Annotated in this window: 55 protein-coding genes and 1 pseudogene (2 of these 56 running past the window's edge); 22 read left to right on the forward strand and 34 right to left on the reverse strand. The window is 58.6% G+C overall.

Features of this window, described 5'->3' with window-relative positions; translation table 11 throughout:
• The 10 genes from DSCA_RS21975 to DSCA_RS22020 all read right to left on the reverse strand — a co-directional run.
• Positions 1–358: the beginning of an HD domain-containing phosphohydrolase gene (locus DSCA_RS21975; RefSeq protein WP_155318480.1), read on the reverse strand. Its footprint begins 1,709 nt before the window's first position; only the first 358 of its 2,067 coding nucleotides appear in the window; it begins with the start codon at positions 356–358; its stop codon lies off the left edge, out of view.
• A 24-nt stretch (positions 359–382) separates the two neighbouring features.
• Entirely contained in the window at positions 383–916 is a 534-nt protein-coding gene (locus DSCA_RS21980; RefSeq protein ID WP_155318481.1) for a prepilin-type N-terminal cleavage/methylation domain-containing protein, read from the reverse strand.
• Positions 917–1,163: 247 nt separating this feature from the next.
• Positions 1,164–1,577 (reverse strand): hypothetical protein, encoded by a 414-nt coding sequence (locus DSCA_RS21985; protein WP_155318482.1) that lies wholly within the window; start codon positions 1,575–1,577, stop codon positions 1,164–1,166.
• A gap of 261 nt (positions 1,578–1,838) precedes the next feature.
• The gene (locus tag DSCA_RS21990; RefSeq protein WP_155318483.1) at positions 1,839–2,474 is read right to left on the reverse strand and encodes a LysE family transporter; all 636 of its coding nucleotides are present in this window, start codon (positions 2,472–2,474) and stop codon (positions 1,839–1,841) included.
• Complete coding sequence (locus DSCA_RS21995) at positions 2,471–3,124, reverse strand: DUF4126 domain-containing protein (protein WP_155318484.1); 654 nt, start codon at positions 3,122–3,124, stop codon at positions 2,471–2,473. Before DSCA_RS21995 ends, DSCA_RS21990 begins: the two co-directional genes overlap by 4 nt.
• A 33-nt stretch (positions 3,125–3,157) precedes the next feature.
• Complete coding sequence (locus DSCA_RS22000) at positions 3,158–4,492, reverse strand: YihY/virulence factor BrkB family protein (protein ID WP_155318485.1); 1,335 nt, start codon at positions 4,490–4,492, stop codon at positions 3,158–3,160.
• A gap of 46 nt (positions 4,493–4,538) precedes the next feature.
• Complete coding sequence (gene ettA, locus DSCA_RS22005) at positions 4,539–6,221, reverse strand: energy-dependent translational throttle protein EttA (protein ID WP_155318486.1); 1,683 nt, start codon at positions 6,219–6,221, stop codon at positions 4,539–4,541.
• A gap of 209 nt (positions 6,222–6,430) precedes the next feature.
• Positions 6,431–7,228, reverse strand: a complete 798-nt coding sequence (locus DSCA_RS22010; RefSeq protein ID WP_155318487.1) for a methyltetrahydrofolate cobalamin methyltransferase — start codon at positions 7,226–7,228, stop codon at positions 6,431–6,433.
• 85 nt (positions 7,229–7,313) lie between these two features.
• The gene (locus DSCA_RS22015) at positions 7,314–7,937 is read right to left on the reverse strand and encodes a cobalamin B12-binding domain-containing protein (protein ID WP_155318488.1); all 624 of its coding nucleotides are present in this window, start codon (positions 7,935–7,937) and stop codon (positions 7,314–7,316) included.
• Positions 7,938–8,073: 136 nt separating this feature from the next.
• On the reverse strand, positions 8,074–9,501 hold the full coding sequence (locus DSCA_RS22020; RefSeq protein ID WP_155318489.1) for a trimethylamine methyltransferase family protein: 1,428 nt from the start codon (positions 9,499–9,501) through the stop codon (positions 8,074–8,076).
• Positions 9,502–9,969: 468 nt separating this feature from the next.
• Here DSCA_RS22020 and DSCA_RS22025 point away from each other — a divergent pair, with 468 nt between their 5' ends.
• On the forward strand, positions 9,970–11,490 hold the full coding sequence (locus tag DSCA_RS22025) for a sigma-54 interaction domain-containing protein (RefSeq protein ID WP_167527909.1): 1,521 nt from the start codon (positions 9,970–9,972) through the stop codon (positions 11,488–11,490).
• 25 nt (positions 11,491–11,515) lie between these two features.
• On the opposite strand, the gene DSCA_RS22030 is transcribed toward DSCA_RS22025, so the two are convergent.
• Together DSCA_RS22030 and DSCA_RS22035 are read right to left on the reverse strand one after the other, a co-directional pair.
• Positions 11,516–12,481, reverse strand: coding sequence for a hypothetical protein (locus DSCA_RS22030; protein WP_155318491.1), 966 nt, complete (start codon positions 12,479–12,481; stop codon positions 11,516–11,518).
• A 2-nt stretch (positions 12,482–12,483) separates the two neighbouring features.
• A complete protein-coding gene (locus DSCA_RS22035; protein ID WP_197904646.1) occupies positions 12,484–13,512 on the reverse strand; it encodes a 3-oxoacyl-ACP synthase III in 1,029 nt (342 codons plus the stop codon).
• 252 nt (positions 13,513–13,764) lie between these two features.
• Here DSCA_RS22035 and DSCA_RS22040 point away from each other — a divergent pair, with 252 nt between their 5' ends.
• The 3 genes from DSCA_RS22040 to DSCA_RS32675 all read left to right on the forward strand — a co-directional run bounded on the left by DSCA_RS22040 (position 13,765) and on the right by DSCA_RS32675 (position 14,658).
• Positions 13,765–13,938 (forward strand): hypothetical protein, encoded by a 174-nt coding sequence (locus tag DSCA_RS22040; protein ID WP_155318492.1) that lies wholly within the window; start codon positions 13,765–13,767, stop codon positions 13,936–13,938.
• Positions 13,939–14,098: 160 nt separating this feature from the next.
• On the forward strand, positions 14,099–14,503 hold the full coding sequence (locus DSCA_RS32670) for an MBL fold metallo-hydrolase (RefSeq protein WP_231716244.1): 405 nt from the start codon (positions 14,099–14,101) through the stop codon (positions 14,501–14,503).
• 5 nt (positions 14,504–14,508) lie between these two features.
• Positions 14,509–14,658 (forward strand): hypothetical protein, encoded by a 150-nt coding sequence (locus tag DSCA_RS32675; protein ID WP_231716245.1) that lies wholly within the window; start codon positions 14,509–14,511, stop codon positions 14,656–14,658.
• A 172-nt stretch (positions 14,659–14,830) separates the two neighbouring features.
• Here DSCA_RS32675 and DSCA_RS33330 read toward each other — a convergent pair.
• The 12 genes and pseudogenes from DSCA_RS33330 to uxx1 all read right to left on the reverse strand — a co-directional run.
• Positions 14,831–15,256 (reverse strand): annotated as a pseudogene (locus tag DSCA_RS33330) (flavodoxin family protein); the annotation flags it as partial.
• Positions 15,253–16,770 carry an AMP-binding protein gene (locus tag DSCA_RS22050; protein WP_155318494.1) on the reverse strand — a complete coding sequence of 506 codons (1,518 nt, stop codon included), beginning with the start codon at positions 16,768–16,770 and terminating at the stop codon, positions 15,253–15,255. The gene DSCA_RS22050 and the pseudogene DSCA_RS33330, both read right to left, overlap by 4 nt.
• A gap of 163 nt (positions 16,771–16,933) precedes the next feature.
• On the reverse strand, positions 16,934–17,326 hold the full coding sequence (locus tag DSCA_RS22055; protein WP_167527910.1) for a universal stress protein: 393 nt from the start codon (positions 17,324–17,326) through the stop codon (positions 16,934–16,936).
• Between the two features lie 47 nt (positions 17,327–17,373).
• Complete coding sequence (locus tag DSCA_RS22060) at positions 17,374–18,192, reverse strand: ABC transporter ATP-binding protein (RefSeq protein ID WP_155318496.1); 819 nt, start codon at positions 18,190–18,192, stop codon at positions 17,374–17,376.
• A gap of 137 nt (positions 18,193–18,329) precedes the next feature.
• Positions 18,330–19,553 carry an ABC transporter substrate-binding protein gene (locus DSCA_RS22065; RefSeq protein ID WP_155318497.1) on the reverse strand — a complete coding sequence of 408 codons (1,224 nt, stop codon included), beginning with the start codon at positions 19,551–19,553 and terminating at the stop codon, positions 18,330–18,332.
• Between the two features lie 69 nt (positions 19,554–19,622).
• Positions 19,623–20,717 carry a branched-chain amino acid ABC transporter permease gene (locus DSCA_RS22070; RefSeq protein ID WP_155318498.1) on the reverse strand — a complete coding sequence of 365 codons (1,095 nt, stop codon included), beginning with the start codon at positions 20,715–20,717 and terminating at the stop codon, positions 19,623–19,625.
• Positions 20,718–20,720: 3 nt separating this feature from the next.
• Positions 20,721–21,614, reverse strand: coding sequence for a branched-chain amino acid ABC transporter permease (locus tag DSCA_RS22075; protein ID WP_155318499.1), 894 nt, complete (start codon positions 21,612–21,614; stop codon positions 20,721–20,723).
• The gene (locus tag DSCA_RS22080) at positions 21,614–23,554 is read right to left on the reverse strand and encodes an AMP-binding protein (protein ID WP_231716247.1); all 1,941 of its coding nucleotides are present in this window, start codon (positions 23,552–23,554) and stop codon (positions 21,614–21,616) included. Before DSCA_RS22080 ends, DSCA_RS22075 begins: the two co-directional genes overlap by 1 nt.
• A 6-nt stretch (positions 23,555–23,560) precedes the next feature.
• Complete coding sequence (locus DSCA_RS22085) at positions 23,561–24,322, reverse strand: ABC transporter ATP-binding protein (protein ID WP_155318500.1); 762 nt, start codon at positions 24,320–24,322, stop codon at positions 23,561–23,563.
• A 366-nt stretch (positions 24,323–24,688) separates the two neighbouring features.
• Complete coding sequence (locus DSCA_RS22090) at positions 24,689–26,266, reverse strand: PAS domain S-box protein (RefSeq protein WP_155318501.1); 1,578 nt, start codon at positions 26,264–26,266, stop codon at positions 24,689–24,691.
• Positions 26,263–26,913 (reverse strand): LOG family protein, encoded by a 651-nt coding sequence (locus DSCA_RS22095; protein WP_155318502.1) that lies wholly within the window; start codon positions 26,911–26,913, stop codon positions 26,263–26,265. Before DSCA_RS22095 ends, DSCA_RS22090 begins: the two co-directional genes overlap by 4 nt.
• Positions 26,914–27,009: 96 nt before the next feature.
• Positions 27,010–27,228 carry a UXX-star selenoprotein family 1 gene (uxx1, locus tag DSCA_RS32995; RefSeq protein WP_269434612.1) on the reverse strand — a complete coding sequence of 73 codons (219 nt, stop codon included), beginning with the start codon at positions 27,226–27,228 and terminating at the stop codon, positions 27,010–27,012.
• A 232-nt stretch (positions 27,229–27,460) separates the two neighbouring features.
• On the opposite strand from uxx1, the gene DSCA_RS22100 reads away from it, so the two are divergent.
• From DSCA_RS22100 to rsmA, 5 genes are read left to right on the forward strand one after another with little or no spacing between them, the layout of a single operon-like run.
• A complete protein-coding gene (locus tag DSCA_RS22100; RefSeq protein ID WP_155318503.1) occupies positions 27,461–27,733 on the forward strand; it encodes an HPr family phosphocarrier protein in 273 nt (90 codons plus the stop codon).
• 6 nt (positions 27,734–27,739) lie between these two features.
• Positions 27,740–29,515, forward strand: coding sequence for a phosphoenolpyruvate--protein phosphotransferase (gene ptsP / locus DSCA_RS22105; protein WP_155318504.1), 1,776 nt, complete (start codon positions 27,740–27,742; stop codon positions 29,513–29,515).
• Positions 29,516–29,522: 7 nt separating this feature from the next.
• Positions 29,523–29,984 (forward strand): SsrA-binding protein SmpB, encoded by a 462-nt coding sequence (smpB, locus tag DSCA_RS22110; RefSeq protein WP_155318505.1) that lies wholly within the window; start codon positions 29,523–29,525, stop codon positions 29,982–29,984.
• Positions 29,981–30,580: a DUF2062 domain-containing protein gene (locus tag DSCA_RS22115; RefSeq protein WP_155318506.1), complete on the forward strand. Its 600-nt coding sequence runs from the start codon at positions 29,981–29,983 to the stop codon at positions 30,578–30,580. Before smpB ends, DSCA_RS22115 begins: the two co-directional genes overlap by 4 nt.
• Complete coding sequence (gene rsmA, locus DSCA_RS22120) at positions 30,577–31,443, forward strand: 16S rRNA (adenine(1518)-N(6)/adenine(1519)-N(6))-dimethyltransferase RsmA (protein ID WP_155318507.1); 867 nt, start codon at positions 30,577–30,579, stop codon at positions 31,441–31,443. Before DSCA_RS22115 ends, rsmA begins: the two co-directional genes overlap by 4 nt.
• A 75-nt stretch (positions 31,444–31,518) precedes the next feature.
• On the opposite strand, the gene tsaA is transcribed toward rsmA, so the two are convergent.
• A complete protein-coding gene (tsaA, locus tag DSCA_RS22125) occupies positions 31,519–32,256 on the reverse strand; it encodes a tRNA (N6-threonylcarbamoyladenosine(37)-N6)-methyltransferase TrmO (protein ID WP_155318508.1) in 738 nt (245 codons plus the stop codon).
• A gap of 193 nt (positions 32,257–32,449) precedes the next feature.
• On the opposite strand from tsaA, the gene DSCA_RS22130 reads away from it, so the two are divergent.
• Positions 32,450–33,109, forward strand: a complete 660-nt coding sequence (locus DSCA_RS22130; RefSeq protein WP_155318509.1) for a tellurite resistance TerB family protein — start codon at positions 32,450–32,452, stop codon at positions 33,107–33,109.
• 199 nt (positions 33,110–33,308) lie between these two features.
• The gene (locus DSCA_RS22135; protein WP_155318510.1) at positions 33,309–34,313 is read left to right on the forward strand and encodes a TIGR00266 family protein; all 1,005 of its coding nucleotides are present in this window, start codon (positions 33,309–33,311) and stop codon (positions 34,311–34,313) included.
• 99 nt (positions 34,314–34,412) lie between these two features.
• On the opposite strand, the gene DSCA_RS22140 is transcribed toward DSCA_RS22135, so the two are convergent.
• A complete protein-coding gene (locus DSCA_RS22140) occupies positions 34,413–36,200 on the reverse strand; it encodes an NHL repeat-containing protein (protein WP_155318511.1) in 1,788 nt (595 codons plus the stop codon).
• Positions 36,201–36,234: 34 nt separating this feature from the next.
• A complete protein-coding gene (locus DSCA_RS22145) occupies positions 36,235–37,200 on the reverse strand; it encodes a YheT family hydrolase (protein ID WP_167527911.1) in 966 nt (321 codons plus the stop codon).
• A 240-nt stretch (positions 37,201–37,440) separates the two neighbouring features.
• On the opposite strand from DSCA_RS22145, the gene DSCA_RS22150 reads away from it, so the two are divergent.
• Positions 37,441–38,817 (forward strand): TrpB-like pyridoxal phosphate-dependent enzyme, encoded by a 1,377-nt coding sequence (locus DSCA_RS22150; protein WP_155318513.1) that lies wholly within the window; start codon positions 37,441–37,443, stop codon positions 38,815–38,817.
• Positions 38,817–39,080, forward strand: coding sequence for a hypothetical protein (locus tag DSCA_RS22155; protein WP_155318514.1), 264 nt, complete (start codon positions 38,817–38,819; stop codon positions 39,078–39,080). Before DSCA_RS22150 ends, DSCA_RS22155 begins: the two co-directional genes overlap by 1 nt.
• A 138-nt stretch (positions 39,081–39,218) precedes the next feature.
• Here DSCA_RS22155 and DSCA_RS22160 read toward each other — a convergent pair whose 3' ends face one another.
• The 3 genes from DSCA_RS22160 to DSCA_RS22170 all read right to left on the reverse strand — a co-directional run bounded on the left by DSCA_RS22160 (position 39,219) and on the right by DSCA_RS22170 (position 44,164).
• A complete protein-coding gene (locus DSCA_RS22160; RefSeq protein WP_155318515.1) occupies positions 39,219–39,899 on the reverse strand; it encodes a response regulator transcription factor in 681 nt (226 codons plus the stop codon).
• A complete protein-coding gene (locus DSCA_RS22165; RefSeq protein ID WP_155318516.1) occupies positions 39,896–42,109 on the reverse strand; it encodes a cache domain-containing protein in 2,214 nt (737 codons plus the stop codon). The genes DSCA_RS22160 and DSCA_RS22165 overlap by 4 nt, the downstream gene beginning before the upstream one ends.
• A gap of 114 nt (positions 42,110–42,223) precedes the next feature.
• Positions 42,224–44,164, reverse strand: coding sequence for a DUF294 nucleotidyltransferase-like domain-containing protein (locus DSCA_RS22170; protein WP_155318517.1), 1,941 nt, complete (start codon positions 44,162–44,164; stop codon positions 42,224–42,226).
• A 236-nt stretch (positions 44,165–44,400) separates the two neighbouring features.
• On the opposite strand from DSCA_RS22170, the gene DSCA_RS22175 reads away from it, so the two are divergent.
• Both DSCA_RS22175 and recQ read left to right on the forward strand, forming a co-directional pair.
• On the forward strand, positions 44,401–44,655 hold the full coding sequence (locus tag DSCA_RS22175; RefSeq protein ID WP_155318518.1) for a hypothetical protein: 255 nt from the start codon (positions 44,401–44,403) through the stop codon (positions 44,653–44,655).
• Positions 44,636–46,699, forward strand: a complete 2,064-nt coding sequence (gene recQ / locus DSCA_RS22180) for a DNA helicase RecQ (protein ID WP_167527912.1) — start codon at positions 44,636–44,638, stop codon at positions 46,697–46,699. Before DSCA_RS22175 ends, recQ begins: the two co-directional genes overlap by 20 nt.
• Positions 46,700–46,797: 98 nt before the next feature.
• Here recQ and tatA read toward each other — a convergent pair whose 3' ends face one another.
• Entirely contained in the window at positions 46,798–46,980 is a 183-nt protein-coding gene (gene tatA / locus DSCA_RS22185; RefSeq protein ID WP_155318520.1) for a twin-arginine translocase TatA/TatE family subunit, read from the reverse strand.
• Between the two features lie 75 nt (positions 46,981–47,055).
• Positions 47,056–47,454 (reverse strand): hypothetical protein, encoded by a 399-nt coding sequence (locus tag DSCA_RS22190; protein ID WP_155318521.1) that lies wholly within the window; start codon positions 47,452–47,454, stop codon positions 47,056–47,058.
• Between the two features lie 300 nt (positions 47,455–47,754).
• Between DSCA_RS22190 and DSCA_RS22195 the strand changes: the two genes are divergently transcribed.
• From DSCA_RS22195 to DSCA_RS22205, 3 genes are read left to right on the forward strand one after another with little or no spacing between them, the layout of a single operon-like run.
• Complete coding sequence (locus DSCA_RS22195) at positions 47,755–48,825, forward strand: uroporphyrinogen decarboxylase/cobalamine-independent methonine synthase family protein (RefSeq protein ID WP_155318522.1); 1,071 nt, start codon at positions 47,755–47,757, stop codon at positions 48,823–48,825.
• Positions 48,826–48,856: 31 nt separating this feature from the next.
• Positions 48,857–49,711: an AAA family ATPase gene (locus tag DSCA_RS22200; protein ID WP_155318523.1), complete on the forward strand. Its 855-nt coding sequence runs from the start codon at positions 48,857–48,859 to the stop codon at positions 49,709–49,711.
• A 2-nt stretch (positions 49,712–49,713) separates the two neighbouring features.
• Positions 49,714–50,904, forward strand: coding sequence for a vWA domain-containing protein (locus DSCA_RS22205; protein ID WP_155318524.1), 1,191 nt, complete (start codon positions 49,714–49,716; stop codon positions 50,902–50,904).
• Positions 50,905–50,927: 23 nt separating this feature from the next.
• Here DSCA_RS22205 and DSCA_RS22210 read toward each other — a convergent pair whose 3' ends face one another.
• A complete protein-coding gene (locus DSCA_RS22210; RefSeq protein WP_155318525.1) occupies positions 50,928–51,728 on the reverse strand; it encodes a TatD family hydrolase in 801 nt (266 codons plus the stop codon).
• 185 nt (positions 51,729–51,913) lie between these two features.
• Here DSCA_RS22210 and DSCA_RS22215 point away from each other — a divergent pair, with 185 nt between their 5' ends.
• Entirely contained in the window at positions 51,914–52,750 is an 837-nt protein-coding gene (locus DSCA_RS22215) for a sulfide/dihydroorotate dehydrogenase-like FAD/NAD-binding protein (protein WP_155318526.1), read from the forward strand.
• A gap of 102 nt (positions 52,751–52,852) precedes the next feature.
• Positions 52,853–54,265, forward strand: a complete 1,413-nt coding sequence (gene gltA / locus DSCA_RS22220; protein ID WP_155318527.1) for an NADPH-dependent glutamate synthase — start codon at positions 52,853–52,855, stop codon at positions 54,263–54,265.
• A gap of 199 nt (positions 54,266–54,464) precedes the next feature.
• Here gltA and DSCA_RS22225 read toward each other — a convergent pair whose 3' ends face one another.
• Complete coding sequence (locus DSCA_RS22225) at positions 54,465–54,803, reverse strand: hypothetical protein (protein ID WP_155318528.1); 339 nt, start codon at positions 54,801–54,803, stop codon at positions 54,465–54,467.
• 346 nt (positions 54,804–55,149) lie between these two features.
• Between DSCA_RS22225 and DSCA_RS22230 the strand changes: the two genes are divergently transcribed.
• Positions 55,150–55,827, forward strand: coding sequence for a zinc ribbon domain-containing protein (locus tag DSCA_RS22230; RefSeq protein WP_155318529.1), 678 nt, complete (start codon positions 55,150–55,152; stop codon positions 55,825–55,827).
• Between the two features lie 234 nt (positions 55,828–56,061).
• A protein-coding gene (locus DSCA_RS22235) for a hypothetical protein (RefSeq protein WP_155318530.1) crosses the window boundary here: on the forward strand, positions 56,062–56,559 show its 5' portion. 24 nt of this gene lie beyond the right edge of the window; the window shows 498 of its 522 coding nt (coding positions 1–498); its start codon is at positions 56,062–56,064; its stop codon lies off the right edge, out of view.

A 56,559-nucleotide genomic window follows, 5' to 3' on the forward strand; every position in this document is an offset into this window, starting at 1 on the left:
CCGCTGGACTGAATTCGATGATGGGAATCGGATCGCCCAATATGGCTTCGTAATGGCCGTCGGGAAGCCGCCGGCCGACGGCGATGAACTTTTCCCGTTGCGGGACACTATCTGTGCGGGTACGAAGATCAACCAGTTTCAACTCGTCTTCGCAGAACATGAGGTGCTCGTAAATCGAGAGCCCGTGACTTTTAGCGGCCCGGCGGAGACGCTGGTCGGCCTGTGCCTTTAACTGGTCGCTAACCTGATAGAGGGAGAGGACGGCCAGGAGGATTACGGGAATCATGGCACAGGCGATGAAAGTGGCAAAAATCCGCCTTGCCAGCCTGCTGTTGAAACCATTGAATTCCAATTTCATCGGTTGCCTGCCTGTTCCAGGAGATCAAATATCGGAGACTTTGCCATAAAAACCGCCGTTATAGGCCCGTACAATATCGTCCCGGCTGGCCTTGGCGGTAAACGGCGATGTACTCGCGCCATCCTTGCCCATGCTGTATAAGTCAAAATCCGTGTTGACCGGTACCATGAAGTGGTCCTTGCGCTGCTTTCCTTTTCCTGTGACATCCCCACCATCGATCCTGAGATACGCATAGGGATTGCCCCACGGATCACGGAAGTTGTCCAGGCCAACCTGGGCCAGCGTGTCCGGCAGGGCGCTATTATTGCTGAAGAAATTGAAGATGGCCGTTTCGATGGTTTTCATGTCGGAGATGGCGACAACCACGCGGGCCCTTTCCCGGTAGCCGATGTAAAAGGGCGTGGCGATGGCGGACAGCACACCGATGATGCACACGGATACCATCACTTCGATCAGGGTGAATCCGAGGATGTTCGCTTTTGGGACGGTGCGGTAGCCTTTCTTGGTGTGCTCCCAAGTTGACCGGTTGGCTGATGCTATGGAAGTGCGAATTGCCATCGTGTAATATTTGCTATGCTACCGGCTGCCTTCTGAACCAACAGGTATCACATTTCAAGACCATATTAAAGTATCGGCCATAATAGCTAACTCCTAAAGTCGGGTGTTGTTTGGGCCCAGATAAGCGGTCTCTCGATAGCGTTGAAACGGTAACCCGTTTGAGGCCGGCGACGGGTGGGTTGCATACAGGGGAGGGGAAGTGGTGACAGACCATTCAGTTTAGGTGAGGTCCTCCCACGCTGTCCGGCTATTTTATAACCTTGACACTAACAAAGTTGGGACGAACGGTGATGATTTCCAACCAGATGCCGGCCACTTCGAAGCCGTTACCTGCCTGGGGGAGGCTGATTTTGAAGGGGTAGGGGTACTGCCGGTCGATTTCGGGTATGATCACGCCAAAGAGGATGTGGTCGTTTTGGCGGCCTCTGAAAAAAAAGGTGCGGTCACCGATGGTTCTGCCGAGGTTTCGCTCAAGGACATACTTGTCTGTCGAGAGCAGGGATCCGGTGCCTTCGGATTTTGGCAGCGTCATTTTTCGCCCCCAATAGGTGTCCGGCGCCACATTGCCGGCCGCCAGATAAATCATCGATATCGTGAAGATGATTCCCACGACCCCAAAGAAGAGGATGACAACCCATTTGTGGGAAAAGGACTGTTCCATGGCGGCTCCTGTCGATCGCAACCGTTCAAAATAACCGTTACGTATAAATGTACATAAAAAAGTACATAGCCGTCAACAGGAAAGCGCAATAAAAATATCTGCCCAGCAGGTCGGCTGCGCTTTTTGTTTGATTCCCATCCGTTTTCAGCGCGACAAACCTTGTTAGTCGGTTGGCGCGCAGGTATGCCTTCCGACCGGCGGGACCTCCGGCGTGACGGTGCGGGAATAAAAAACAGGTCCGAAATGGCGTGTGGCGGTCAGCTATACGAAAAGTTTTTGCATGCCGGACCAGGCGAACAGGCAGGAGAATACAATCAGGAAGATGGCGCAGGTGCCGATCAGAATTCGGTATCCTCGGTCGGAGAGCAGGCGTCGGCCTTTCCAGATGGCGGTCGACACCGCTGCATACCAGAACAGGTCCCCCAGGATGTGGCCGGTGAAAAAGGCCACCACGCCCATGGTGCCCGCCTTCATGCTGTGGAGGATGTAGCCCAGGCCGATGGTGGCCCACCAGATGCTCCAGTAGGGATTGACCAGGCTCATGAGGATGCCGGACAGGATCAGGCTCCTTCCTCCCAAACCGCTGCCATCGGTAACCAGGGTCATGGCCGGCAGGGATTTCAGCATGCCCACACCCATCCACAGAAGGACGGCAGACCCGGCCAGGGCGATGAAAATAAACACCGGTTCCAATGTCAGCAGCGGTGCCAGGCCCATGAGCAGGGCCACCACCAGGGCCAGTTCCAGAAGGGCATGGCCGGCGATGAGCAGCGGGCCGGTCATCAGGCCGCGCCGGGAACTCTCGCTGATGGTCACGGTCAGCAGGGGGCCGGGCATGATGGCCCCGGAAAGGGCCACCATGAACGAGGTTGCAAACAGGGTGATAAACAGGGTCATTCGGTTATACCCGAATCCTCTCTGTTCAATGGCGGCGAGGCTTGTCTCGGAGTGAACAGCGCCTTGATTTTTGCGGCCAGCATCTTGATGCCGCGCCACAATTTGGGCAACAGCCAGATCATCAGCAGGATGAAAATGGCCATCAGCACGAAAAACAGCCAGGGGTGGTTGACCGCCGCCCAGATACCGCCGATCACCATGATATCCTCCACGATGGAGGCGGTCCAGTTGGTGAGGGGTTCGGGGGAGGTGTTGATCAGCAGCCGGGAACCGGCTTTCATGCCGTGGGTGCCGGCTGCCAGGGTGCCGCCTAAAAGGGCGGCCGCCAGGCTCACCGCGGGGTTCAACTCGCCCACGGCACCGGCGGCCAGCAACGCACCTGCCGGAATCCGGATAAAGGTATGGATCGTATCCCAGCCGGTATCCACGCCGGGCATTTTGTCCGCGATGAACTCCACGGCAAACATCAGGCAGGCGGCGCTGATGACGATCGGATTGGCCAGCACCTGCAGGTCCGGCGGCAGGGTCATGTTGCCGGTTACGCTCAATATCCCCAGGGTGGCGATGGCCGCATAGAGGTTGATTCCGGCAGCCCAGGCCGCCCCCATGGTCAGGGCGATGATACGGGTGATCTCGTTGACTTGTTCCATGCTCCATAACCTCCGAAGGTGTCAGCCGTTTTTCTAAACATCCACAAGCAGCCGGTTGGCAGGGGACCGTTCCAGTTCAGACCGCAGGGCCGCCAGGGTTTCGGACAGGGTTTCCGCCTCCGGCAGATGGGCCAGCGGGCGGCCGTTTTGGCCCACATCATCCAGGGCGGCAACGACGCTGTTGACCGTCAGGAGCCCGATATCCCGGGCGGGTTGAATGGCCTTGTCATCGTCTCCATTCCGGTCGATCCGTACCAGAACCTTACCTCTTACCAGAAGATCGGACAGGTTGTCCACCAGCGCCGGGGAAAGCGCCAGTTCGTCGGCAATCTGGGTGGTCGTCTGGGCCGGCTTGCCCTGGTGAAACAAACGGACCACATGGCGGCAGACGGTCAGTGCCAGGAGCCTGCTGTGGGCGATGCTCAATTCCAGGCCGTCGGTCGTTTCATCCACATGGTCCGAATGCTGATAGGCGTGGGAAATCTCCGCGCCAATCAGAACGATCAACCAGCTGATCTGCAGCCACAGCAGGAACAGGGGCAGGGCGGCGAAGCTGCCGTAGATGGCATTGTACTTGGCCACGATGATCTGAAAATAAATATAGGCAGCCTGGACGGCCTGGTAGGTGCTGCCGGCGATGACGCCGGCCAGCAGGGCGCCGTCGAAGCGTACCCGGGTGTTGGGCATGATCATGTAGGTCAGGGTGAACAGCACCCAGATCAGGGTGTAGGGCAGCAGTTTGAGGCCCACGTAAATCGCCGGGCCCACCATTTGCAGAAGTTCGAACCGGCCGGAGATGGCCGATACCTGGGACGTGATGAAGACCGTGACGCTGCCGGACATAATCATCAGCACCGGGCAGATGAGCATGATGGTCAGGTAGTCGCTCAGTTTTCGGATGAAGGTCCGCGAACGAACTCCCCAGATGTGGTTGAAGGCATTTTCGATATTCCCGAGCACCTTGATCACTGCCCAGAAGAGGACGACGATGCCGATGCCGGCGATCATGCCGCCTTTGGTGTTGTCGAGCATGTTCTGGGCGAAGCCGATGACCTGCGCGACCACTTCCTGCTGGGCGGAAAATTTGTCCAGCAGTTCCTGCTGGAGTCGTCGTTCGAACCCGAATCCTTTGGCGATGCCAAACGCCATGGCGGCAACCGGTACCAGGGACAGCAGCGTGAAAAAAGTCAGCGCCGACGCGCGCAAAGGACCCTGGTGCCGGGCAAACCCCTGGACCGATAGAATCAGGGTTCGCACCAGCCGGATCAGCAGCCAGCCGACGGCCGATCGCTCACTGCGACGGGCGTGCCAGATGGTGCTCTTGAACAATCCGACGGGGCGGGTCAACAGCGTCCTGAATTTTTCCATAATGGCCTGCCCGGTATGGGTTGATTGGATGACCGTTGAATACGGTTTATCGAGTCAACTGGCGGTATTTGATGCGGTGGGGCTGGTCGGCCGCGACACCCAGACGCTTTTTGCGGTCTTTTTCATAGTCGGAATAGTTGCCCTCGAACCAGACTACCCGGCTGTCGCCTTCGAAGGCCAGCATGTGGGTGGCGATGCGATCCAGAAACCAGCGGTCATGGCTGACGACCACGGCGCACCCGCCGAAATTTTCCAGGGCCTCTTCCAGCGCCCGCATGGTATTGACATCCAGATCATTGGTGGGTTCGTCCAGCAGCAGCACATTGGCTCCGGATTTGAGCATGCGGGCCAGGTGCACCCGGTTGCGCTCCCCGCCGGATAGCATTCCCACCTTTTTCTGCTGATCGCTGCCGGAAAAATTGAAACGGGCCACGTAAGCCCGGGAGTTGACCTGCCGATCGCCCAGTTCGATGGTGTCCTGTCCGTCCGACACCATTTCCCAGATGTTTTTATCCGGGTCCAGCATGTCACGACTCTGGTCCACGTAGGCCAGGCTCACGGTCTCGCCGACGGTGATCGACCCGCTGTCCGGCTGATCCTGCCCGGTGATCATGCGAAACAGGGTGGTCTTGCCCGCTCCGTTGGGGCCGACCACTCCCACGATGCCGCCGGGGGGCAGTGAAAATTCCATGTTTTCCGCCAGCAGTTTCTCGGCGTACCCCTTGGTCACCCCGTCGGCCTGGATCACCACGTTTCCCAGCCGGGGGCCGGGGGGGATATAGATTTCCAATTCCTTGGCCATCCGTTCGCTTTCCTGTCCCAGCAGTTTTTCGTAAGAGGTGATGCGTGCCTTGGATTTGGCCCGGCGGCCCTTGGGGGCCATGCGGATCCACTCCAGTTCCCGTTTGAGTGTTTTCTGGCGGTCGCTTTCGGATTTTTCTTCGTTGGCCAGGCGGTTCTGTTTCTGTTCCAGCCAGGAGCTGTAGTTGCCCTTCCAGGGAATGCCGTGACCCCGGTCCAGTTCCAGGATCCAGCCGGCCACATTGTCGAGGAAGTACCGGTCATGGGTGACGGCGATGATGGTGCCGGCATATTGCTTCAGGTGCTGCTCCAGCCAGGCCACCGATTCGGCATCCAGGTGGTTGGTGGGTTCGTCGAGCAGCAGGATGTCCGGTTTCTTCAACAGCAGGCGGCAAAGGGCCACCCGGCGCCGCTCACCGCCGGAGATGACATTCACCGGCGTGTCACCGGGAGGGCAGCGCAGGGCATCCATGGCCATTTCCAGCCGGGCGTCAAGATCCCACGCGTCCAGGGCGTCAAGCTTTTCCTGGACTTCTCCCTGCCGCTGGATGAGCTTGTCCATCTCATCATCGGACATGGGTTCGGCGAAGCGTTCATTGATCCGGTTGAATTCCTCGACCAGGTCAACCTCGTCCTGGACGCCCTCCTGGACGATTTCCCGGATGGTCTTGGATTCGTCGACCAGCGGTTCCTGCTCCAGGTAGCCGACGGAGTAGCCCTTGGAAAGGATGGCTTCCCCGTTGAATTCCGTGTCCACACCGGCCATGATTTTAAGCAGGGTGCTTTTTCCCGAACCGTTCAGGCCCAGAACGCCGATTTTGGCACCGTAAAAATAACTCAGGGAGATATCTTTGATTACCGGCTTTTTGTCATGGAATTTGCTGACGCGCATCATGGAATAAATTACTTTATTGGGATCGGTGCTCATCGATCATTCCTTTGTGAATTGGGTTCTGTCGGGTAAAGATGAATAGTCAGTCCGCCATTTTAGCACATTTTTTGCTGGTTTGAATACGGATTTTGCACCGGAAAAAATGGGGGCGGTCAGCGGGATGGGATGGCCCGTAAAAAAAGCGCCGGGCCCGCAAACGACAACGGACCCGACGCTGGTTTTATCTGCTTTGAAAACAGTGCTTTTTACCCTTCGAACATCCCGGCCCGGAAGGCCTTGAGGTAGTTCATGCAGAAGTTGTCCTTGCCGGCCAGGGCCTCGGCGGCGATGATGTTGGCCATCATGCGCTGGTCCAGCGGGTTGATGATCGCCCCGTCCAGCCCCTTGGCAATGGCCATGGTCATGAAGGTCTGGTTCATGAACTTGCGCGCCGGCAGGCCGTAGCTGATGTTGCTCAGCCCGCAGGCCGTGTGAATGCCCGGATAGGTTGCGACGATTTTTTCGATGGTGTTGATGAATTCCACCCCGAAGGTGCCGTCCACCGACAGCGGCTGCACCAGCGGGTCCACGAAGATGTTCTCCACCTTGACGTTGTTCTTCAAAAGCCCGCCCACCAGCTCATCGGCGATGCGCATGCGGTCGCCCACCGTCTGGGGCATGCCCGCGTCGCTCATGCACAGGGCGATGACCTTCATGTCCGTATCGGCGACGATGGGCATGAGTTTGTCGTAGCGCTCCTTCTCCAGTGAGATGGAGTTGATCATGGGGGTGCCCTGGTGTACGGACAGGGCCGCTTCGATGGCGACAGGATCCGGGCTGTCGATGGCGCAGGGCCTGTCGGTGACCTGCTGTACGGTCTCGACCAGCCAGCGGAGGTATTCGGGCTCCTTGCCCACGAAGATGCCGGCGTTGACGTCGATATAGTCGGCCCCGGCGTCGGCCTGGTCCGTGGCCACCTGCTGGATGGCCGCGGCATCCTGGGTTTCGATGGCCGCCTTGATCGCCTTGCGGCTGGCGTTGATCAGTTCTCCGATGATGATCATGGTATCTGCTCCGGGTTCTGGGTTCAATTGATCGCGGCTGGAAGCCGCTCCTATCGGTCTTCTGCCTTCAGCCTGAAGCCTGCGGTTACGCCACCAGCTGCTTGACCAGCTTGACCGCCCCCGGGGCGTCGGCGCTGTATCCGTCGGCGCCGATCTGGTCGGCGAAGGCCTGGGTCACCGGGGCGCCCCCGATGATGGTCCGGGTCGCCATGCCGGCCTCTTTCACCGCCTTGACCGTGCTCTCCATGGACGGCATGGTGGTGGTCAGCAGGGCCGACAGGGCGATCACGTCGGCCTTCTTTTCCGCCGCCGTTTTGACGAAGGCCTCGCTGTCCACGTCCACCCCCAGGTCCACCACCTCGAACCCGGCGCCTTCCATCATCATGGCCACCAGGTTCTTGCCGATGTCGTGCAGGTCGCCCTTGACCGTGCCGATGACCACGACCCCCTTGCTCTGGCCCTGGCCCTCGGCCAGGTGGGGCTTGAGCAGCCCCAGGCCGGCCTTCATGGCCTGGGCCGCCATGAGCATTTCGGGCACGAACAGTTCGCCGGCGGAAAAGCGCTCGCCCACCTCGTCCATGGCGCTGATCAGCCCGTCGTTGAGAATGCTGTCGATGGCCGTGCCGGCGTCGATTTCCGCCTGGGTTTTGGCCGTTACCGTGGCCTCGTCAAAGGCCAGTACTGCGTTGAAAATGTCCTGGGTGGTCATAATGGATCCTCCTGCTGAATGTGATGGATTTAACTATAATCAGACCATTGCTGTATTAGTGCGACCATATAATATTTCAATTAAAAAAGTTGAAGCTTGTATTGAGGCCGACCCATAGGTCAACTGATGGTTGCCGTCAAGGATTATTCTTGCGTTTGGCGATGTAGGCCGACAACGCCGTCTCCACATCCAGATCGATGGGTGGCTTTTCATAGGCGGCCAGTCGCTGGCTGAGTTTTTCGGTGGCTGCCTGATCAATTCGTTTGGCCCCGGCAGCCTTCCAGCCGGCATGATTCTGCCGGTTGAAAAAGTCGGTCATGTAAAATTCCGTGCGGCACAGTTGGAATGTTTTGGGCTGGGTCAGGTACTGGCCGCCGATGCCAACGGCTTTTATCATTTCCACGTCGATGGCCGCTTCGGAACAATCCATGGGTTGGATCAGTTTGCGGATGATACTGCACATCTCTTCGTCCATCAGAAATTTTTCATAACTCATGGCAATGTATGCGCCCAGGATGCCTGCCGAGTGCAGTATGAAATTAACCCCGCTGCGGGCGGCGGTAGACAGGGCCAGGGCGGACTCCCCCGCCGCCTGTCCGTCCGGGAAGTGGGCATCGGTCAGGCCGCCCCCGCTGCGGCTGGGAAGTTTATAGAACCTTGCCATCTGTGCCGTTGCGGAAACCACCATGGACAGTTCCGGGCAGCCGATGGCCAGTCCGCCGGTGCGCATGTCCATGGCGGACGATGTGGATCCATAGATTACCGGCGTGCCGGGATTGACGAGTTGCGCCAGGGTGATGCCCGCCAGGATCTCTGCGTTCTGCAGGGCCAGCACCCCGGAAAGGGTCACCGGTCCGGAGGAACCGGCCATGATCAGCGAGGCGATGACGCAGGCCTGGTTCGCCCGGGCCAGTTCGATCAGGGACCCGGCCATCTCATCGGAAAACTGAAGCGGCGACAGGGAATTGATCAGGGACACGCAGACCGGCCCCGCAGCGGCCAGTTTGTCCGGACCGCCCCAGAGAATGGAGGCCATCTCGATGCAGTCCCGGGCACCCTGCCTGGATACCGGGCTGCCCATAAAAGGTTTGTCGCATAAAACAATACTGGAGAACATCATGTCCAGGTGGGCGGTTTCGGGCGATACATCACCGGGTTCGATCATCATGAACCCGTTCATGTCGATACTCGTGGAGGTTTGGACCAGTTTGCAGAAATTATCATAGTCCGTCATGGTGGCCTCCCGCTGGCCGCCGTCGGGCAGGGCAATGAAAGGGGCGCCATAGCCGGGCACAAAAACGAAATCATCCTCTCCGACAGCCACACTTTTTTCTGGGTTCCGGGCCGTCACCATGAATCTCGAAGGGGCGGTTTCGAGCGCTTTTCGAACCTGCGCTTCGGTCATGAAAACGGTTTTTCCATCTATCCGGAATCCGTTGGCGGCGAAGATTTCCAAGGCTTCAGGCTCATTGAACGCCACCCCCACATCGGACAGCAATTCCATGGATGCATCATGAACCCGGGTCATCTGGGCCGTGGTGAACGTCTGCATTCGGTCATACATGTTCCAGTCTCCTTCTTGTTGTGGTCAATGGCGACAGGTGGTTTTGTTTTTCGTCGCTGCCGACCGGCATCACCGCTTGCCTTCCCTTTAAACCGAAGGGGCAGGCCCGGAAGCAGCCGGTGACGAGTAGAAAGACCGTCCACGGGGTACTTGGACCGGATTCAAAGCAGGTTGTATGCCATCGGATATTCCTGTCCTCATCGTGGCAGCCGGGTTTTCCTGCCAGTGTGGTGGCTTTGGTGATTCAACCATCCAACATTTTGAAATGTAAGGTGTATTGAGTTTGCGCCAGAATGAGGCCGAGGCGATGACAGGTGCAGGCGTGGGGATGGCATGTCAGCATGGACGGATAAAACGACAAAAAATATTACACAATATTTTGAAAAAATGTTTTCATCGACCAAAAATTTTACATATATTCAATTGTGATGATTCACTTCCCATAACGACCATCCATGGAGGCCCACCTTGCCCGATCTGCCCGCAAATCGATCCCTTCAGCCGGAAATCGGCCATATGGACTTCTTGCCGGTCTTCGATGCCTTTGATGAAGGTGTCATCGTGACGGATACGGACGGCCGCATTCTTTTCTACAACGAATCCCAGGCGGCGATTGACGATCTTCGACCGGGAAACGTGATCGGGAAACAGATCGCGGAGGTCTATCAGCTGGATTGGCACGACAGCATGATATTCAGGTGCATGGAAGCCAACGCCCCCATCCTCGGCAGGCTGTTTTTTTACCGGACCTGCAAGGGGAAACTGGCCAATACCATCCACAGTGTCTTTCCGCTGCATGTCAACCACGCGCTGGTGGGGGCCATCTGCTTCGTCAAAAATTACAACCTGCTGGAAAAGGTCCTGTCCGGCGTTTCCAGCCTGTCCCCGCCCGCCCACCCGGAAATGGCCAACGGCACCCGCTACCGCTTTACCGATATCGTGGGGGCGGATGAGCGTTTTCTGCAGGCCCTGACCATGGCCCGGCTCGCTGCGGAGAGCCGTTCGCCGGTAATGCTTTTCGGTGAGACCGGTTCGGGCAAAGAGATGTTCGCCCAGGGCATTCACAATTACAGCCCGCGAAAAGAAAAGCCCTTTGTGGGCATCAATTGTGCGGCGATTCCGGACACGCTCTTGGAAGGCATGCTTTTCGGAACGGTAAAAGGGGCCTTCACCGGAGCCATGGACAAGATGGGACTTTTCGAGCAGGCCAACGGCGGCACCCTGTTTCTGGATGAGATCAATTCCATGCCCATTGCCCTCCAGGCCAAGCTGCTGCGGGTTCTCCAGGAAAAAAAAATCCGGCGTGTCGGGGCATCCGGTGAGGTGCCCATCGCCGTGAAGATCATCAGTTCGGTGAACATTCCGGCCCACCAGGCCATCCGGGAACGGCAATTGCGCATGGACCTTTTTTATCGTCTGGCCGTGGTTTACATCGCGATCCCCCCCCTCCGCGACCAGCCCGCAGGCGTCGATACCCTGACCCGCCATTTCATTTACAAGAACAATCTGGCCCTGAACAAAAAGGTACAGGGGGTCAGCGAGCCGGTCATGGATTTTTTTCGAAGTTATCACTGGCCGGGGAACGTCCGCGAACTCGAACACCTGATCGAGGGGGCCATGAACACCATCGGGCCGGACACGATCCTGCGCACCGCTCACCTGCCGCCGCATCTGCTCCTCCATCAGATTCGCGATGAAGATCCGCCATTGCATGTATTGCCCTTAGATGGGTCTGCCAATAAAATGGCTGGGGCCACCGGCCGTTCCGGTGTCGGCCTGACCGCTCCCGGCAGCGGGGTCCGGGACCTTCGCCTTCAGCGTCAGGGGCAGGAAGCGAAGCTGATCGATGACGCCCTGACGGCTGCCGGCGGTAATGTGTCCCAGGCTGCCAGGATGTTGAATGTATCGCGTCAACTGGTGCACTACAAGATGCGCAAATATGGACTGGTCCGGGATCGGTACCGGGGAAAAAACAGGACGCCCCGATAAAGCCCGGCCATGTCGGTGGGCACGATTACCGGGACGCGCCCATTGAGCCGCTTTCAAGGGTCAGGGTGTCCAGGTACAGGGTTCGCGGGGCAGGCAGGCTGACGGCAAATAGATGGAACCCGGTGATCTGTTTCAGATCCATTTTACGACCCGAGGGCGCATCCTCCACATCTTTCAGGGGGACGCGGATTCGGTTCCATCCTTCCTGTATGAGATAGGACCGGTTGAATCGGTCATGGTAACGGTACCCGGAGACATCATGGCGGTGATCGTGGATTTTACAGGTCAGGCGAACCGGTTCGGTGTCCGGGTTGAACACGCTGAAGGAGATCCACGCCCATCCCAGCCAGTTGCCGGGGAAATAGCGCAGTGCCGGGCCGGAATATTTGTCCGTGTTGAGATCCATACGCAGCGACGCCCGGCCGGAATGGGCGAGCGTATGATCGATGGTCAGACCCGTATGGCCGGACCATCGATCCCTTTCAAAAGGGGTTTCGAAATCGGCAAGAACCGGGAAATCCCGCCGCGCGGCCCACTCGTCCACCAAGGCCCGGGCGACCGGAATCAGGGTGATCAGGAGAAGCCCGAGGGTGGCTGCCTGGAATATCCGGCGCCGGCGTCGATTCACAAAGGCGCGTTTGGGAAAAAGAAAGAACAGGGCCAGAAGGCAACCGACTGCATTTCGACCCATATCTCCCCATGCGGGATAACGACCGCACAGCCCCTGTACAACCTCCACGGACCCACCCACCGCAAAGCAGCACAGCAGCACCACGACGGCCTGTTGACCGAATGATGCAGCGGCCAGCCACGGCCAGTTGCCTATCAGCAGCAGTGCCCAGACGGCAAATGCCGCGATGTGCCCCAGGTCCCAGGTGTGTTTGAAAGATCGGGAATCAACCAGGTCGGGCCCGCCGACAAACAAGAAGACCACGCAAATAACGGCAACAAGCAGCAGGCCTTTTTGCTTGAGCGTGGAGGCGGGGGGCATGCCTACCAGGTCAGGCTCATCATCGAGCAGTTCAGGCCGCTGCCGATGCCCATGAGCGCCACGTGATGGCCGGGATGAAGGCGGCCGGATTCGGCGGCCTGGCTCAAGGTGATGGGCACGGCCGCCGGACCGATGTTGCCCAGGGTGGGAAAGTTGAGATGGTGCTTTTCCGGGGTCAGGCCCAGTTTTTCGTTGAGCACGTCCATATTCCGCTGGCTCACCTGGTGGGGCATGTAGGCGTCGATTTCGGCATCGCTCCAGCGGTTCAGGGTGCTGGTGGCCAGGTCCCAGGTTTTTTTTGCCAGTTCCACGCCGAAGATGAGCACCTTGGAGGCATCGGCGGTCATCCGGTCCCGCTGGCCCAGGCAGAGGCGGCAGTGGCGGGTGGCGGCCCGGGTCACCGCGCCGTTGGCCCGATGACCGGATGTGGCCAGGTCCCGCCGGCACAGGATCATGGCCACCGCTCCGGAACCCAGGGTGAGGGTGGCGAACTGGTCCCGGAAGGATTCCGGACCGGCATCCGGTTTTTGCAGCCGTTGGATGGTGGCCTCCACCACTTCCCTGGAGTTCTCCCCGTCAACGATGAGGCCGTAGTCGATCAGTCCGGCATCGATCATCATGCCCACACTGGCCATGCCGTTGACGAAACCCAGGCAGGCATTGCCCATATCGTAGTTGATGCAGTGGTCGGCCAGTCCCAGGTTGCCGTGCACCAGACTGGCCACGGACGGCTCGATGTAGTCCTTGGAAACCGAGGTGCTGATCAGGCAGCCGATGGCCTCCCGGGGGATGCCCGTTTTCTCCAGCACCTTTTCGGCTGCCAGGGTGGCCACGTCGCTGGCCTGTTGGCCGGCATCCCAGAAGCGCCGTTCGCGGATGCCGGTGAGCCCTTCGATGAGCCCTGGCTTGATGCCCATGCGCTGCATCGGGCCGGAAAGCTGTGCTTCGATTTCGGCGGAGGTGATCACGGTGGCGGGCAGCACACATTCCACCGCTTCGATAGCGACATTGTTGAAAAACAGCGGTTTCATGATTTCCCTTTCCATGCGATAGCAATTCGCGGGCAGGCGACGCCTGCGGAGCCTTTTTCCTGTTCCCATACCATGGTTGATGCCGCCGGAAAATACCCAAGGCCATAATTTGCCATGGGTGTGAAGAATCCGCCGCAACGATACGAATGCACGGAGATATCGCCGGGGCCTTTAATTCGGGGCGAAAATGGGATAAAAATTCTTTTAGGTTTGTCGTTGCCCTAACCCGACAGCATCCGGTGGACGCCTATCATGAACCGTTTAGAAAGCCTTCCGTATCTCCAGCCGGTGGCCCCTCGTATCTATCTGGCCGCCGGGCCCGCCAATGGACGGTTTCCCCATTGCAATGGTTTTCTGCTGCTCGGAGACCGGGCCGTGCCGATCGAATTCGTGAGATCGATGGCCGGAGGCGCATCGACACCCTGATTGTCAGTCACTCCCATCCCGATCACATTTTGTCCTGGCATGTGCTCGACGATCGGCAATTGGTTCTACCGGCCCAGACACCGTCGTCGGTGGGCGATCTGCGATTGCTCGGGCTGCGATTCGTGGAGGCGCGGCAGGATGCGCACTATACTGCACGCAGGTGGCGGAGCGGCGGCTGGGGATCCGGCCCCTGCGCCGGCCGGACCGCCGATTCGATGCCGGCGATGTGCTGGATTTTGGCGCCATTCAACTCCTGGCGATTCATGCGCCGGGCCACCTGGACGATCATTATTGTTTTCTGGAAACGAAGACGGGAACGCTCTTTTCCATCGATATCGATTTCACCGGGTTCGGTCCCTGGTACGGCAGCCCGGAAGGCGATATCAACCGGTTTCGCGAGAGTGTGACGATGCTTCGCAGCCTGACCTTCTACCTGATCTGCGCATCCCATAAAACGCCCATCCCCCGGGCCGATGCCGATGATTATTTCGACCGATACCTGAATGCCTTTGACCGGCAGAAAATGGCGGTTTTTGACCTGTGCCGGCAGAGGGGATGGATTTAGAGGCGATGGTGCGAAACTCCCCCTTCTACCGAAACCGGATGGCTGACGGGACCCTCCAGCGCATTTTCGAAACCCAGATGATCCGCAAGAATCTGGCGAAGCTGGCCAATGAGCATCGTATCGTCCGGGGAAAAGGCCGCTATCGCGCCGCCTGATCCGGATTGACGGAACTACCGCCGCAACGCGCTGTCCATGTCCCCGGCCAGTTTGCGGGCGGCGGCGCGGGCATCTTCTCCCAGGGCTTCCGGGGGCGGTGCAGAAGGGGATGACGGTCTGGTTCACGACCCGGGCCTTGCAAAAATTGCTCATCCGCCGGAAGACCGTCTGGATAACATCGGCGTTTCCTTCCACCGGACCGGCGCAGGTCACCAGCAGGGCGGTGGGTTTGCCGGCGATGAGAGAGCGGTGGCGGGGGGTCCCGAAACCGGCGACCAGACACACGTGGCGATCGATGAGCGCCTTCATCTGGGCAGGAAAGTCCCAGCAATAGAGCGGGCTGCTGTAAATCAAGGCATCGGCGGCCATCATGCGTTCGAATACGGCATTGGCGTCATCCTCCTGCACGCAGCCGGGCCGATCCGTTTTTTTCCGGCAGACCTCGCATCCCTGGCAGCCGCTGACCTTCATGGCGGGAACGACCAGCCGTGTCACCTGATGCCCATGCCTGGCGACCCGTTCCTTTTCCACCATATCCAGCACCCTAGCCGTGTTGCTCTTTTCACGGGGGCTGCCCAGCAGGGTCAGGACATTCATGCATTTTCTCCCCCGTAAAGGGCCTTCACCGCCGCCCGGTCGATGCGGCCGTCGGTTTCCGGCAGGGATTCCACGAACTGCACGTATTGGGGCTTTTTGAAACGGGCGATGCGCCCACCGACAAAGTCGATCAGCTCCTTTTCGGTGAGTTGCATGTTGGCTTTCAACACACAGACCGCTTTGATGCCTTCTTTCCATCTGGGATCCGGAACACCGAACACCATGGTCCGTTCGACCGCCGGGTGGTCGAGAATGACTTTTTCCACCTCGGCCGGATAGACGTTTTCGCCGCCGGGCTTAATCAGCTCTTTTTCCGGTTTGCGGCCGGCGTACCACAGGAAGCCGTCTTCGTCGAAGCGGCCCAGGTCGCCGGTGTGATGCCGCCCGTTGCGGAAGGTGTGGGCATTGTCTTCCTCCAGATGCCAATAGCCTTTGAACACCATGGGGCCCTTGAGGGTGATTTCACCGACCTGACCCGTCGCCACGGGATTGTCAGCGTCATCTACCAGGGCCACCAGGCCCATGGGAATGGGGCGGCCGGCGGAACCGGGCCGGTCATCATAACGGCCCATGGTGGTGAGGCAGGAGGTCTCCGTCTGACCGTACATGTTGTAGAAACAACCCCCGGTCGTCCGCTGGTATCGTTCGATGGTTTCCGGTCCATCCAGTCCCATGACCGCCCTCAGGGACGTAATGTCGTCCCCGGATTTTTGCTGAGCGTCGAGGATGGCGCCCAGAATCGGTGAAAAATCGAATAACACGGACACTTTTTCAGACTGGATCAGGGAGACGGCCCGTTCAGCGTCAAACCGGCTCATATTGACGTTCAGGGCGCCGGCGTGAAAGGCGTTGACGGCCATGAACAGGCCGGCCACGTGGAACAGGGGCAGCAGGTTCAAATGGACGTCGGAATCAGACAGACCGAAACAGTGGTTGAGGTGCAGGCTGGCACACAGCAGGTTGGCGTGGCTCACCAGCGCACCCCGCGGCCGGCCGGCCACCGCAGCCGTGTGGATGATCACCAGGCCGGCATCGGCGGCGACGTCGGTGCCGGAAAAGGGCGTGTCAACCATCAGCCCGGCGAAACCATCGAACGGACCGGCGTCGGTCAGGTTGGCCATGCGCCTGACCGAAGGTAGCGAACTGCGAATACCTTGCACCATCTCAGCGAATTCATCATCGACAAACACCATGGCCGGTGCCCCATCACTGAGATTAAAGGCCACCTCGTCTTCAGAAAGGCGCCAGTTGACCGGCAGCACAATGGCCCCCAGCGCGGCGGCGGCACCAACCACCTGGAAAAAGGCCAGGCTGTTTTTTCCCACAACGCCAATCCGGTCTCCGGTTTTTATCCCGGCCTGCTGCAGGCCTGCAGCCAGTCGATCCACCCGGGTTTTGAACTGTTCAAAGGTGACGGCTTCGCCGGTATCGGACTCAAGCCATGCCGTCCGGTTCCGGAAGCATCCGGCGTTGCGTCGGATCAGATCATAAAGGGAAAAATCATAGAGCCCCATGGGTTTCGCTCCTTGTGCTGTTTTCAACAATCCTGCATCGCCGCCCGTTTTATGTGGCAGGAAGAACAGCCCGCCGCCATGAGGAGGGGGGCTCCCCTTGCAGGCAGCGCCTCCTCATCCACCGTTTGCAGATGCATTGGCCGGATGGGGTTGCAGTCGCAGGTTATTTGATGGTGGTCACCGGGCAGGCCGCTTTCAAAATGATGTATTGTGCCGTTGAGCCGAGAAGCAATTTCCGGGTCCTGGATTTTTTCTCGATGCCCACGAAAATCTGGTCGATATGGTTCTCCCTGGAAAAAATAACGACATCCTCCCCCGGGGAAAGGCCTCTTGCCATCTCGTTGACCTCGTGGTCGACGCCAGCCGCGTCAAGCTGTTGCCGAACCCGTTTCAACTCCTTGTTTACCCGCGCGATGTCTTCCGGTTTCTCGCTGTGGCCGCCTTCCATGCTGGTGATGACAAACACCTTGGCACTGAAGGTCGATGCCTGTCTGATCGCCAGATCAAGGGCCATCTTTGATTCTGTCGAACCGTTGTAGGCAACGAGAAATTTCATAGTTGTATGCCCTTTCTCCATCGGCGTGGCGCAGTGATCGGTACCGGTCACATCCAGCGCTTTCGCCGCTTATAGGACTTGACTTCCTTGAATGATTTGCGGCCACCGCCCTGGGTGAGTCCCATGTAGAATTCCTTCACATCCGGATTGTCCTGGAGCGCTTTGGATGTTCCCTCCAGGACAATCTTGCCCGACTCCATGATGTAGGCGTAGTCGGACATTTCCAGTGCAATTCGTGCGTTTTGTTCCACCACCAGAATGGTGGTGCCCATTTCCCGGTTGATGGTTTGCACGTTATCGAAAATCTCTTTGACCAGCAACGGGGCCAGGCCAAGCGACGGTTCGTCCAGCATGAGCATTGTCGGGGCTGCCATCAGTGCCCGGGCGATGGCGATCATCTGCTGCTCGCCGCCCGAACAATATCCGGCCAGGCGGTTGGTGATTTTGGACAGCCGCGGGAAGTGATCATACATCAAGCGGTGATCGGCCTTTATTTTCTGTGATCCGTCCTTGCGGGTGATGGAGCCCACACGGATATTTTCATCCACGGTCAGATGCTTGAATACCCGGCGGCCCTCGGGCACCATGACGGCGCCCAGTTTGACCACCCGTGTCCCCAGCACATTGGTGATGTCCTGCCCGGCAAACTTGATGTAGCCGTCGCGGATGAAGCCGTTTTCCGGCTTCAGCAGGCCGCTGATGGCCCGCAAGGTGGTTGTCTTGCCGGCGCCGTTGGTGCCCAGCAGTGCGACGATGCTCCCCTGCCGGACATTCAGGCTGACACCGCGCAGCACCTGGATAATGTCGTTGTAGACCACTTCGATGTTGTTGACTTCCAGCAGGCGTTGGTTTTCTTGTTTATCCATAGCAGCGTTTTGTTAGACGGTCCTGAACGGTTTTGCCCGCATTGCCTGCGGGTGTGGTTGCCGCCCCTTTGCTGCCGCCGATGCCCGGGCATCGGCGGCAGTAAAAAAAGGAGGCGAGCAAGAAACGTGCTGGACGGCTATTGGATCTTGCCGGTGTACTCGGGAATGAACGGTGCCCCCACCGAGTGGAAGACGCCGTCTTTGACCGCGTACAGCTGCAGGGTGTCCACGCCGGCGCGGTCGGTCTTGGAATAGGTCACCGGGCCCACCGTGGTGACCGGATAAAAGGCATTCATGCCGTTCATGGCCAGCAGTTCCGCATAGAGGTTTTCTTTCGTGATCTTCACGCCCTTGGCTTTGGCGCGCAGGATACATTCGGCGGCCACCTGGGCCACCATGACCCCGTTGGCGTAATTGTGCGAATTGGCAGCCTTGTCATCGCGTCCGTACTTCTCGGCCAGGGCGATCTGGGCATCCGTTCCCACACCGGGCTCGGAGGTAACGATGTAGGATGTCGTCCAGTAGAAGTTTTCTGCGGCCGGTCCGGCCAGGGATACCAGGTCGTTGCCGCCCGTGTAATGGCATCCCGTGAAAGTGATCTTTCCCTTCTCTCCAAAAGCGGTCGCGACCAGATCCAGGCGGCTGGCATCCTTGAGCAGGGTGGCAACCGGGGACTGGATGGTCTGGCTGATGACGTACTGGACGCCTTTGCTCTTCAGGCGCTGCAGCGTGGCGGTGTTGTCCAGGTCTTTGCCGTGCTCGACCACTTCGACGATTTCCATGTCGAGGCCGGCGGCAACCGCTTTTTCCACATCAGATACAGGGCCCCGGCCAAAGGCCGACGGATGAATGTACATGGCCACTTTGGGGGTGCCCCCCTCGTGATGTTTGACGATATATTCGGCCAGTCCGATGGCCTGGGCCGAATAGGAGGCAATGGGCAAAAAGATATAACTGGAGCCTTCCAGGTTGCCGGCATGGAAGGAGGCCGGGATGGTGGGCATTTTCTCTTCGTCAAAATCTTTTTTCAAGGCCAGGGTGCTGCCGGTGGAGTAGTTGAGATAAAAAACAATGTCCTGATCCAAAAAATCTTCGAAATTCCGCTTGGTGACATCGGTTTTGTACTGGTCGTCCCGGATGGTGCATTCGATTTTGTCATTGCCTAAAATTTTCATGTCGTTGACATAATGGAAATAGTCTTCGACGCCCTTTGAATAGGGATCGCCTGCATCAGAGGTCGGTCCGGTGATGGCCAGGGACAGGCCCAGTTTGTACGTCTCGGCCTGAACCTGGACGGTAAATGCAAAAAAAACCATAAATGTCAGTGAAAAAACAACGGCCATTCTTTTCCTGTTTCCCATTTTCCCCCCCTTTTTTGATGGTTGAGCGTTTATTTGTGGGCTGAACAAACCGGATATGTTCACGTTGGATCAGTATCGGAACGGCCAAAGCTTGGTATAGGAGCGGACGATGCGCCACCAGTTCGCGATCCCCCTCGGTTCAAACATTAAAAACAGGACGATCACGAGGCCGAAAGATAACGGTTTCAAGGCCGTGGCCAGATTCCAGTCTGACGGCAATATCTTGCCGGCATGCTCGGCAAGGGTTTCCACCTGGAGCTCGAGGGCGATGATCGCCGCCGGGCCCCAGAATGACCCGTTGAGGGTTCCCAGGCCGCCCACGATGGCCATGGCAAGATAGGTGATCGAATGGTGCAGGGTAAAGGATTCAAACCCGACACCCCGGTACACATAGGCGTGCAGGGCGCCGGCCACACCTGCAAAAAAACCGCCCAGACCGAATGCATATACTTTGGTCAGGCCGGGATGCATGCCCATGGCATCTGCGGCCCGGTCATTGTCCCGCACGGCACTCAGGCAGCGCCCGTAGCGGGTCCTGAGAAGATTTCGCACCAGGAATCCCGAAATGACCACCACCACCAGAAGCACATAATACCAGAAGAGATAGTGATCCTTTCTTCCCAGTTTGCCGGTAAACCAGAAGACTCTGCTGATCGCGATCGTCTGCCCCTGGTTGAAGAACTCCAGAAAATTGATGGTCCAGGAAAAGATCATCTGGAAGCTCAGGGTGGCGATGGCCAGGTACAGATGTTTCAGCCGCATGGCCGGAAGGCCGACGATGGCCCCGAAAAGCGCGCCCATCAGCCCTGCAAGAACAATCATCAGCGGCCAGGCATGGGTTAAAATGACGTGGCTGTCACCCAGGGTCCTGGAAAAAGAAGCGACCGTGTATGCGCCGATACCCACAAAAGCGGCATGACCGATGGAGATCAGGCCGGCAAAGCCGGTGACGATGTTAAGGCCGATAATCGCAACCATGGCAATGAGGATGTTGTCGATGACCAGCATGTATTTGTTGCTCAAGCTGAAAAGCAGGGGCCAGGCAAAAAGCAGAAACAGAAACAGGATGAGGATGGTCCGGTCCAAATGCGTAAAGAATATTCTCTGTTCGTCCTGGTATGACGTGAAATAGTTGCCGGTGGCTAACCAACGATTCGTTGACATGATCTATACCCGTTCGATTTCATGGATGCCGAACAGTCCGTGGGGCTTGAAAAGCAGGATGATTAACAGGATGATATAGGGCAACACTTCGGCTGTGCCGTTGAGTCCCCAGTTGCCGTCCAGGTAGCCGCTGGCAAACTGCTGGATCACCCCCATGATGACACCGGCAACCACCGCGCCCATGATGGAGTCCAGGCCTCCCAGAATGACGACGGGGAAAACTGTAATTCCAAAGGCCTGAAGGGTTTCAAAGTTGAGCCCGGTGATGTTGCCGATGATGGCCCCGGCAGCGGCGGCACTCAACCCGGCCGTGGCCCAGGCCAGGCCGAAGACCCGCGGCACTGAAATGCCGACGGACATGGAGGCAAACTGGTCATCCGATACGGCCCGCATGGAGATGCCAACGGTGGATTTTTTAAAAAACCATGAGAATCCGCCGATCATCAGGGCGGTTACGATGACGCCCACCAGCTGGGTCCAGGAGATGGACACGCCGCCAAAAGAGATCAGGTCCTGGGGCAGAAATTGGGGAAAAGAAAAGTTGACGGAGCCAAAGGGCGTCAGAAAAATCAGACCGTCGAGGATGGACATCAGCCCGATCGTGACCATGATGACGGAGATGATCGGTTCACCGATCAGCCGGCGTAAAAACACCCGTTCCACGCTCATCGCCAGGCAGAAGGTTATGGCCATGCTCAGCAGGAAAGACAGGTAAATCGGGATTCCCACCCATCCGGTCAGGGCGTAGGCGATAAATGCACCGGCAGCAATAATCTGCCCGTGGGCAATGTTGAGCACCTTGCTCGATTTGTAGATCAGGACAAATCCCAGCGCCGCCAGGGCATAGATGGAACCGACCACGATGCCGCTGACCACCAGTTGGAAAAAATAACTCATCAGACCCCTTCCATGGTATAAAAGGATAGTTTGGTTTTCACGGTTGCCGTCTGGCCGTCCTGATACTGGAACAAGGCCTCAACCTCCTTTTCCGAGAGGCCTTCGTCGTAGAGCGCCTCGTACAGGTTTTTGTATTTCTCACTGACAAACTGCCGTCTGATTTTTCCGGTTTTGGTCAATTCGCCGTCATCCATGTCCAGCAGTTTGTACAAGACGGCGAAGCGTTTGATCCGGAAATGGGGTTTCTCGGCCTTCTGGTTGATTTCGGCCACCTGCCCGTAGACCAGATCGGCCACTTCCGGTTTGGCCGAAAGGTCCATATAGGTGGTGTATGATATGCCCCGGTCCTCGGCCCATTTGCCCACCACGATGGGATCGATGTTGATCAGCGCCGATACGTACGCCTGCCGGTCTCCAAAAATGACCGCTTCTTTGATGTAGGGACTGAATTTCAGTTTGTTCTCGAGGAACATGGGGCTGAACATCTCCCCCTCCTGGTTGTGCATCACATCGGCAAGGCGGTCGATGACCACCAGATGGCCGTTATCGTCTATGTAGCCCGCGTCGCCGGAGTGCAGCCAGCCGCCTTCGAGCAGTTCGGCGGACTTCTCCGGCAGGTTCAGGTATCCCGGAGTGACCGAGTCCGATTTGGAGAGAATTTCTCCTTCCGGTGATATTTTGCATTGGGTGCCCGGCAGGGGCTTGCCCACCGTATCCGGGCGGACATCCCCATCCCGGTGCATGTAGGCGATGCCCACAATTTCGGTTTGACCGTAAATTTGCTTCAGGTTGACGCCGATCGCCTGGTAGAAGGTGAACAGTTCCGGCCCCAGGGCCGCCCCGCCGGTATAGGCCCGGCGCAGCCGCAGCAGGCCGATCTGGTTGATCAGCGGGCGAAACATCAGCTGGTAGCCGACCCATGCCTTTATTTTCAGACTGAAGGGCATGCGTTCACCCGACATGCGGAACTTGGCCGCTTTTTCGCCGATTTTGATAAAGTACCGATAGAGTTTTTGGTTCAGCCAGTAGGATTCATCGATTTTCAACCAGATCTGGGAACGAATGGTCTCGTAAATCCGGGGGGCACCGAACATGAAGTGGGGGCCGATCTCCTTGAGGTCCTCCATGGCGGTTTCCACCGATTCCGGAAAATTGATGGTGATGCCGGTCGCCATGGCCACCCCGAAAGAGTTCATCTGTTCGCCGATCCAGGCAAAGGGGAGAAACGAAAGATATTCGTCTGTATCCGCCAGGGGGTCGGCCTCGGCCAGCTGCAGGCCCATATTGATGTAATTCTTGTGGGTCAGCATGGTGCCCTTGGAAAGGCCCGTGGTGCCGGAGGTCAGGCACAGATGGCAGACATCATCGGGTTTGCCCGCGTCCACCAGTCCTTCGAAGTCCTCCGGGCGCTCCTCGTGGGCCGCCGCCCCCAGGCGATAGACATCTTCAATGTCCATGAACCAGTCATCCGCGGCGTAGTCGCGCATCCCCCGGGGGTCCTCGTAGATCACTTTTTTGACCAGCGGTACGCGATCCCGGATCTCTACGATTTTATCCACCTGTTCCTGATCGTTGCAGAACACCATGCTGACCTTCATGTAGGCCAGCAGCTGGGCGATTTCATCGGGCATGGTCGTCTGGTAGATGCCGGCGGAAATTCCGCCTACCGACTGGGCGCCGATGGCGACGAAAGGCAGTTCCGGGATGTTGTCCCCGATCAGGGCGACGGTGTCACCCCTGGCGAAGCCGCACTTTTTAAGACCCAGACCGGTATTTCTCACATATTCATAATACTGCTTCCAGGTGTAGCAGCGCCAATAGCCAAACTCTTTTTCCCGAAGGGCCACCTTGTCGCCCGAATGGATTACCCGCCAGCGCAGCAGCTGGGGGATGGTCAGGCTCAGCAGATGATCCTTGTTCTTAATGCCCGGGTTTTCCATATCCAGCTATTCTTCTCCGATATAGGCTTCGATCACTTTGGGGTTGGTGGCGACCTCCTCCGGGGTGCCCGATCCGATCACCTCGCCGAAATCCAGCACATAGATGCGGTCTGAAATGTCCATGACCACGCCAAGGTCGTGCTCCACCAGCACAATGGTGGTGTTGCGGTCTTTTTTGATGTCGATCACAAATCTTACGATATCTTCCTTTTCCTCAATATTCATGCCTGCCATGGGTTCGTCGAGCAGCAGCAATTGGGGGTCCAGGGTCAGGGCCCGGGCAACCTCCACCCGTTTCTGGATGCCGTAGCTCAGGTTGCCGACAATGTTTTTGCGATAGGGTTCGAGTTCCATGAAATCGATCACATCCTCCACAAATGCCCGGTTCTCAGCCTCCATCCGCGAGGCTTTGCCAAAATAAATACAGGCCTGGATGAAATTGTATTTCAGGTTGGTGTGACGGGCCAGCAGCAGATTGTCCAGAACGGACAATCCACTGAACAGCTCGAGGTTTTGAAAGGCCCGGGCGATGCCGAGTTTGGTCACCTGATGGGGGGAGGCATGGGTCAGCGTCCTGTCCCTGTAGACGATTTCTCCCTCGTTGGGGTGGTAGAAACCGGATATGCAGTTGAGCAGGCTGGTTTTTCCGGCTCCGTTGGGACCAATGACGGATGTGATCAGGCCGGGTTCGAACCGCATGTTGACGTTTGCCAGGGCATTGAGTCCACCGAAGGTAAGGGTCGCGTTGGAGATGGTCAGAGGGTTCATGTCTTCAATTGCCCGTTCGGGGTTCCATCGTATGAGGTTTTCAGGGTCAGGGCGTCACGGCAAGTTGAACGCTCAACAGTCACAATGCCGATATATTTTTTGTCGTTAAGATATTTAATGAAGATAATTCATTTTTTGTTTATAAACTTATGAAATATTTTTCCTCTGAAGTCAAGGATAAATCCGGGAGACGGTTCATTCGGCAATCATTTACCGGTTCATGGCGATAGCGGGTTCGGGGAATGCCGATATCTCATTGCCATAGTCTTCTCATCGCTGAAATCGTCTTTTTTTCATTCATTTAACACCCCCCTGCCGGGGGATGTCAAGTTGATAAAATAGCTGCTAAATAGCGGGTAATAACCACTATTCATCATAGGACAGGAGGTGGGATCTGAGGTTGATTTTTTTATTTCTCAATCCCAATTTGGTCCGGATGTGGTGGCGGTGAAATAAAACGGTATTCTTTGAAATCAATAAGAATTCGGCAATTTCCTTATTCGTCTTGCCCTCTTTGATCAGGTTGGCCACCCGGATCTCGGCGGGCGTAAAATTTAGGTAGCGTGAACTGATTTTGCTGATAAACGGCGAGATGATATTGTCCAGGTTGGACTGCAGGATTTCCACCAGGGTCGCCTGGTGAGGCTCCAGCCTGCCCCTTTTCAGGCGGGCCAGGTATGGCGAGACCAGTTCCTTGACGTTGGACAGGACATTTTCCTGTACTTCCCGTTTGTCCTCTTCGCGCTTTTTAAGCAATACCCGCAGTGCCGTATTCACCTCTTCCAGGTGGTTGGACTGGGCTCGCATGGCCGCTTCCGCACGTTTGCGCTCATCGATCTGCTGCTTCAGGCGACGGTTGGTGTCGGCCAATTCCGCGGTACGTTCCTGAACCAGTTCTTCCAGTTGGCCGTGATACTGCTGAAGGGCTTCTTCGGCGCGCTTGCGGGCGCTGATATCCCTCAGGGTGACGATATTGCCGGCCGGCCGGCCGTTTTGATCCTGAAACAGGGTGGAACTGATCTGGACGTCCAGCACCTGGCCGCCCCTGGCCAGGCGCCTGGTTTCGAACATGGTGATTTTCCGGCCGCTGAGCATGCGATCAATGGCGGCCTTGGTCTCCGGCCAGCATTCGGGCGGCACGAAGTCAATCTGTTTGCCCAGCAGTTCATGGCGGGAGAATCCGAAGGTCTGCTCAAAGGCGGGGTTGACATAGGTGGCTTCCCCCATCATGTCATAGACGACGATGGGGTCAGGCGACGATTCCAGGAAGGAGAGGTACCGCTGTTCGCTCTCCCGGATGCGGGCCTCGGCTTTCTTTCTTTCGGCCAGTTCGCGGGTGACCTCGCTGTAGAGGCCCGCCTTCTCGAGGGCCAGCAGGGCAAGGGCTGCAAAGCGTTCCAGTACGACCACATCTTCCTGGTCGAATCGTTTGCGCGGTTCCACATGGGCAAGGCCGATGACGCCCTGGACCTGCCGGTCGGACTTCAGGGGGATGCCCACGATGCAACGCAGGCCGTCAAGGGAGGAGTCGTCCAGCCGCCCCGGCCAGCTGCTGTAATCCGGCACCAGCACCGGCACTTCGGCCTGCCAGACACATCCGCCCATGCCTTCCCCCATCCGGACGGACCGGCCCAGCTGGCCGGAAAAAAAGCCTTTTCCCACGCGCATCTGCATGACCTGCCGCTCGGGCTCCAGCAGATAGATGTAGCCATGCTCGGTTCCGGTGAGGACGGCGGCCCGTTCGATGATGGTTTCCAGCAGTTCTTTTTTGTCGATCTTGTCCAGCAGGCCCAGTGCCGTCTCGTGAAGCGCCTGTAAAGACGCGTTGTGGCGCTGCCCTGCCGGGCCCGCGTCCGCTTGACCAGGGCCCCTGGCACGCGGCGTTTCCCCATCGGTTCGCCTGGCGGTTAAAGGTCGGGTGTTATCCATCGGTGGCTGGGTCAAACAACGAGAATTTTCCTGACGGTGCTGACAATTTCTTCGGGTTCATCCAGCACCTGGATGATGCCCATGTCTTCGGGAGAGATGAGGCCCTGGGTCAGCAGCTGGCTGCGGATCCACTCCAGGAGGCCTCCCCAATAATCGGATCCGACCATGATGATGGGAAAGGGACGAATCCGGCGGGTCTGAACCAGGGTCATCACCTCGAACAATTCGTCCAGCGTTCCGAAGCCGCCGGGCATGACCACGTAGGCCGCCGCATATTTGATGAACATGACCTTGCGGATGAAAAAATAGTTGAATTCCATCTGGAGGGTGGCATACGGATTGGGTTTTTGCTCGAAGGGGAGGCGGATGTTCAGGCCCACTGAGGTGCCTCCGGCTTCCGCGGCGCCTTTGTTGGCCGCCTCCATGATCCCGCCGCCGCCGCCGGTGATCACCCCGAACCCGTTTTTGACGAAACGGGCGGCGATGGTTTCCGCTTTCCTATACTCCGGGTTGTCCGGCCGGGTCCGGGCGGATCCGAAAATGCTGACTGCGTTGCCGAGATCGTGAAGGCCCTCCACGCCTTCAACGAATTCCCCCATGATTTTAAACAGCCGCCAGGATTCTCCCAGTTTCAGATCATCGATTAAAAACTGTTTTTCCATTCGGCTCCTCTTTTTAGCGCGCTTGACTGACGTGCAGCCCCGTCATGGGGCCATTTCCTTTCGCGATGGCGGCCTCCAGCCGCCGGGTCAGACGGATCACCCCTTCCCCTGGTAGCCCACGGTCACCATCTCTCCGTCGACAATGACGGGAATTTTTCGCTGGCCTTTGGAGTGCGCCAGCATCTGTTTCAGTGCCCGGGGGTTATCGATGACACTGACGTATGCGACCGGTTTGTCTGCTTTGGCGTAGGCCTCACGGGCTGCCAGCGTATGCGGTCACGAATTTTTGCCGAAGATGGTCACCGTTGCAGTCATGGCGCTCTCCCAAGGGCCCGTGTTGATGGATCGGTTGGCAAGGGGGATGGATTCTCGCTGAAATTATTGATAATCAGCATATCCTCATGGGCCCTGGTTGTCAATGTTTACGCATTGACATCGCTTACAGCGGTTGATAAATAAATTAGGTTCTAATAAAGGGATCATTCCCTTTTTTTGTTTTTAAGCGGGCTTGGCCGCCGAGGGTGCCATGGGCACATACAGAGACAACATGAAAACTGACCTATCCAGACGGCTTCGTATCGTCAACGATCTGGGGCTTCACGCCAGGTCAGCCGCCAAGCTGGCCAAGTTGGCCGGAGAGGCCGATGGTGGTGTCTGGATCGTGAAAAACGGCAACACGGCGGACGCCACATCCATTCTGGACATACTGGCGCTGGCCTGCCCCAAGGGGTCCGAGATCACCGTCAGTATCGATGATGAGTCAGACGTGGATATCCTGGATCGCATCGCGGTGCTGGTTCGTTCCGGGTTTGGAGAATAATTGTTCATGAAAGATCAGGAATTCCAGGAAACCATCCTCAAGGGGATCGGCGGATCCCCCGGGATCTGCATCGGCAAGGCTTACCTTGTGGACAAGGAGGGGGTGGATGTCGTCAAAAAATATGTGGTCCCGGCCGAATCCCTTTCCGGTGAGGTGGGCCGCTTCAAAACGGCGGTCAAAAACGCCCGGGCAGAATTGCAGCGGATTATCGACAAGACGCCGCAGGAGCTTCGCCAGCATGCTCAGATTTTAGAGACCCATATGCTGCTCCTGGAAGACAAGATGATCTATGACCGCACGATCGATCTGATCGAAAAGGAGCGCGTGAACGCGGAGTGGGCGCTGAAAAAGGTGGTTTCGCTGGTCAAGCCCATGTTTGAGAGCATGTCCGACGATTACCTCAAACAGCGGGCCGAGGATATCACCCATGTTTCGGACCGCATCATGGAAAATCTGGTGGGTGCGGACCAGGTGAATATTGCCCGCATCGACAAGCGGGTGATCCTGGTGGCACGGGATCTGTCGCCGGCCGAGACGAGCCAGATCCAACTGGAACGGATCAAGGGCTTTGTCACCAACCGCGGCGGGCGCGCCTCCCACACCAGTATCATCGCCCGGACCCTTGAGATCCCTGCTGTTTTAGGGGTGGGCAACGCCACGTTGACGATCAAGAATGACGACATTATCATCGTGGACGGAAAGGCCGGCATCGTGGTGGTCAACCCCACCGAGCAGACCCTGCTGGAGACAGAGGAGCGCCGGGAGCGATATGACATCCAAAAGGCGATGGTGGCCCGAAGAAGCCATCTGCCCGCCCAGACCCGAGACGGCTCCCGGATTTCGGTCATGGGCAATATCGAGCTTCCCGAAGAGGTGGTATCGGTCCTGGACCACGGCGGCGACGGCATCGGTCTCTACCGGACGGAATTTCAATACCTCAGCCGGCCGGATTTCCCCGGCGAAGACATGCTGTTCGACAACTACAAGGACGTGATCGATGTGATGGGCACCCGGCCGGTGACCATCCGGACACTGGATATCAACGGCGATAAGGCGGTCAACTATATCCGGGACAGTCACGAGCTGAACCCGGCGCTGGGCCTTCGGGCCATTCGGTATTGCCTCCAGAAGCCCGAAATCTTCAAAACCCAACTTCGGGCCATCCTGAGGGCCGCGGCTTTTGGAAACGTTCGCATTCTTATCCCCATGATTTCGGGGATTGAAGAGGTGGACCAGACCATCCGCCTGCTGGACGAGGCCGCCCGTTGCCTGGAACAGCAGGGGGTGGCCCACAAACGGGACATCCCGCTGGGAATTATGATCGAGGTGCCGTCCGCGGTGGTGGCGGCGGACATCCTGGCCGAAAAGGTAGATTTCTTCAGCATCGGGACCAATGACCTGATCCAGTACACCCTGGCCATCGATCGCGGCAACCGGCATGTGGCCCATCTTCACCAGCCGCTGCACCCGGCCATCCTGAGGATGATCAAGCGAACCTGTGACGTGGCCCGGGAAAAGGGCATCCCGACCTACATGTGCGGTGAAATGGCTGCGGAACCGCTCTATGCGCCGATTCTTCTCGGACTGGGGGTCGACGAATTGAGCATGAACCCCCAGGCGATCCCTCTGGTCAAGGACGCCATTCGGTCCATCGATTCCAAGGATATCGACGATTTCATGAATGCGGTCATGGGCATGACCACACCGGATGCCGTCGAGGCCCTGCTGGCGGAAACATACGGTGCCGTTGTGAACAAGATCGAGCACCTCAAACAGGAGTAACAGGCCCGTGGAGAAGAACCACGTCAAACTGGTGGCGGAAAACCGCAAAGCCCGGCACGACTACCTCATCGAAGACAAATACGAAGCGGGCATGGTGCTGGTCGGCACCGAGGTCAAATCCCTGCGGATGGGCAAGGCCAACCTCAAGGATTCCTACGCCCGCATTAAAAACGGCGAAGTCTTCGTCTATCAGATGCATATCGGCGCCTATCCCTTTGCGTATTACAACAATCACGACCCCCTGCGGCCGAGAAAGCTGCTGCTGCACAATCATGAAATTAAAAAGCTATACGGCAAGGTCAATGAAAAGGGATATTCACTGATTCCCTTGAGGCTCTATTTCAAGGCCGGCAAGGCCAAACTCAGCCTGGCCCTGGCCAGGGGCAAGCAGAGTCACGACAAACGGGAAACCATTCGGCGCCGTGACCAAAAACGGGAGCTGGACCGGGAGCGCAAAAACAATCGATGAAACCGGAAGCAATACCCTATTGGCCCTCATCGACCCGGATGTTTCAGGTCCTGCCGACAGGGACGGTTGCCAAAGCCATGAAGCCAACGCGCGTGCGCTACAAAAAAAAACCTCCCGTGTTTACGGGCCCCAGGGAACGACTCAGCCAGATGCTGGTGCGCATGCGCCAACTGGAGGGCAATCCCCATTATATTGCCCTGGGCATGGCGGTCGGTATCTTTGTGTCCATTACGCCCATCATTCCGCTACAGACCCTGGTTGCCATCGTTCTGGCATTTATGGTTCGGGGAAGCAAATCGGCAGCGGCGCTGGGGACCTGGCTGAGCAATCCCCTGACCATTCCGCTGGTCTATTTTGCCAATTACAAGCTGGGGTGCTTTTTGCTGGGTTACCAGAAGAAGCTGGACAGCATTGCCTTTGACTCCTTTTCCCAATTGATGGAACTGGGCCTTGAAGTGACCTGGGCCATGATTGTCGGCGGGTTGGTCATCGGCGCCGTTCTGGGCGTGGTGGCCTATTTCGTTACCTTTCGCGTATTTGCGACCATCCGCCGCCGGTCCCGTCAGGCCCAGGCCGATCCGGAGGCGCGGTCATGACATCCCCGCGGGCCCTGCTCACTGCCTGGAACATCCGGGCGAAGAAGCAGCTCGGCCAGAATTTTCTCAACGACCCCAACATGGCCCGTGCCATCGTGGACAAAGCCGGCATTGACGACGATGATGTGGTGCTGGAGATCGGACCCGGCCTGGGGGCCATCACCGTTCCCGCCGCCGCTGCCGCCCGCCGGGTCATCGCCGTGGACAAGGACGGCCGTATCACCGGGCTGCTGGCAACGGAGCTGCTGGCCGCCGGCATCGACAACGTCGATGTCCGGGAAGCGGACATCCTCCGGGTCGACCTGGCGTCGATATCCGATGAGGCCGGACAGCCGCTGGTGGTATTGGGCAACCTGCCCTACAATATTTCATCCCAGGTGATCGTCCAGTTGATCCATGCCCGAAGCGGGATTGACCGGGCAGTGCTCATGCTTCAGAGGGAAATGGCCCAGCGCATCTGTGCCGGCCCCGGCTCTAAAGAATACGGCCGGTTGTCCGTCATGCTGGGCTATTGTGCGCAGCCCCGGATGCTGATGCAGGTGCGCGCGTCCCTGTTTTTTCCGGCGCCCAAGGTGGACTCCACGGTGGTGGGCATCCGGTTTGCCGATCCGCCGGTCTTTCCGGCCCATGATGAACGCCTGCTTTTTCGCGTGGTCAAGGCCGCATTCGGCAAGCGTCGCAAAACCCTGCGCAACGCGTTGTCCCAGAGTGACCTTGATCTCGACCCGCCTACCTGCGAACGCCTGCTGGAATCGGCCCGAATCGATCCCATGCGGCGGGCGGAGAGCCTTTCCGTATCTGGCTTCGTCCGCTTGAGCAACATCATCGGCACCCATCGGCAATCGCTTGAGACATGCGGTTGACAAGAGAAGAGTGCCCCCGTTTCAGCTGACAACGCCCCCCGGCTTTCGCGCCTCTGAAAAAAACGACGGGCCGATTCACACGCCTTCCGGGAGCGCCGGCGGGTCGGCGGGGACCTCGATGGTATGGACGACGATGGTGTCCTGCCGATGCGTCCAGCGCACATTGACCCCATGCAACCGCACGCCGAACTCCGTTCTGGCGTGCCCGTCCATATAAGCGGGCCTGGGATCGGCGCCGAGCACCTGGTTTAACAGATCAACGAATCCCGGATACGTGCTTTCCAAAAGGGCGCAGGCCTGACGGGCACGGTCCGTATATTCAATGGACGGCCATGGTCGGGGGGGGGCGGCCGCAAACCCGCCGGTTGCCTCCGGGATGATGTCTGAATAGGGCAGGTACGGCTTGACATCCAGCACGGGGGTTCGGTCCAGCAGGTCGATGCCGGATAATTCCAGCAGCAGCCGGCCCTGGTGCCGGTGTATCTCTTCCAAAACGACGGCGGACATACCGATGGGATTGGGTCTGAACCCGGACCGGGTGGCAAAGACGCCGGTTCGCCGGTTGCCTCCCAGACGGGGCGGCCGGACCGTGGGGCGCCAGCAGCCTTTGGGGATGCCGTGGAAGACGAAAACGAGCCAGAGGTGGGAGAATGCCTCCAGGCCGCCGAAAGCTTCATCCTGGTCATACGGCGGGAAAATTTCCATCGTGGCCCGGGCGGCCGGTGCCAGCCGCGGTTGCCGGGGAATACCGAATTTTTCGGAAAAACATGACCGCACCATGCCGATGGGGTTGAAGACGAAGGTATCATTCATGCAAGCGCTCCCGTGATGCCATTTACTCAAGGAATGGTTTAGATTCGACAGTCAATCCTAACACAGGCCCCGGACCCTGAACAACAGGGGCGCCATGCCCATATTTATCCTTGACAGGGCACCGGCCCTCCTTCAGAATTTGGTCCGGCAGCCATCGACTAATTTCTCAATCATCAGATGAGACGGGGAGGAGATGATGTTCAATCCTGAAAAACTTCTTGGCGGACTGCTCCGCAGCAGTTCCCGGGGCGGTCGGGGCGGGTTGGGCGGTCTGGTTTCAGGCGGCGTTGCGCTGGGAGCTCTGGGTGTGGCCATGGAGGCCGTCGAGCATTTCATGAATAAACCCCGGAGCGCGGGCCCACCACCGCCGGCGCCCGGGCCGCCATCATCCATTCCAGGCTCCGTACCCCCTCCCCCGCCGGTCAGGGGCGGGGCTGCGGCTGCGCCCCCGCCACCCCCGCCGATGCCGGGCAGTGCGTCGCCGGTGGCATCCGGACCTGCCGGCAGCCAGGACGCCGTGCTTCTCATCCGGGCAATGATTGCGGCGGCCAATGCCGATGGCGTCATCGACGAGGCGGAGCGCAGCAACATCCTGAAAAGACTGCAGGCCGTTGACCTGTCCCCGGAAGAGCACGGCTTTATCGTTCGGGAACTGCTCTCTCCGGCCGACCTGGACACCATCGTTGACGGCGTCAAAACTCCGGAACTGGCCCGGCAGGTGTATGCGGCCTCCTTGATGGCCATCGATGTGGACACGGAAAGAGAGCGCCGGTATATGACATCCCTGGCCGGTCGGCTGGGACTGGACGGATCGACGGTCGAGCAGATCCATCGCAGCCTGGAACCGGCATGATGGCAGCCAATAAGGGTTCAATGGGTTGAGGGGGCGAGAGACGATCAGGAAACCTGTCGTTTTATTGATCGACATCGAACAGCGAATCCCGCCTCTGACATTCGTGGAGGGATGCCGGACATTCCGGGCTCCGCCATTTTCTGGTCCTCTTGATCCCGATAGTTCTCGAATCCTTTTTAGAAAACAGGGGGAAATCTAAATGACCCAATGGTATCTGAGTTTTGACGGCAATCAGGCGGGGCCCATGGATTTGTCCACGGCCATCGCCCAGGCCCGGCAGAATCCGGGGGGCTTTGCCTGGCGGGAGGGGTTTGCCGAATGGCAGCCCATTGCCAGCATCGCCGAACTCAACCCGGCGGCCGGTGCTCCGGTGCCCACCCCGCCGCCGGCTGTTGCTTCCGGCGCCGGTGCGGACGAAATCGACTTTAAAGTCTTCGGCGCCGAGATGCAGTTCGTAGAAGTCGAGCTGGACCCCGGCGAGAGTGCCGTGGCCGAAGCAGGCGCCATGATGTACAAGGACAGCGCCGTCGACATGCAGACGGTTTTCGGTGACGGCGCCGCGCCTTCCGGCGGCGGGTTCATGGACAAGCTCATGGGCGCGGGAAAACGACTGCTCACCGGTGAAGGCCTCTTCATGACCGTGTTCACCCACACGGGCCAGGGCAAAGCCCACGTGGCCTTCGGCGCCCCCTATCCGGGCAATATCATCCCCGTGCCCCTGCCCAGCGTCGGTGGCTGCCTGATCTGTCAGAAGGACAGTTTCCTGTGTGCCGCGAAAGGGGTTTCCATCGGCATTCACATGCAGAAAAAAATCCTCACCGGCCTGTTCGGCGGCGAGGGTTTTATCATGCAGAAACTGGAAGGGGACGGTATGGTCTTCGTCCACGCCGGCGGTACGGTGGTGGAACGCGAACTGGCACCCGGCGAAGTGCTGGATGTGGATACCGGCTGCATCGTGGCCCTGGAGAAGAACGTCAATTTTGACATCCGTCAGGCGGGCAACATCAAAACCGCCATGTTCGGCGGCGAGGGCCTCTTTTTTGCCACCCTGCACGGGCCGGGCAAGATATGGCTCCAGTCACTGCCCTTTTCGCGACTGGCCGGCCGCATGCTCCAGGCCGCTCCCCAGCGCGGCGGCAGCCGGGGGGAAGGCTCAATCCTGGGGTCCCTCGGCGGTCTTCTCGACGGTGACAACCGGTTTTAATCTCCCTGTATCGACGTGTTGGTGTGCTGACGGCCGTTCTCCGGAGCGGGTGGCCGGCCGTCTGGCTTTTTTCCCCGGATGGCAGGGCGCCGGGCCGTGCTATGGCGCCAACAGTTCCCCAAAGTGAAAGGCGGACAGAAAACAAATGCTGCTGTCAAACTTGCTGTCCGACGGCGGCTCATCCGGCTCCGTGGGTGGTGTTCCCAGCTCCTCGGAAACGTTCAGGTAGATGTGGTTTTCAGAACCTCTGCTCTGGTAATAGGTGATGTAGACCTCATCCGAGTGACTGGCCGCCAGCCGGGGAAGCAGCGCGTTCCCGCCCGTCCCGGCATCGATGGGGGTGGCGTCGGTGAAGGTGGCGGTCCACCTCTCCGCATCCTGATTCCAGATTCCCACCAGGGGCGATGACGGGGCGGAGGTGTCATCATATCGGCTCATGTATACCCGGTCAGCCGTCCCGTCATTTTGATTGAAGGCAATATAGACCCTGTCCTGGCTGTCGACGGTCATCTCCGGTGAGCGGGCGTCCCTGCCGGTGGCCGCGTCTATGGGGTGCCCCTCGGCCGGCGTGGCGGTCCACCCTGGCGCGTCGGCGTCCCAGATCTGCATATTGCCGCCATTCCAGCGGCTCAGGTGAATGCGGTTGCGGCCATCGACCAACTGGCCAAAGGCAACGTAGATGTTGTTTCTGGAATCGACGGCCACCCGGGGGACATCGGCCTGTGCGTCACCCGTGTCGATGGGCCGCGCCTGTTCAAAACGGGTGGTCCAGGGGGCGCCCCATATCTGAACCTCGGTGCCATCGTACCGGGTGAGGAAAACCCGGTCGGTCGCCGTATCCTCCTGTGCATAAGCGATGTAAATCGCGTCGTTGGCATCGACTGCCAGGTCGGGTCCCAGGGCATCGCCCGACGCACCGGACAGGCCGACGGGATCCCCGTTGGAAAGTGTCGTTGTCCATCCGGCGGGGAAATCGGTGTTCCAGATTTGTACCCCGCCGGTGACGCTGAAACGACTCAGGTAGACATTATAAAAGGCCCCGTCGTTCTGGCGATAAGCCACATAAACGTTGTCCAGAAAATCGATGGCCAGGCGCGGGTTGTCCGCTTCCCTGGCCAGTGTGGTGTCGATGGGGTCCCCATTGGCAAAATTAAGGGTCCAGCCGCTGGTGTCGACATCCCAGATGCGGACATCGGCAGAATTGAAGCGGCTGAGATAGATATGGCTGGCCAACCCGCTGTCCTGGTGGAAGGCGATGTAACCCTGATCGTTTGAATCGATGGCCAGTTGGGGCATCCGGGCGGATCTGCCGGTATTGGCATCGATGGGGCTGCCCGCGCTCAGGTTGGTCGTCCACACCCCCAGACCGGCGTAAATCTGCACATCGGTTCCGTCATAGCGGCTCAGGTAAATGTGATCGCGAATGCCGTCACTCTGGGCAAAAACCACGTAAACCCGGTTTCGCGAGTCGATGGCCAGTTGCGGGCTGTGCGCTGAACGCCCGGCAATACCGGTATCGATGGGGTCGCCATCGGTCAGGGTGGTGGTCCATGTCCGGGTCTCACGGTCCCATATTCCGACCTGCCCGGAGGGTTCGTACCGGCTCAGATAGATGCGGCCGATGCCGGTGTCTGCAGTGTCCTCCTGATTGAATACCACGTAGGTCATGCCGCCGGCGTCGATGGCCACGCGGGGGGTGACGGCGTCTTCCGCAAGGGTCGTGTCGATAGGGCTCCCGTCGGTGAGGGTGGTGGTCCACGCCAGGTCCGAGCTGTCCCAGATCCATACCAACCCATGTGCGGGCCGGATCGATGCGAAAACGAACAGCAGGGCCAGCATCCCGGCGACATTCCCAAACAGGCCATATCCACTTCCGCCCGTTCTCATTTTTCCCCTCCTTGAGATGGCAGCCCCCAACCCCTCAATCGCTGGGCGAAGCGTTTTCAAAAGTGTCAACCATCACCCGTTCATACCACCCGTTAAGGCGCCATCCTTCCAGAAAACCGTTATGTCCGCCATAGGGCTGAACGATCAGCCGGGTCGACTCGCTGGTGTGCAGGTCGTAAAAATCGGCCACGGGAATGATGGGGTCGTCCCTGGCGGTGATGATCGTGGTGGGAAGGGTGATATCCCGGAGGTCATTGTTGGTGAGGGTATATCCCCGGAAATAGGTGCCGGCGCTGTCGTAGTCGCTGTACCGTGCCAGGAGCCGTTCGGTCATCTCCCGGATATTGTCCACATCCATCAGGGCGGAAAAATCATAGCGGCCCGGGAAAAGTTGCTGCTTGACCGCCAGGGACCGGCGCCACTTTTTAAGAAAGTATTTCAGGATCAGCAGGCTGTCGTCGATTCGGTCGGTGGCCTTGTCCGGGTCCAGGACCGGACTGATGCTGACCACCTGCTTCAGACCGTTGATGGGCTGTGCGGCGCATTGGCGTGCGATCCGCAGGGCGAAGTTGCCCCCCAGGGAAAATCCGGCAAGAAAAACCGGGTTGGGGTGTTCGGCGTCGGCGATCTGGCGGACGGCATCGACCACTTCGTCCAGCAGCACGGCATAGAAAATTCCGGTATTCAGGTGGTGGCTGGGGCCGTGGTCACGGAGGTTGAGGCGGAATACATCAAATCCGTGGCTGAACAGAAAGCGGCCCGTGGTGCGGATATACGTGGATTCCGAGCTGCCCTCCCAACCGTGCAGCAGGATCACCAGGCCTTTCTGCCGGGGCCTGGCCTGGCGGCTCATGTAACCCAGCAGGCGAACACCTTCAGCGGTGGTCAGGATGGTTTGCCGGGCAGCATCGACCATGGCGTTTCTGCCCAGGGCCCGCAGGCCGGCACTGGCCAGCACGGTTTGAACACCGGCCGGTCGCAACCAAAAGGGTGGATTCAAACGCAAGGGGTCCATCGCTGGACCTTATCAAGGTTGAAAATTAAAGGTCAATACCCATTGCGTTTCCCCGCAGCAACCGTCGGATAGAATGTCCGGACGGGCATTTCTATTGACAGAAACATGGTTTCCGGCGTAAAACCGGTTTCCGATGGCGACCGGAATGGTTTTCGGATCATTCCGGCCGGTTGTTGCCGTGACGGTCCGCAACCCTGACGCTATTTCCACCAAGGAGGAACGTAAATGAAACCGAAGAGCATCATCCTGACCAAAGATCAGATTCCGAGAAAGTGGTACAATATCCTGGCCGACATTAAAATGAACCCGCCCCTGGGACCGGATGGAAAGCCCATCAGCCCCGAAATGCTGGCGCCGGTGTTTCCCATGAACCTGATCGAACAGGAGGTCAGTTCGGATCGCTGGATCGATATTCCCGAGCCGGTGCTGGATGTGCTCGCCATCTGGCGACCGGCACCCCTGACCCGGGCCACAGCCTTCGAGAAAGCCCTGGGTACGCCGGCCAAAATTTACTATAAAAACGAAGGCATGAGCCCGCCAGGCAGCCACAAGCCCAACACCGCCGTCCCCCAGGCGTATTACAACAAGGTTTTCGGCATCGAGAAGATCACCACCGAAACCGGGGCCGGCCAGTGGGGCAGCGCACTGTCTTTTGCCTGTGCCCAGTATGGCCTGACCTGCAAGGTGTACATGGTGCGCATCAGCTTCGACCAGAAACCCTACCGCAAGGCCATGATGGAAACCTGGGGAGGCAAGTGCATCGCATCCCCCAGTCCGGAAACCAAGGCCGGCCGGGATGCCCTGGAAAGGGACCCGAACACGCCGGGGAGCCTGGGCATTGCCATCTCCGAAGCCGTGGAGGCGGCGGTCAGCGACACGACCGGCAAGACCCGCTATTCCCTGGGCAGTGTGCTCAACCACGTGATGCTCCACCAGACGATCATCGGTCTGGAGGCCCGAAAACAGTTTGAGATTGCCGGGGACTACCCCGATATCGTCATCGGCTGTGCCGGCGGCGGCAGCAATTTTGCCGGGCTGGCATTTCCCTTTGTCCAGGATAAAATCAACGGCAAAGCCATCGAGATATATCCGGTGGAGCCCAAGGCCTGTCCCTCCATGACCCGGGCACCCTTTGCATACGACCACGGCGATACGGCCGGGTATACACCCCTGCTTCCCATGCACAGCCTGGGGCACAACTTCGTTCCGGCACCCATTCATGCCGGCGGTCTGCGCTACCACGGCATGGCGCCCACCGTCAGCCAGTTGATCAACGAAGGCCTGCTGACCCCCCAATCGGTGGGGCAGCTGGCTGCGTATGAAGCCGGTGTTCTGTGGGCCCGTACCGAGGGATTCATCCCCGCTCCGGAAACCACCAACGCCCTGGCCCAGGTGGTGAAAGAAGCCAAACAGGCCAAGGAAGAGGGCAAGGAAAAAACCATCGTCGTGTGCTTCAGCGGGCACGGCCTGCTGGACCTGGGCGCTTACGACAAATACCTGTCCGGTGAATTGTTCGACTACAGCCTGGACGATGCGGAGATCGAAAAATTTACGCAAGTCCTCGACAGTTATCCCAAACCCCAGGATTTGAAGAGCGTCTGATGGATCCGGAACCTCTTGAACGCAGATGCCCCCGGCTGGGGGGTGATGTGGCCTTTGGGTACTGCAAGGTTTGCGGCAAGGGAAAAACACCCTGCTTCAAGGTGTTCGATTGCTGGTGGGAGCGGTTCGACGTGGTGGCACACATGCGCGCCTGCTTGTCGCCCGACGAATTCGATGCGCTCTGTGCCAGCCGTCCCCGGCCGAAAATGGCCAGTCTGCTGGAAGTGATCCGGCAGGCCCGGGAACGGGCGTCGCAGGGATGATACGAGCGCTCAACCCTTTCGACGGATAAGGGCACGCCACTATCCCAAAGGGACGAATTCTTTTTTCCAATTGCCGGGTGCTGCACGCGGATGCCAGAACTTCAGGTCGGGGACCGGGGCGACAGGGTTTAACCCAGCCTACACGGGTGACTCTGCAGCGGGGACTTCACCGGTTTTTTCCCAGTGAACGGCATGGCGCACCAGTTCGTTGGCATGCTTCAGGTTGAGCTTCTCTTTGATGCGTTCCCGGTAGGTGCCGATGGTTTTGATGCTCAGGTGCAGTTTGGAAGCGATTTCGCGGGTGGAAAATCCTTTTCCGATCATTCGGAAGACTTCCAGCTCGCGGTCCGTCAGCCGTTCGATGGAGGAACGGCCGTTGCCGGCAGGGCGATCGGCCAGGTTGAAGAGGATCTGATCCTTGACCTTGTCGTTGAGGTAGATCTTACCCGCCAGCACCTGGCGAATGGCCGTGACCACCTTCTCCATGGCCTCCTGCTTCATGATGTACCCCCGGGCGCCGGCGTGAAGGGCCCGTTCGGCGTAGAGGAACTGATCGTGCATGGAGAGGATGAGCACCGGCATGTTCTTATGGCGGCGGCTGACGTCTTTGGTCAGGTCGATGCCGTCGCTGTTCTCCAGGGTGATATCGGCAATGATCAGGTCCGGGGCCAGGCGTTCGATTGCCTTCCATGCGCCGGCTGCGCTGGTGGCCTCGCCGCACACCACCATGTCCGGTTCCTGATTGATCAGTTCGCTCAGGCCCCATCGGAAGATGGGATGGTCCTCGACGATGAGTATCTTTTTGGGGGCATCTGTCATGGGCCAACGGGTGTCGTTACTCGGGTGCTCAGTGAAACTTGAACCACGGTTCCTCCATCTTCGTGCCCGCCGATGTCCAACGCGGCATGAATCATATTGGCACGAAAACCCATGATGCGCAAGCCCATACCCCGGGTCTCCAGGTCGGACGGGATGCCCCGGCCGTCGTCATGGACCGAGACGGTCAGGCGGTCCCCATCGACGCGCATGGTGATGGTGATGGCCGTGGCCTGCCCGTGGCGCACCGCATTGTTAACCGCCTCCTGGACGATGTGAAAAAGGTGGGTGGCCACCAGATTGTCCTGGATGGGCACCGGCGTCTCGTACAGGAATCGGCAGGCCACTCCGAACACCGATTCCGTATTGGCGGCCAGTTCCCGAATCGAGGATTCCAGGCCGTGGTCCACCAGAAAGACCGGACACAATCCCCGGGCCAGGCGGCGGGTTTTGGTAATGGCATCCTTGACCAGGCCGGTGATCTTTTCCGCCAGTCCCGCTTCTTCAGGTGCCTTGTCTGAAAGTTTGCGCACCAGCACCTTGCCCAACCCTTCCACGCCGATCAGATGGGGGCACAGGTCGTCGTGCAGATCCTGGCCGATCTTCTGGCGCTCGCGGTCGCCGATATCCATCACCTGCTTTTCCATCCGTTTGAGGTCCGACACATCGCGGTGGATGATCACGCTGCCCACCTGTCGACCGTCAGGGTCCCGATAAACGGCGCCACGGGTGCTGACATCGATGATCTGTCCGCTTTTGGTCAGCCGCCGGGTCTCAACGCTGGACAGGGGTTTGCCCGAGGTGATGGTCTTGAGTCCCTGGCGGGTTTCCTCCCAGTTTTCCTCAGGTACGAAATGGTCCAGTTTCCGGCCCAGACATTCCTCGCTGGTCCAGCCGAATACGTCGGTAAAGGCCGGGTTCAGGTAGGTGACCCTGCCTTCCATGTCGTAGACCACCATGGCATCGGGCATGGCCTCGATCACCGATCGATATCGGTTCTCACTGTACCGCAGGGCCACTTCCGCTTCCTTGCGCTCCTTGACTTGGGCTTCCAGGTCCTGATTGTACTCCTGCAGTCGCGCCATGAAGGAGTTGAAATACCGGGCCAGGCGCCCGACTTCATCTTCAGAGTGCCTGTCCAGTCGCACCGACAGGTCGCCTTTGGCACCCTGTTCCAGGCGTTTGACCAGTTCGGCCAGGGGGTTGGTGATGGAGGCGCTGATCATCGCGGTGATGGGCAGCACCAGCAGGATACAGCCCAGCACGGTGAAAATGATCACATTGCTGACTTTATCCAGGGGGGCGTAGAATTCGTCCAGGTAGCTCGAGGAGGCCACGATCCACTCGTATTCAGGCAGGTAGTTGAAGAGCACCAGCTTGTCGCGCATGCGGTCTTCCCCCGGATTTTTCCACGGATAGACGATCTTGCCGCTTTTTTCTTTCAGCATGGTATCCAGCGGGTAGTTGGGAAAGGCCTTCTCCTCGATGACGTTGACCCCCTGAAGGCTGGGGTGGATGATCGCGTTTCCCCGGTTGTCGGTGATAAAGGCATAACCGGTTTCACTGAACTGGAGTGACAGCACGCTGTCCCTGAAATCGTCGATGTTCACCAGGGTGCTGAACTCCCTGCGGTAGGAGGAGACGGCAATGATCCAGTCCCAGGGTTCGAAATAGGCCATATACATGGCCTTGGGGCGGGTCCGGTCCTCTCCGGGATTTCTCCAGTCGTACTCGATATAGCCCTGTCGCTTTTCGCGCATCTGCCGGACGAATCCGTAACGGTTGATGTCCTGGCCGAGCCACTCGGCCTCAGGGTGGACCACCATCACACCGCCGCTGGAGACACAGGCGATGTATCCCGTGGTGCCGATGCGCTGGCTCAGCAACAAGGACTCGGCCAGCTGTTTGGCCTTGGCTTCGGTTAATTCACCCTTCCGGGAAAGGCTGTAGAGATGGGAAACCATCTCCAGATTTTTTTCGGCCACGGCCCGCAGGTGGTTTTGAATGGACACCGACACGGAGGTCTGGACCATGTTCAGCATGGCATCGGTGGCGTTTTTCAGCTCACTTTCGATGTTGGCCTCGATGGTTTTTCGTACGATGGAGTAGATGACGCCGGAGCCCAGAGAGAAAATCACACAAAAGGTAATCAGGTAGCTGAAGAGCAGTTTATAGCGGATCTGAATGTTTTCCAGAAAGCGGACAGACGTCATGATGCATGCCTTTCATCCGAAGTGGCTACAGGGCAATGGCCGCGCGCGTGCCGTGTCAACCGGTGGCTGGCGCGGTGCGTCATTGCCTGCCACCCTTTCCTGGCCCGTGGCTGGCTAATGGCCGAAATAGTTCATCCAGGGAACGTGAAACCCTTTGCTCATCCGCTTTTGCAACTGGGCGACTGCAGACAGGGCATCTTTCAGAAGAAGGGTCTCGCTTTTGTTCAGAGTCCCGGGATCCAGCGTGTTGTCCGGCGGTCGCCCATCGCGAACCCGTTTCAGATTTTCCCGGATGCGGAACATCATGAGGGTTTCGAAGCCGGCCCGGTAAAAAGCGGCATCCTCGGCACTCAGATCGTGGCTGTCGACCAGCCGGTCGAGCCGTTCAAGGGTGGATGGCGTGCTGATCCCCCTGCGAAGGGCCAGCAGGCGAACGGCATTTACCATGTGAACCAGCGCAGCCGTTTTCAGGTTGATGCGTCCCTTTTTCGGGCCGCTTCGTTCGGTGGCGATCTTCCCCAGAATGCCGATGGGCGCCACCAGCTTCTGATCGTCCCGGGAAAGCATATGCCCGGCACTCATGGAACCGGAAAAGGCATCCACGATGTCGTCCCACAAGGTGTCGGCCAAACTGTTGTTGCCCCAGACGGACCGGTAATCCAGCAGAATGGTGAGCGTACGGATGTCTTCAGGCTCCATGGAGACCATCCAACCGGCCACGCCGCGTCGCCATTCGGAGAGCGCCCGGCACCATTTGGGCTTGCTCGCCATCACCCCACCCGGGCAGCGTTCAAATCCGCAGCGATCCAGCCCGTCGACAACCCGTTCGGCCAATCGTTGAAAATAGTCGAATGAAGCCTGCCGGTCGCCATCCTCAGGGTCCGCATAGATGATGGCATTGTCCTGGTCCGTCCGCAGAGTCTGCTCGTAGCGGGCAGCGCTGCCCATATTGATCCAGCAGTAGTCAACCGGCGGTGGACCCCAGCCATCCCCTTTCATCTGAACTTCGCTCAGTTCGATCACCTTGCGGGTAATCCGGTCATTCAGGCGGGACATGATCTCCATGGTTTCCTGCACGCCTGCCCGTTCGGCCACCAGGGCATCCAGCACCCGATCGATGCCGGCGCTCAGGTCGGCCAGTCCGTCCATGTCGTTCTGATCGGCGATATCGTGGATCAGCATCAGGCTGTCGGCCGACTGGGATCGCACCAGATCGGAGAAAGCGACCACCCCCACGGGCAGGTCCCGCTCCATGACCACCAGCTGCCGGCTCCGGTTCCGGATCATGGCCGCCAGCGCTTCGCCCAGATAGGCTTCCGGGGCAATGGCCTTCAGGCGCGGATCCATGAGGCGACCCGCCGTGCAACGGCCCACCGGGCAGGTCTGTTCGGCAATCAGTCCACCCACCAGGTGGCGCTCGGTGAGCGTGCCCCGGAAACGGCCGGCAGGATCCACGACCACCAGGCATCCCACCTGCCGTTTCACCATCTTTTTCGCGGCATCGGATACCGGATCGTCTTCCCGGCAGGTCAGCACCGGAGCGGACATGACCCGGCTGACCTGCTTTCGAAACAGGAGCGCAGTGCTGCTTCCGGGGATGGTGCATGCCCGGTCGGAAAGGTTGCGTTCGTAGATCAGCCGCATCCGCTCGGCCAGCAGGGTGTTGAAGAATCCGGAAAATTCCGGCTGGCTGTATATCAGTGATTCCAAATCGTTTCGGTGCAGACGCAGGCAGGTCAACGCGCCTTTGGCCCGTGCCGATCCCGGGTATCGCTGGCCTGAAAGCACCACGGTTTCACCGAAAAAATCGTGCTTCCTGCGGAGCCCCACCACCGACTCCTCCCGGCAGTCGTCTTCAACGAGAATTTCCACCAGGCCGTGGGCGATGATGAAAAGGCAATCGCAGCTGGGTGCACCCTGGCGGAAGACATAATCCCCCTTTTTGAAGGTGCCGAGGGTGATGCCGCGGCAAAGGGGGGCAAGGACATTCCGGTCCAGAAGGGCAAACGGGTCGGTACGTTGGAGAACGGCTATCAACGCCTCGTTATTCATCATCTTACCTTCACAGCGGCTGACCGGCCGGGGCCGGTGCTTAGTCCTATCGGAAGAGATGCAAGAATAAAGTCATAGTACATCCCCCGGGCAAATATCAACCACCGGCCGATACAACCTCGTGAAAAGTCGCTGCCGGTATGCTATGAAGGGGACCTCGTCGAGCCGCGCCGTGATTGCATCGCAGGGCCTGCGGGCCCCCTGCGGGCGGTGCCATGGACTGCCAGAAGGCGCGTCGGATGAAAAGGCATGTTCACTGTGCGGCCGTATTTCTGTCGTTGCTGATGGGCACCCGCACCTGGCCACTAACCAGGATAGGGTGTGCCGGCACCGCTTCAAACACCGGTTCGGGGGGCGATCCGGTGACTGTTTTTACCTTCGGCCACCGGATGCCCACCGGAGGCGATTCCACGGGCATGCTGATGGGGCAGGATTCATCCTTGCCCTTCGATGTTTCCCGATGGGAGTATTTCCATGAACCTGACCTGCCCTGAATGCCGATCAGTTTTCAAGCTCGATCCTGGAGAGGCCGGCACTGAATCCGCCGGGGTCCAGTGCCCGGCCTGCGGTCACGCCTACCAGGTGGTCCTTTCGGCCCAGCAGAACGATATGCCGCAGGAATGGGATTACCTGGAAAATGGTATGCCCGTGGAACCCGAGGCGCCGGAATCAATGGCCGCGGATTGGGATGACCCGGCACCGGTCCCTCCGGCATCGTACAGAGATATGCCACCCGAAACGGTCCTCGATACGGTGTTCGGCTACCAGACGTTCCGGGATAACCAGAAAATGGTTATCGATACGCTGCTTGCCGGGCGTGACGCCTTTGCCCTCATGCCCACCGGCAGCGGCAAATCCCTGTGTTTTCAGATCCCCTCCCTCATCCGGCCCGGTGTGGGCGTGGTGGTTTCACCGTTGATTGCCCTGATGCAGGACCAGGTGACGGACCTGCGCCAGGTTGGGGTCCGGGCGCATTTTCTCAATTCCAGCCTGCCCGCCGCCGAGGCCGCCCGGGTGGAAGCCATCGCCGCCGGCGGGCAATGCGACCTGCTCTATGTCGCCCCGGAGCGCCTGCTTACCGATCGGTTCCAGAGGTTGCTGTCCAATATGAAGCTGGCGCTGTTCGCCATCGACGAGGCCCACTGCGTCTCCCAGTGGGGACACGATTTCCGGCCTGAATACCTTCAGATCGCCTCGGTGACCCAACGTTTCCCGGGGGTGCCGCGAATTGCCCTGACGGCCACCGCCGATCCGGCGACCCGCCGGGATATCGTGGAAAAGCTCCATCTGGCAGGCGCCGTCCGGGTGGTTGCCAGCTTTGACCGTCCCAATATTTTTTACCGCATCCGGATCAAGCAGAACGATAAACGGCAACTGCTCACCCTTTTGCGCGAACGACACGGCGGGCACGCGGGCATCGTATACCTCCGCACGCGCAAACGGGTCGATGCCATCGCCCGCTGGCTCCGGGAAAAGGGCATTGCGGCGCTGCCCTACCATGCCGGCCTGGATGCCGAGGTCCGGCGTCGCCATCAGCAGCGGTTTTTGATGGAAGACGGATTGGTGATGGTGGCCACCATCGCCTTCGGCATGGGCATCGACAAGCCCGATATTCGTTTCGTGGCCCACCTTGACCTGCCCGCCAGCATGGAGGCGTATTACCAGGAAACCGGCCGGGCCGGCCGCGACGGTCAGCCGGCCGAGGCGTGGCTGTTCTATTCACTGGCCGATGTGGTGGCCATGCGAACCCTGCAGAACCTTTCCAGCGGAAACGAGGCCTTCAAGTCGGTCCTGCAGCGCAAGCTCGGCGCCTTTCTGGGATTTTGTGAAAGCCCCGAATGCCGGCGGAGAGGCTTGCTGGGTTATTTCGGCGAGTCCTACACCCCGCCGTGCAACTGCTGCGACAACTGCACCGAACCGGTGGACACCTGGGACGGCACCATCGCCGCCCAGAAGGCCCTGTCCTGCGTGTATCGCACCGGCCAGCGTTTCGGTGCGGTCTATCTCATCGATGTGCTGACCGGCCGGGCCTCGGAGCGGATGGAACGCCTGGGCCACCATCGCATAAAAACCTTCGGCGCGGGGCAGGACCTGGAACCGAAACAGTGGCACTCGGTGTTTCGACAATTGCTTGCCGCAGGCTATCTGGACGCGGATATGGCGGCCAGAAGTGGCTTTCGCCTGAACGAAAGCAGCTGGAATATACTCAGGGGCGAACAGCCGGTACGATTGAAAAAGGATCCCGAACCGGTCAAGGCGACAGCGGGAAAGAAATCGGCGAGGGGATCGAGGGTCACCTTCAGCGACGCGGCATCGTCAGCCTTATGGGAGCGACTGAGGCAGCTTCGGCTGGATATCTCAAGGGAATTGAACGTTCCTCCCTATGTGATTTTTCATGACCGTACCCTTGAGGAGATGGTGGTCTGCCGACCTTCCAGCCATTCGGATTTGCTGAAAATTTCCGGTGTCGGCCAAAGCAAGCTTGACCGGTTCGGCGACCAGTTTCTGGCGGTTATCTCGAGTGGCGGGGACGGGTAACGGCCCACGGGGGTTGAAAGCGGGGCCACAAAAACCGGGCCGGACAGATTTGGTATCCTGCCGGCCCTTTTTAAAACGCATGCTGAATACGCTGTCGCTCAGGCTTTTTTATCCTCTTCGATCTCCTCCGGGGCATCGGATTCCGCCTTGTTGGAGGCGTCCTTGAAGTTGCGGATCGCTTTTCCCATGCCGCCGCCGATCTCCGGCAGTTTGCCCACACCGAAAATGATGAGAATGATGACCAGGATAATAATCAATTCCGGCATTCCGATTCCAAACATGTCTTCCTCCTGTGGTAAACCGCGTTAAAACGTAATTTCCTGACCGGCCTGTCACTGCACTGGTTCGGTTTCAGATCAAGTCGGGTTCGGTTTCAATTCATCGAGCAGCCGCTCAAACTCTTTTGACTTCAAGTAACTGTCAACGGCGCCCTGGTGCTCGATCCAGGTGGCCCACACCTTCATCCAGGCGTCGTTATGCCAGTAAAGCGTCTCGTCTTTCTTGCCCTTGAGTGTTTCGATGTATTCGATATACTCTTCCGAACAGCTGTCGCAAAATGTATAGGGGACCCTGAATTCCGGCACTTCCGGCCGGTTTTCCGCCCGAATCTGGACGCCGCACTTTTCGCATTTGGACACACAATGCGTGCACCGGAAAATATTCCTGACCGCCAGGAGCTTTCTTTTCCGGACGAGGGCGTCCTTTTTTTTCCGGCTGCATTTAAGCTTTTCGTCAAGGCAGATGATGTTTCCCATGACCCGTCCACCATAACCGCGTCGAGTGTTCAATGGTGGACCAGACAATATCATCGTGTCTAATAGGTGTCAATCCGAGCCTTATCAAAAGATAACCTAAAAAAAAGGAATTGTGCGGGGTCCCGAAACGGGGATTCAAGGAATTCTCCGGGTCGCCGCCTGCCGACGATCGTCCGGATCTGCACGGCCGGTGAGAACAACCCGTGGCGGCTTACCGGTCCACCGCCACCTCACGCTTGTTAAAGCGCCGCCGCCATGATAAAAAGCAACACCTCCCAACACCAACATGAGGATTTACCGATGCTTCAGACCTTGACCCCCGACTGCCTGCCGCTGCTTATCGGCAGTATGCCCATGAACGACCACGCAGCAGCCTCTCGCCTGATCATGGATTATACGCCATCCATTCCGTTGTGGGTTCAGCTGCCGGTTTTCCCCGAGGAGGGCATGGTGCCGCAATTTTTACCGGGCATGCCGGCCGTGGTCCAAAAGGACGGAAAAATGTTCATCGACGCTGCCGGCGAGTCATTCGACGACGACCTGCTCGTTTTTTTCGAAGCGTACATGGCCGTCAGCGAGGCCCCGGACCTGCTGCCCGGTTCCCGTTTCGCCCTGGGCGAGGCCACCGGCAGGGGGGTGGCTGCCCTGCTGCATACACTGGACCGCATCAAGACGCCGCCCGTTGCGGTCAAGGGACAGGTCACCGGCCCGGTTACCTTTGGCACCGGTGTCAAGGATCAGGATGGCCGGGCGATTTTCTACAACGAGACCTTGCGCGATGCGGCGGTCAAACTTCTGGCCCTCAACGCCCGCTGGCAGATCCGCAGCCTTTCCGGGCCCGGCTGCCCGGTGATCATTTTTATCGACGAGCCGGCCCTGGCCGGCTTCGGGTCGTCGGAGCTGATCAGCATTTCCAAAGAAGAAATCCTGGCCTGCCTCCGGGAGGTGGTGGCCGGTATCCACGCGGATGGCGGACTGGCCGGCATCCACGTATGCGCCAATACGGACTGGTCGCTGGTGTTGGAATCCGGCGCGGATATTGTCAATTTCGACGCCTACGCATATTTCGACCGGTTCATTCTCTACGGTGATCCGATCAGGGACTTCCTGAAAGGCGGTGGGCTGCTCGCCTGGGGCATCGTGCCCACCCTGGAGCCCGAAGCGATCCGGCGGGAGACCGTCGATACCCTATACGCCCGATGGCAGGCGCAGTTTCGGCAGGTCGAAGCGTTCGGGATTGCCCCGGCAACCCTGCGTGCCCAGTCCTTCATCACGCCCAGCTGCGGTGTCGGCTCCCTGAGCCTGGACCTGGCCAAGCGGGTGCTGGGGTTGACCCGGGATCTGTCGGCCACCATTCGCGATCGTCTGTAATTGATTATTATTTTTACGTTAAGAGGTGTTCATGACCGTTCAGCAATCTGAGGCGTCGTTCAGCGGCGCCACCCGCTATGTGTTGGATGAGGAACTGGCCCAGATCGTCAACATCTCCATGGCTCTGGAGATGCCCCTGCTGCTGAAGGGGGAGCCCGGTACGGGGAAGACCATGCTGGCCCACGCCATTGCCGAGAGCCTGAACATGCCGCTCATTGTTCTCAACGTCAAATCCAGCATGAAGCTGGTGGAGGCGTTATACCAGTACGATACCCTGACGCGTCTCAACGACAGCCGCTTCGGCGACAGCCGGCGGGATGTGAGCAACATCGAAGAATACATCAAGATGGGAAAGATCGGTCAGGCCTTCGCGGCCGACGCGCGGACGGTGCTGCTGATCGATGAGATCGATAAGGCGGACACCGATTTCCAGGACGACATGCTGGATGTGCTGGACCAGATGGAATTCGACATCATCGAGATCGACAAAACCGTCTCGGCCCGGCACCGGCCGGTGATCATCATTACCTCCAACGCCAAAAAGGACCTTTCCGATCCTTTTCTGGGCCGCTGCAATTTCCACCATATCGCCTTTCCCGATCCCAAGATGATGCGCCGGATCATCGGCGTGCATTTTCCCGACATCCACGATGCACTGGTTGAGAACGCCATCGCCGCTTTTTACCACATGCGGGAGTTGGAAGCCGTCGAAAAACGACCGGCCACCCGTGAGCTGATCAACTGGATCCGTGCCCTGAACGCCGATCCGGATTTCAAACCCAAGCGGCTGACCAAGGGGGACGTGCCCTTTCTGGGGGTACTGTTCAAAAAAAGCGGCGATTACCAGCGGGCCAGTTCCTTTGTCAACCGGCGAAAGATGTTCTGATCATGTTCCTGGCCTTTTTTTATAAGCTCAAGGAGATGGGGATACCGGTCAGCCCCACGGCCTTTTTGACTCTTCACCGGGCCCTGGCCGACCGCCTTATCGCCACGCTCGACGAGTTTTACACCGCCTCGCGGACCATACTGGTGAAAAGCGAGCGATACTTCGACCTGTTCGACCAGGTGTTCGCCCACCATTTCCAGGGGGCCGAACTGCCCGACGTGGAGGGCCTGGAGATCGATGAAATGGCCCGGGCCATGCTGGAACAGTGGCTCCAGGACCCCAAGGCCATGGCCGACGCCCTGGGCATGGATGAAGGCCAGTTGAACCGCATGACGCCGGAAGAACTCCTCGATTACTTCAAGCAGCGGCTCAGGGACCAGGATGGCCGTCACGACGGGGGCAGCAAGTGGATCGGCACAGGCGGCACATCGCCGGTGGGCCACTCCGGCTTTCACCCCGGGGGCATGCGGGTAGGGGGGGTGTCGCGCAACAAGTCCGCCGTCAAGGTGGCCATGGAACGGCGCTACAAGGATTATTCCCTCTCCGGCCCGCTTACCCAGGCCATGGTGGGGGAAGCCTTAAAACGGCTGCGCAACATGGTACCCGCCGGCCCCAGGGACCAGGTCAATATCGACGAGAGCATCTACCGCACCATGAAGAATGCCGGTGAAATCGAGATTGCCTTCGACCGGCGCATGAAGGACCGGCTCAAGGTGATCCTGGCCATCGACAACGGCGGATGGTCCATGGATCCATACGTATCCGTCGTCCAGACCCTCTTCGATTACGCCCGGGCCCAGTTCAAGGAGGTCCGAACCTTCTTTTTCCACAACACCATCTACGATACCATCTGGCGGGATGCGGCCCGCTATCGGCAGCCGGTGCGCATGGCCGAGCTGGCCCGCATGGACCCGGACACCCGGCTGGTGGTGGTGGGGGATGCCAGCATGGCGCCCTATGAACTGATGTCCCGGGACGGTTCCATTTATGTCCAGAACCGGAGCGGCCGGCCCAGCATCGAATGCCTGCGCATGCTCGTGAACACCTTTGCCCACAGTGTCTGGCTCAACCCGGTCTCCGCCGCCATGTGGGACTACACCCGCACCATCACGATGATTCGCCAGATTTTTCCCATGTTCGAACTGTCCATTGACGGCCTGGAAAAGGCCGTTCAGCACCTCATGGCCGATTAGTCGGCGCCCGTCCGGATGCTCCGTCAGCTTGCCGACGGATCGAGGCGAAACAGCCGGCAGCTGTTGCTCCAAACCTGTTGGGCCAGTGCCGATGGATCTTCCCGGCGGACTTCGGCAATTTTCAACAGCACCTCGCGAACGAATGCCGGCTCGTTTCTCCGGAATTTGTTGCGCCGGGGGGCAGGCGTCAGATAGGGGGAATCCGTCTCGATCAGGAGTCGATCCGCCGGAATGGACGGAATCATTCGCCGTAGGGATTTTCCCCGCCCGTTGATCGTGACGATACCCGTGATGCCGATATAAAACCCCATGTCCAGATACCGGCCCAGTTCGTCTTCAGTTCCGCTGAAACAGTGAACCACGGCTGATCGACGGTTGTTGGGGACAGCCTTGAGGAGTTCCAGCAGACGTCCGCGGCTGTCCCGCTCGTGGAAAATATGCGGCAGGTTCAGTGCCCCCGCGATCTCCAGTTGGCGCATGAAGCACTGCTCCTGGTCCTTTTGAGGGGTATACATGCGGTAGAAATCCAGCCCGATTTCTCCCCAGGCCACCACCTCGGGGGTCGACGCCAGCGACCTCAAATGCGCCAGGACCTCATCCGAGCAGGCGCTGGCATCATGGGGATGGACCCCTACTGACGCGTACATGCCCGTATTCGTTTTCGCCAGGGCCACCGCCCGTTCCGATGTGGGCCGGTCGATGCCGACAACCAGCATCCGGTGCACCCCAGCGGTGGCGGCACGGTGCACCACCTCCTGGAAATCGGGTTCAAAGGATGGATCATCCAGGTGGCAGTGACTGTCAAACAGGTTAAGTTTTTTCATTTTTTTCAGTTATTTGATAGTATTATGGTGATTCAAAAATTACCATACAGAATATTTACTGGGTTTGTGTTTTGAGCTTGATTTCAAAATTCGGGTGTGTATATTAGCCAGATTCAGCATATTAATAAAGGATATGTTTTGCGGCAGAACGGCTGCAACGAAAACATTAGACGTGGAGGACGCACATGTTCAAGATCGTAAAGCGGGAGGAGATGGCCGAAGGGACCGTGATATTAAATGAGATCGAGGCCCCTTTAATCGCAAAGAAAGCAAAGCCCGGACAATTCGTGATTCTGAAGGCCAACGAAGATGGAGAGCGTATCCCGCTGACCATGGCCGATACGGATCCGGACAAGGGCACCATTACCATTATCTATATGGTCGTGGGAAAATCGACAGCCCTGTTCAAGACCCTCCAGGAAGGGGATGCATTTCAGGATGTCATCGGGCCTCTGGGAAAGCCCACCCACCTGGAAAAGGTGGGCAAGGTGGTGTGTGTGGGCGGCGGTACCGGTGTGGCCGTATTGCATCCCATCACCCGCGCCCTGAAGCAGACCGGCAACGATGTCACCTGCATCATCGGTGCGCGGACCAAGGACCTGCTGATTCTCGAATCGCAGATGAAGGCGGCATCCCATGACCTCAAGGTCTGCACGGACGACGGGACCTACGGACATCACGGGTTTGTCACCGATGTCCTCAAAGAGGCGCTGGAGGGGGGAGACGTCCGGTTGGTGGTGGCCATCGGGCCGGTGCCCATGATGCGCGCCGTGGCCAATCTAACCCGGCCTTACGGGGTTCAAACCCTGGTGAGCCTGAATCCCATCATGATCGACGGCACCGGCATGTGTGGGGGATGCCGCGTTACCGTCGGTGGTGAAACCAAATTTGCCTGCGTGGACGGTCCGGAATTTGACGGCCACCAGGTCAACTTCGATGAGTTGATGCTGCGCCTTCAGGCCTATTGTGAAGAAGAGAAAGCGTGCTACGAGGAGTTTTGCACCCTTCAGGATGCGACCTGACCAGTCGGCGGACATGACCAGTTGAAAAAAGATACCACCCGATGCGGTGGGCGACCGGTATACCGACCGGCGCCATAGAATTGTCGAGATGGAGGGATTGAGATGACGGAAAAAGAGAAGAAAAAGGGCAAAGCGCCCCGTGTGGCGATGCCCGAACAGAAACCGGAGATCAGAAAACGCAATTTCGAAGAAGTGCCGACGGGGTACACCGTGGCCATGGCTCAGGAAGAGGCGGCCCGCTGCCTTCAATGTAAAAAGCCCGGATGTGTGGAAGGCTGTCCGGTGAGTGTGGACATCCCCGGGTTTATCAACCTGATCGCCAAGGGTGACTTCACCGGCGCCATTCGCCACGTGTGGACCAAAAACGCTCTTCCGGCCGTATGCGGCCGGGTGTGCCCTCAGGAAATCCAGTGTGAAGGCAAGTGCATCGTGGGCAAGCGGGGCGAACCCGTGGCCATCGGCAACCTGGAACGGTTTGTGGCCGACTGGGAACGGGAAAGCGGCACCGGCGCCCTGCCTCCCCAGGCACCTGCCAACGGCAAGAAGGTAGCCGTGGTGGGCTCCGGTCCCTCCGGCCTCACCGTGGCCGGTGACCTGATTCAAAAAGGATATGAAGTCACCGTTCTGGAGGCGTTTCACAAGCCCGGCGGCGTCCTGGTGTACGGCATCCCCGAATTCCGTCTGCCCAAGGCCATCGTGGCCCAGGAAGTCAATTTCCTGGAACGCCTCGGGGTCAAGGTCGAGGTGAATTCCGTGGTGGGACGCACCGTCAGCCTGGACGAATTGTTCGAAGAGGGATACCAGGCCGTCTACCTGGGCGTGGGAGCCGGTCTGCCCCGGTTCATGAACCTGCCCGGCGAAAACCTTATCGGCATCCTTTCGGCCAATGAATACCTCACCCGGGCCAATCTGATGAAGGCCTACCGTTATCCGGACGTGGACACCCCGATTCCCAAGGGCAAGAATGTGGTGGTCCTGGGTGCCGGCAACGTGGCCATGGATTCGGCCCGCACCGCCATGCGCCTTGGGGCCGACAGCGTCAAGATCGTCTATCGCCGATCCCGGGATGAAATGCCCGCCAGGGGGGCGGAGATTCATCATGCCGAGGAAGAGGGCATCGAATTTTTCCTGCTTACCAATCCCACCCGGTTCAAGGGCGACGACAAGGGGCGCCTCACGGGCATGGAATGCCTGAAAATGGAGCTTGGCGAACCCGATGATTCCGGCCGGCGTCGCCCCATCGCCATCGAGGGCTCCGAATTTCACATGGATACCGATCTGGTCATCGTGGCCGTGGGCTCCGGTGCCAACCCCCTGTTGACCCAGTCCACACCGGACATGGCATTGAACCAGTGGGGCTACATCGTGGCGGATCCGGAAACGGGAAAAACCACCAAAAAAGGGGTATGGGCCGGCGGCGACATCGTTACCGGCGCTGCCACCGTTATCCTGGCCATGGGTGCCGGGCGCAAGGCGGCCGACTCCATCGACCAATACCTGTCCTGGGGGTGGTAAATCTGCTGCAGCTGTTCAGCTTTGACGCCGGCGGGGAAGCGACTCCCCCGCCGGCGGATCGCTTTTGCTGCCACTGACCCTATCCCTCTTGCCGGCGTGCCCATCGGTGCGTGGGTGCACGCCTCTCTCCCTTGAACTGCGAAAGCCGATCCCACGATGGAATCGGCTTTTGTCTGTGTGTTGTCGGATCCGCCGTGACTCAGGTAAAGAGGTCAACCGCCTTTTGGATGGCCTGGTTGGTAATGGCGGTGTGGGTCTGCGCCAGCTGCTCGGAGGCCTGCCGGGCGATTCGGGCGGCTTCATCTTCAGAAAGCGCCGCCGCTCTCCCAACGCCGCCGGCCGCCCGGGTGCCCGCCGGCCCGGAAACGGTTGACTCGGCAGGACCGGACAGGCTGACCCGGTAATCCGGATTCTTTTCGGCCTGAGATGCCTGCCGGTCCGGCGCTTCGTCTCTTTCCCGATTGACCCTGCTGATTTTCTGGGTGCGCCCGGGGCCCTGAATCCCCTTGCCCATTGGATCACTAGTATTGATTTCCATTGTGCCCCTCCTTTTAACGCATGCCCGATGGCATCTCCAGTACCTGACTTTCCGTACGATTTGAACTGGTTGACGATCGTCCGCCGGTATGGTCGGAAGAATTGTAAACTGCCCGATGTATATATCGGCGGCCGGCAGGGCAACTTTAATCTTTTTTTATTTTTCTTTAACGGCTGATCAATGCGTTTCTGCTGGCGCCGCCGGGGCGCCGCGCGTTCCACGAGATGACATGCCACTTCGGTTGACAATGTCCAACCACGCCTTAATTTAACCGCTGGCTGCAGGGTGCCGGACTATATCAACTCCCCGAATTCGATCTTTCGACAACCACCATGGAGGCATGTAAATGGCTTTTGAAACCAAAGAAGAAGTGCTCGAGAAAATTATGGCTATGGAAAAGCCCGCCTGCCCTCACTGCAATGCGCCGATGAGCATCTGGGAGGTGCCTTCAATCAACGTCGGCGACGGCTTGGGGTGGGGAACGCCCTACCTGTTCATGTGTTTTAACGACGAATGTCCCCTTTACACCCAGGGATGGGACAGCATGATGGAAAACTATGCCCATCATGCCTCTTACCGCTGCATGAACTACCCGGGCACCGACCAGTTTGAATTGATGCCCGTTTTCAGCCCGGTCGGGGCAACCGGCCAGGTGATCGACGACCAGGTGATTGCCGAGGAAGAGGTTCTCAAGCAGAACATCAAAAAAGGATTCTCGATACTGGCAGACTGCTACGTTAACCAGGATGGCGTGTCGATTCTGAGGTTGCTCATGGATTCGGCCGAACCGGTGCGGGTTCGCATGAAAGCGGCCGAGATGATAGGTGATATCGGCGAGCTTGAGGCCATCGAGCCCATCCGCAACCTAAAATTCGGCAACCCGCGCCTGCAGGAGCAGGTGGACAGTGCGGTCCAGAACATTCACAAACGCTTCTTCACCCGCGAATGCCCTTTTTGCGCGGAAATAATAAAAAAGCGGGCCAAAGTCTGCAAGCATTGCGGCAAGGATGTGGCCGGCCAGTAGACCCCATGCCGCCCCACCTGACCCGGTGCGCCGTTTCCAACGCCCTCGAGGGACGCGGCGCAGTTCTTGCGCTTCCCCGTTTTCCCCGCTACAATACCTCTATGATCCCCTGCCAGCCTGACAGGATGTCGAAAATCATTGTGCTCGGCGTGTTTTCAACATGATGTGAAACCGTTTCGCCGGTCCCATAGGATGCCTGAAAACGATCACCATTTGAATTCTATGCTGTCCGCCATGGATCAGATTACGGCGGACATGGAGGATTATCATCCCAAGGCCCTGCTGCTGTTCGGCTCCCTTGCACGCTACCTTGCCGGTGACCCGGGTGACCACCCCCCCAACGATGTCGATCTGCTGGTGGTGACCAACAACACGCCGTTTCTGGTGATGAAAACAGATTACGGATGCGCGGTCGAGTTGCACAGCTTTACGGTGCAACGGATCGTCGGCATTGCCAGGAGCCTGCGCTATGACAGCCGACCGGCTGCGCTTTCCAAGTTATACGGGCGGGTGCTGGCCAGGGAGCATGCCATCGATATCATTGCCGCTGCGATGATGTTGGGACCCGGCTACGGTGATTTCGGCATCGAACAGATCGAGGTCAACGGCATCGGCGACACCCGGGATTATTCGATTCATCGCGTGCTGATGGGCGATTCATGGTGGGGGCGCCTGTGTCGCTACGCTACGGAGCGTCGCGGCCCTTGGATGCGATTTACCGACAAGATGGCG

It is taken from the genome of Desulfosarcina alkanivorans, assembly GCF_009688945.1.
Classification (GTDB): domain Bacteria; phylum Desulfobacterota; class Desulfobacteria; order Desulfobacterales; family Desulfosarcinaceae; genus Desulfosarcina; species Desulfosarcina alkanivorans.

Excerpts from the sequence above, each read along its gene's own strand:
- DSCA_RS21980 (WP_155318481.1), bottom strand. The coding sequence starts at position 916 with ATGGCAATTCGCACTTCCATAGCATCAGCCAACCGGTCAACTTGGGAG.
- DSCA_RS21985 (WP_155318482.1), bottom strand. The coding sequence starts at position 1,577 with ATGGAACAGTCCTTTTCCCACAAATGGGTTGTCATCCTCTTCTTTGGG.
- DSCA_RS21990 (WP_155318483.1), bottom strand. The coding sequence starts at position 2,474 with ATGACCCTGTTTATCACCCTGTTTGCAACCTCGTTCATGGTGGCCCTT.
- DSCA_RS21995 (WP_155318484.1), bottom strand. The coding sequence starts at position 3,124 with ATGGAACAAGTCAACGAGATCACCCGTATCATCGCCCTGACCATGGGG.
- DSCA_RS22000 (WP_155318485.1), bottom strand. The coding sequence starts at position 4,492 with ATGGAAAAATTCAGGACGCTGTTGACCCGCCCCGTCGGATTGTTCAAG.
- ettA (WP_155318486.1), bottom strand. The coding sequence starts at position 6,221 with ATGAGCACCGATCCCAATAAAGTAATTTATTCCATGATGCGCGTCAGC.
- DSCA_RS22010 (WP_155318487.1), bottom strand. The coding sequence starts at position 7,228 with ATGATCATCATCGGAGAACTGATCAACGCCAGCCGCAAGGCGATCAAG.
- DSCA_RS22015 (WP_155318488.1), bottom strand. The coding sequence starts at position 7,937 with ATGACCACCCAGGACATTTTCAACGCAGTACTGGCCTTTGACGAGGCC.
- DSCA_RS22020 (WP_155318489.1), bottom strand. The coding sequence starts at position 9,501 with ATGTATGACCGAATGCAGACGTTCACCACGGCCCAGATGACCCGGGTT.
- DSCA_RS22030 (WP_155318491.1), bottom strand. The coding sequence starts at position 12,481 with ATGCCCCCCGCCTCCACGCTCAAGCAAAAAGGCCTGCTGCTTGTTGCC.
- DSCA_RS22035 (WP_197904646.1), bottom strand. The coding sequence starts at position 13,512 with ATGAAACCGCTGTTTTTCAACAATGTCGCTATCGAAGCGGTGGAATGT.
- DSCA_RS22040 (WP_155318492.1), top strand. The coding sequence starts at position 13,765 with ATGAACCGTTTAGAAAGCCTTCCGTATCTCCAGCCGGTGGCCCCTCGT.
- DSCA_RS32675 (WP_231716245.1), top strand. The coding sequence starts at position 14,509 with ATGGTGCGAAACTCCCCCTTCTACCGAAACCGGATGGCTGACGGGACC.
- DSCA_RS22050 (WP_155318494.1), bottom strand. The coding sequence starts at position 16,770 with ATGGGGCTCTATGATTTTTCCCTTTATGATCTGATCCGACGCAACGCC.
- DSCA_RS22055 (WP_167527910.1), bottom strand. The coding sequence starts at position 17,326 with ATGAAATTTCTCGTTGCCTACAACGGTTCGACAGAATCAAAGATGGCC.
- DSCA_RS22060 (WP_155318496.1), bottom strand. The coding sequence starts at position 18,192 with ATGGATAAACAAGAAAACCAACGCCTGCTGGAAGTCAACAACATCGAA.
- DSCA_RS22065 (WP_155318497.1), bottom strand. The coding sequence starts at position 19,553 with ATGGGAAACAGGAAAAGAATGGCCGTTGTTTTTTCACTGACATTTATG.
- DSCA_RS22070 (WP_155318498.1), bottom strand. The coding sequence starts at position 20,717 with ATGTCAACGAATCGTTGGTTAGCCACCGGCAACTATTTCACGTCATAC.
- DSCA_RS22075 (WP_155318499.1), bottom strand. The coding sequence starts at position 21,614 with ATGAGTTATTTTTTCCAACTGGTGGTCAGCGGCATCGTGGTCGGTTCC.
- DSCA_RS22080 (WP_231716247.1), bottom strand. The coding sequence starts at position 23,554 with ATGGAAAACCCGGGCATTAAGAACAAGGATCATCTGCTGAGCCTGACC.
- DSCA_RS22085 (WP_155318500.1), bottom strand. The coding sequence starts at position 24,322 with ATGAACCCTCTGACCATCTCCAACGCGACCCTTACCTTCGGTGGACTC.
- DSCA_RS22095 (WP_155318502.1), bottom strand. The coding sequence starts at position 26,913 with ATGGAAAAACAGTTTTTAATCGATGATCTGAAACTGGGAGAATCCTGG.
- DSCA_RS22100 (WP_155318503.1), top strand. The coding sequence starts at position 27,461 with ATGAAAACTGACCTATCCAGACGGCTTCGTATCGTCAACGATCTGGGG.
- ptsP (WP_155318504.1), top strand. The coding sequence starts at position 27,740 with ATGAAAGATCAGGAATTCCAGGAAACCATCCTCAAGGGGATCGGCGGA.
- DSCA_RS22115 (WP_155318506.1), top strand. The coding sequence starts at position 29,981 with ATGAAACCGGAAGCAATACCCTATTGGCCCTCATCGACCCGGATGTTT.
- rsmA (WP_155318507.1), top strand. The coding sequence starts at position 30,577 with ATGACATCCCCGCGGGCCCTGCTCACTGCCTGGAACATCCGGGCGAAG.
- tsaA (WP_155318508.1), bottom strand. The coding sequence starts at position 32,256 with ATGAATGATACCTTCGTCTTCAACCCCATCGGCATGGTGCGGTCATGT.
- DSCA_RS22130 (WP_155318509.1), top strand. The coding sequence starts at position 32,450 with ATGATGTTCAATCCTGAAAAACTTCTTGGCGGACTGCTCCGCAGCAGT.
- DSCA_RS22135 (WP_155318510.1), top strand. The coding sequence starts at position 33,309 with ATGACCCAATGGTATCTGAGTTTTGACGGCAATCAGGCGGGGCCCATG.
- DSCA_RS22140 (WP_155318511.1), bottom strand. The coding sequence starts at position 36,200 with ATGAGAACGGGCGGAAGTGGATATGGCCTGTTTGGGAATGTCGCCGGG.
- DSCA_RS22150 (WP_155318513.1), top strand. The coding sequence starts at position 37,441 with ATGAAACCGAAGAGCATCATCCTGACCAAAGATCAGATTCCGAGAAAG.
- DSCA_RS22155 (WP_155318514.1), top strand. The coding sequence starts at position 38,817 with ATGGATCCGGAACCTCTTGAACGCAGATGCCCCCGGCTGGGGGGTGAT.
- DSCA_RS22160 (WP_155318515.1), bottom strand. The coding sequence starts at position 39,899 with ATGACAGATGCCCCCAAAAAGATACTCATCGTCGAGGACCATCCCATC.
- DSCA_RS22165 (WP_155318516.1), bottom strand. The coding sequence starts at position 42,109 with ATGACGTCTGTCCGCTTTCTGGAAAACATTCAGATCCGCTATAAACTG.
- DSCA_RS22170 (WP_155318517.1), bottom strand. The coding sequence starts at position 44,164 with ATGATGAATAACGAGGCGTTGATAGCCGTTCTCCAACGTACCGACCCG.
- DSCA_RS22175 (WP_155318518.1), top strand. The coding sequence starts at position 44,401 with ATGAAAAGGCATGTTCACTGTGCGGCCGTATTTCTGTCGTTGCTGATG.
- recQ (WP_167527912.1), top strand. The coding sequence starts at position 44,636 with ATGAACCTGACCTGCCCTGAATGCCGATCAGTTTTCAAGCTCGATCCT.
- tatA (WP_155318520.1), bottom strand. The coding sequence starts at position 46,980 with ATGTTTGGAATCGGAATGCCGGAATTGATTATTATCCTGGTCATCATT.
- DSCA_RS22190 (WP_155318521.1), bottom strand. The coding sequence starts at position 47,454 with ATGGGAAACATCATCTGCCTTGACGAAAAGCTTAAATGCAGCCGGAAA.
- DSCA_RS22195 (WP_155318522.1), top strand. The coding sequence starts at position 47,755 with ATGCTTCAGACCTTGACCCCCGACTGCCTGCCGCTGCTTATCGGCAGT.
- DSCA_RS22200 (WP_155318523.1), top strand. The coding sequence starts at position 48,857 with ATGACCGTTCAGCAATCTGAGGCGTCGTTCAGCGGCGCCACCCGCTAT.
- DSCA_RS22205 (WP_155318524.1), top strand. The coding sequence starts at position 49,714 with ATGTTCCTGGCCTTTTTTTATAAGCTCAAGGAGATGGGGATACCGGTC.
- DSCA_RS22210 (WP_155318525.1), bottom strand. The coding sequence starts at position 51,728 with ATGAAAAAACTTAACCTGTTTGACAGTCACTGCCACCTGGATGATCCA.
- DSCA_RS22215 (WP_155318526.1), top strand. The coding sequence starts at position 51,914 with ATGTTCAAGATCGTAAAGCGGGAGGAGATGGCCGAAGGGACCGTGATA.
- gltA (WP_155318527.1), top strand. The coding sequence starts at position 52,853 with ATGACGGAAAAAGAGAAGAAAAAGGGCAAAGCGCCCCGTGTGGCGATG.
- DSCA_RS22225 (WP_155318528.1), bottom strand. The coding sequence starts at position 54,803 with ATGGAAATCAATACTAGTGATCCAATGGGCAAGGGGATTCAGGGCCCC.
- DSCA_RS22230 (WP_155318529.1), top strand. The coding sequence starts at position 55,150 with ATGGCTTTTGAAACCAAAGAAGAAGTGCTCGAGAAAATTATGGCTATG.